Source organism: Psychromonas algarum (assembly GCF_004376845.1).
Taxonomy (GTDB): domain Bacteria; phylum Pseudomonadota; class Gammaproteobacteria; order Enterobacterales; family Psychromonadaceae; genus Psychromonas.
This window is the reverse complement of sequence record NZ_SNUW01000006.1, coordinates 115,343-173,013: the sequence shown is the minus strand read 5'-3', so window position 1 is coordinate 173,013 and position 57,671 is coordinate 115,343. Positions and strand designations below refer to the sequence as shown.

The following is a 57,671-nucleotide window of genomic DNA, read 5'->3' as shown; positions in this document are numbered from 1 at the left end:
TTGAAGTATCAATATTAACAGTTACTTTTGATGCTTCTATATCGTTTTTATCATAGCTAAATTCGCCATCAAATTTATTAAATCGACCTTGAATGAAACTGTAACCTAGATGACTAACTTTGAAGTTAACTGAAGCATGTGCTCCTCTAGTATCAATAGTATAATCTGCTGCATTTGCTGTCATTGGTATCATCATCGTAGCGCCAATGACTGATGCGATTAATATTTTTTTCATCTTACCTTCCTTGTTAAATTAATGTTATTTACGGTTTTTACTGTAATTTATCTATTTTTTAAATACAACTTAAAGCATTTTCTTAAGTGTATTATCTTTATTAATAAAGTGATGCTTTAATGCAGCTAATCCATGTAGGCTTGCTAAACCGATGAGTATATAAGCGGTGTATTCATGTACCAAACCTGCTATGTCTTCTTGGTTTTCGATAAATGATCCAAATCCAGGTACTTCAAACCAATTAAAAACTTCAATGCCACGGCCATCAGCTGTAGAGATTAAGTAACCAGATAAAAATAGTATAAAGAGTAGAAGGTAAATTAAGTGGTGTGCTGCGGCAGCTGCTTTTTTCTCGAAAGGACTGCCTTCAATCGCAGGAGAAGTTGTTATGGATTTCCATATTAAACGTCCGATGGTCAGTATTAAAAGACAAAGACCAGCAGATTTATGCCAATGCGGAACTGGTTTATACCATTCACTGTAATAGCTCAAATCGACCATCCAATAGCCGGCAGCAAATAATCCAATAACCATAATAGCCGAAAACCAATGCAGTAGTTTTGCTACTTTATTATATCCAGAAACTGTTTGTCTCATGCTTAAAGCCTTAATAAAAGTAATGATAATCAATTGTAATGAAGAGGTGGAATATCTTCAACTCTTTATGTTAATTAAATGTAATAAATATATTTGTGTTAAGGGAATATAATTTCTTCACCTGATGTTAGCCAAGTTGCATATTTTTGCATACAAGATTGGAATAATTTTCCATTAACTAAATCATTTAACCAGTCTCTGATTTTAGGATAAGGACTTTGTTCAAACCATTCTTTATCAACAGCTGCGAATTGACGAATAAAAGGAAAGATAGCCATATCTGCTAAAGTGGCGTGATCTGCAAAAAGATATTGTTGAACATGTAAGCGAGATTCTAATAATAATAAAAATTGATGGCTTTGTTCACGGTAATGTTGCTGAGTATATTCAGGAAAACGATCTGCATATTTATATTTATCTAACCAAGGTTTGAATTCATGATCATTAGTTTGTATTAAATGCAACATATCCTCTAATGATGGATTTAACCAATGCTGTGGATCTGATTTATTTAAAGCCCATAACATAATATCCAAACTCTCGTTTACAACATTAGTGTTATTGGTCTCATTTAAGGTTTCATCTAACTGTAATACAGGGATCGTTTTATTCGGTGAAATTGCCAGTAATTCAGCAGGTTTATGTTTTAATACAATTTCGCGTAAGCGTACTTGTTGCTTTGCAACTGCAATTGCTAATCGAGCTCTCATCGCATAAGGACAGCGTCGAAATGAATATAAAATAGGTAACATATATGATCCTTCATTAAGCTTTAAATTATTGTGACAAATTAAGCCCATAAGTGCATGTTAAATTAGTTTAAAAATTGGAATGAATGAAATTAATAGCAATTGCATGAAGTATGCGATCTAAATTTCACATAGAAAAAACAATTAAATTTGAGGCATAAATGGAGATAAATGTTTTTCTATTTACGAAATTTATAACAAAGAAGTGAGTTGTTTTAGCCAGCAAAATAGATCAGCTATTTACTGTGATTGGTATAATAGGGAATACAGACGCATAAAAACTGAGGTGGATTCAAAGAAAGTAAATAATTTCCGTGTGAGGTAATTGCTTACACCACACGAAATTTAAATAAAATTAATGGTTATGATGTTGGTGCTCTAATTGAGCCTGTTTTCTTTCTGTATTTGCTTGTTGGATTATTTGTTTAGCAGAACTTAAAAACAATGTTGCTAAGAAAGCCGCGACAATTAAATCTGGTAATGCGCTATCAGTGACCCAAACACCAGAAGCTGCAACTAACACGACTAAGTTACCAATAGCATCATTGCGACTGCATAACCAAACAGAGCGTATATTGGCATCACCATCCTTGTATTTTACTAATAGCAATACACTAATGACATTTGCGACAAAAGCTAATATTGCGATACTACCCATAATGCCTGCATCGGGTGTTTGTACAAACCAAAACTTGTATAACGTTGAAGAAAGTATCCAAGCTGCCATAAATAGTAAGCTTATTCCTTTTAATAAAGCGACTCGACTACGTAAAGAAAGTGCTTTGCCAATGGCCCATAAGCTGATGCCGTAAGTTAACGTATCACCTAAAAAGTCTAAGGCATCTGCTTGTAGTGCCTGTGAATTTGCTTTTACACCTGCAAACATTTCAACTAAAAACATAACTGCATTAATCGCGATAACGATCAGCAAAATACGCCTATACGCTGGACTAAGCCCCGTAAAGTCAGCTTTATTGTTACAACATCCAGCCATGAAATACTCCTTTTAACATGTTATTCTTTATAAACTTGTAATATAAAACCTCTAGTGACTAGAGCTTCAAGTTTTTTCTTTATATATATTATTAATAGGTAAATAATGATTTATTCAATTGGTCAGCTGAGTAAAGAAACGCAATGTAAAGTACCTACTATTCGTTATTACGAAGAGATTGGTTTGCTTGATAAAGCAAACCGCAGTGAAGGCAATCAACGCCAATATTCAAGTTTACAATGTCAACGATTGCATTTTATCCGTCATAGCAGGGCGTTAGGCTTTAGTCTTGATGAGATTAAACAACTGATTCATTTGCAGGATTGTAAATATGATGAACCACATCAAGCACATCATTGTGAGCCTAATGCGCTAAATCTCGCCCATCAAATTGCGCAAGAGCATTTAGTTGATGTAAGAAATAAAATTAAAGAATTAAAAAGTTTAGAAAAAACATTATTAAAAATGATCAACACATGTGATAACACTGATTCAACAGATTGTGAGATTTTAAAAAGCTTAAATACTATTAAAGCAGAATAGCATTAAGTGAAGTTGATAACAGGCATATTGAATTAAGCGTTTAAACTAGCAACTAAAATGGAAATAAAAATGGATAAGTCTCAACAAACTGAATTAGAAGCTGCAGCATTTCGCCGTTTATTAACACATTTAAATAGCCGCAAAGATGTGCAGAATATTGAATTGATGAATACCTCGGGCTTTTGTCGTAACTGTTTATCTAAATGGATGTTGGCGGAAGCTGAAATGCGAGATATTGAGATGAATTATGAGCAAGCTTGTGAATATATATATGGCATGCCATACAGTGAGTGGAAAGCAAATCACCAACTGCCGGCAACACCTGAACAGTTAGCAAAATTTGCAGCCTTACAAACTAAAAAGTCGTAATAATCAGCTTCTTTTACAAGGATTCTCGATCAATTAATAATTGCCACATTTTTTCATAATTCAACATATTAAGGTGCTTTTTAGTATGTTGATGTTTGAGCATGTCTTGTTCGTTATTATAAGGCCCTGATGCACATAACTGGCAATACTCTTTACCTTGATATAGTGCTTCATTTAATTGCTTACGTAATGAACAATGTTGATTGTCACTCCATACGTAGGTAATGCCTTTAGTGTCTTTGACGTGTTTATCTCTATCTACGTTACGTACTTTGTAACCTGGAAAAATGTTAATATCAAAATGATGCCAACCTAAGTAATCAATGTCAGTATTCATATTCAGCGCATTTTCAATATTCCATTCTTTATAGGGTTTAACATCTTTTGAAGTGATATAACAAAGCCGCGCTCCATTTGGATCTAAAAAATGGGCAAAAGAGTTAAGTAAAAAATGACGTAATAATTGACGGTTGAGTGTATTAATATGGACTTCTTTGCATTTCTCTTGGAATTCTTGATGTGATTTAAATGCAGGAATTAATGGGAATTGAAAAATAATTAGATCAAAACTGTGTTCATTTAATTTCCCCCATGACTTTGCTTCCATCACATCAAATTCACATAATACCTGGCAATTTTTTTGCAATAAGGTTTGATAATCATTATGAGCATATTTAGCTAATAAAACATCACGAGTATCCAATACTGTTGCAGTTAAACTAGCTGGTTGGTGGTGTGTCAACAATGAAGATGAAAAGGATAAGTCTCCATCACCAATGGTAAGTACTCGCCAACTATTATCAATGAACATTTTCTTTTTTCCTGTGTTAAAAATCGGGCGCAGTATAACAAATAGGAGCCTGAATGTTTGCGCTTTATTATGCTCATATTCATAGGTTTTATTGATTTTTTAATTTAAAAATTGTTTCTGAAAAGAGTAGTAAGCTAATAAGTGAAATTTATTTTAACAATATGAATGTTTAACCCGCTTCAACGGTTGAAATAGAAGCTTTACCTTGTAACCCCTCAAAAATATTAAATTACCCCCTGAAACATTAATCCTAGATTAGTTTTTAAAGATCTAATTGCTATTGATTTGAAGTCGTTATTTAGATTGTGATTGCTCTACAAAATAACGGTGAGCAACTTGAATTTACAATGAAATGAAGGTTGAATAACGGCTCATTTATCTATTTGAGTAATAACAATGCAACAACCTGAAAGTGAACAAGAAAAGTGGTTATCTGGTTTCATGAAAGAAACCTTTAACGAGCAAAAGAAAGCACGACGCTGGGGTATAATTTTTAAATTATTAACGTTTACTTATTTATTCATTACTTTATTTTTGATTATGAATAGCAAACTTTTTAATAAAAGTAGTGCTACAGATGAAACTCATACGGCAATGGTTTCGGTTAATGGTGTGATTGCAGCTGATAGTGATGCTAATGCAAATAGTATTGTCACTTCTTTAAGAGCGGCCTTTAAAAACGAACATTCAAAAGCCGTTATGTTGGTTATCAATAGCCCAGGTGGAAGCCCAGTACAATCGGGATATGTAAATGACGAAATAAAACGTTTACGCGGTATGTATCCAGATAAAAAGCTGTATGCCGTGATCGCAGAATTAGGGGCGTCAGGCGGATATTATATGGCTGTTGCAGCAGATGAAATTTATGCTGATAAGTCTAGTTTAGTGGGGTCCATTGGTGTAACGGCTTCAAGCTTTGGTTTTGTAGACTTAATGAAAAAAGTAGGAGTAGAGCGTCGTCATTATACATCGGGTGAGCATAAAGCATTTTTAGACCCATTCTCTCCAGCAAAAGCTGAAGAAGCTAAATTTTGGCAAAGTGTTTTAGATAGTACTCACCAACAATTTATTAAAGTTGTAGAGGAAGGGCGTGGAGAGCGTTTAGTGAAAGGGAACAAGGAACTTTATTCTGGGTTGATTTGGAACGGAGAGCAAGCTTTACAACTTGGTTTGATTGATGGTTTAGGGAGCCCAGGTTTTGTTGCAAGAGATATTATCAAAGCTCCAGAAATTGTTGATTATTCGATTAAAGCATCTCCTTTAGAAAGCTTTACCAAAAGCTTGGGGTTGTCAATTGGGCAAGGTGTAGTTAGTTTTTTAAATACTTCTAATGCTTCAATTCAATTGAGATAACATTAAAATAATTAAAAATTATAATATCAAACACACTAAATAAATGATCTACTTTTAGCGCGTGAAGTGTAGGTCATTTAAGTGTATCAATTAGTTTTTAAAGAGAGGCTATTTTTATTTTAACTCAACCGCTAGATCTTGCCTTGCTTTGATTATTTTATCCTCGCCTGAAATTTTATTTACTCTCTTCCGTTCTTTTTTAATATCAGAGGCTTTAGGTATCACGGATATGAGAAAAAAATTAGGATTATTTAGCATTTTTATTGTTTCTCCTGTAGTGGCAGAGGGAGTGACAAAGGAATACGGTATTGTTGGCTTAAGCACCACTTACGGACAAAGTGTTTATTCAACTGAAAGTTCAGCATCAATTGGCATTACACCGAATCTCTTTTATAACGGAGATCTCGGATTTATAGATGGTAGTTTGTTTAATTATAATGCTTTTCGTTATTTAGGGCTGTCCGCTAATTGGCGCTTCTCTGAAGTTAATGACAGTGTCAATGATATTGTAAATGGTATTGATAATAGAGATGGCAACCCTGAATTAGGTTTCACTATTGGTACTCCCGGAGCTCGTATAACTTATCTTCATGATGTAGCAAATGAACATAATGGTCAGGAAGTTCAAGTTCATCTTGGCCGAGTATTTGAAACGCCTCTTGATAAATTTTCTATCTCCCCTTATTTGGAAGTTTTGTGGCAAGATAAAAAACTATCCCAGCATTTATATGGTGTGAGTGCTGCTGAGTCTATTGCTTCGGGTTTACAGCGTTTTGATGCTGACGATACTTGGGTTTATAAAACGGGGTTAATTGGTTTATATGAAGTAATGGATAACTGGGTTGTCATTAGTAAAGTGAAACTAGAGCATCATGATAGTAATAGTGGGTTGTTGCAGCGAGATCTTGGTTGGTCGACTGAAATTGGTATTGTTTATCAATTTGCAGGTAATTAACCTTATTTCTATTCGCCAGACTTTAGGCTAATTAAAAAGATAAATATATTTGCTGAAGGTTGGAAAATGTACAAAATAAAAAAAGAATATTTAACGCTATTCTTTTTGATATTTACTGCACAGATCCCAAGCCTTCAGCGAGGAGATTAACGCTTTAGATTAATCTATTGCTTTTAACGTTGCTTTTAATAACGCCCAATATTTATCTACAGAAGCAATGTTTACTTTTTCATCTGGGCTATGTGGGAAATTAATAGTTGGTCCAAATGACACCATATCCCAATGCGGATAGTTATCACTGAATAAGCCACATTCAAGTCCGGCATGAATGACCATTGCTTTAGGTTTTTTTCCAAACAATGTTTGATATTGCGTTTCCATCGTTTTGTATATTGCTGAATTTTTATTCGGTGTCCAACCTGGGTAGTTTCCTTCTTTAGCAACGCGCCCATTAAATTGTTTAAAATGTTCTGCTATTTCTGTCGCGCACTGTTGTTTGTCTTCTTCTATTTGAGAGCGCACTAATACTTGAATGGCAAATTGGCCAACAGGTTCATTTTGTTGAGTAACAACACCTAAATTGCTTGATGTTTCAACTACATTAGGGAAGTTTTCATCCATAGCAAACACACCATTTACGCAACCTAACATTGCTTTTAATAGCCTTTCTTGACTGCTATGTGTTAATACCGAAGTAGGTAGTTCGCATGATTCAATGTTAATAGTAAAGTTATTTTCACTGTCTTTATATTTTACTCTCATGCTAATTTGTAATGTATTTATTACTGTCTCAATACTATTTTGAAACTGCTCATCACATACTATGATTGCTTTTGCTTCACGTGGAATGGCATTACGTAAACTACCACCTGTAAAGCTTGATATTAAAAAAGGGGCGCCATTTAAATTAGCTAATACATTGGCTAACTCTTTAATCGCATTAGCTCGCCCTAAGTTAATATCAACACCAGAATGTCCTCCTTTTAAGCCTGAAATAGAAATTTCATAGGCTTTATCGGCACTATCACATTCCATTTTTTCGTAAGGCAACAGAACGTTAACGTTAACGCCGCCAGCACAGCCTACATAAAGTTCACCTTCTTCTTCAGAGTCGGTATTAATTAATATTTTGCCTTGTAAAGCACCCGCTTCTAAGCCAAATGCACCGGTCATACCCGTTTCTTCATCAGTGGTGATAAGCACTTCAATAGGTCCGTGCTCAAGACTATCATCATCTAAAATAGCTAAACATGAAGCCATGCCAATACCGTTATCAGCACCTAACGTTGTATTGTCTGCTCGTAACCATTCGCCATCAATAATAGGTGTGATTGGATCAGTTAAAAAATCATGCTCTTTATCATTATTTTTTTGTGGGACCATATCAAGGTGACATTGGAGGATAACAGGTGTTCTTTGCTCAAAACCTACCGTCGCTGGTTTTTGTAGTATTAAATTGCCTATTTTGTCTTGTATACAGCTGATATTTTTTGAAGCAGCCCAATTCATGATCCAATCTGCTAATGCTTGTTCATGCTTTGAGGGATGAGGAATGGAGCATATTTTTTCGAAAAATGACCAAACGGGAGCGGCTTGATTTGATTGTAATTGTTGCATAAATAGACCTATATCTCTTAAAAGAGGCGTAACCTCTGTTTTATATGGTGTAAACCCTAAGCGTTTTACGCTATGATCTTATTGATTTAGATCAATTTTTAAATAGCGCACTAAGGAGAGCACTGTGTCAGAAGAAAATTTTAAAGACCCATTTAGCCTACGCCATTTTCTAGTTATATTGGTTGTATTTTTAATTCCGTTAACACCTGCAGTTTTAACTCTAATTAAGGTGCTATCTTAAAAATCAATTGGTTACTGCTTATTCTAATAATAAGCAGTCACTGCTATTAAGCTAGTAACGCTACTCTTTTTTCCTCTTTTTGTCATATGTTTTGAACGGTTTTAACACTAAATTAGACTAATTTTGATCTCAAACCTCTGTTCAGTTATCTAATACCTCTTTAGAAATACAAATAAATTATTAGATTAATGAATTATTTCCTTAAAAGTTAAAATTTGAATGGTTAATTAAAGAGAAAATCTATAAAATGCACGGAATTTGCCAAATTTTATTATTTTCTGGTGAAAAAATGCTCCTGCATGGCCTCACTCAGATTATAAAAAATATCATTTAATTGTTTTTCACGGAGGTTAACTTGAGTCATTCTGCAATACTAGTATTGGAAGATGGGACTGTATTTAAAGGCGTTTCAATCGGCGCCGATGGAAGTTCTGTTGGAGAAGTTGTATTTAATACGTCAATGACGGGTTACCAAGAGATACTGACTGATCCATCTTATGCACGCCAAATTGTAACACTCACTTATCCCCATATCGGTAATACAGGTACTAATGATGAAGATGAAGAATCGCCATCAATTCATGCTTGTGGTTTAGTTATTCGCGATTTACCTTTATTAGCAAGCAATTTCCGTAATCAAGCATCATTAAGCGATTACTTAAAAGCACGTAACGTAGTTGGTATCGCAGACATCGATACTCGTAAGTTAACACGTATTTTACGTGAAAAAGGTGCGCAAGCAGGCTGTATCATTGCTGGTGAAAATATTGATGAAGCTTCTGCATTAGCACAAGCTCAAGCATTCCCTGGTTTGAAAGGAATGGACTTAGCCAAAGAAGTGACTACGGCGGAATCATTCGAATGGTCTCAAGGTAGCTGGACATTAACCGGTGGTTTACCTGAGCCAAAAACAGATTGTAAATATCATGTTGTTGCTTATGACTACGGTGTTAAACGTAATATTTTACGTATGTTAGCTGACCGTGATTGTAAATTAACCGTTGTACCTGCACAAACGCCAGCGGCCGAAGTACTTGCAATGAATCCAGATGGTATTTTCTTATCAAATGGCCCTGGTGACCCAGAACCATGTACTTATGCAATCGAAGCAATTCAAGAGATCTTAAAAACAGATATTCCAGTATTTGGTATTTGTTTAGGACATCAATTACTTGCTTTAGCAAGTGGTGCAAAAACTGTGAAAATGAAGTTTGGACATCATGGTGCTAACCACCCAGTGAAAGACTTAGATCGTGACGTTGTTATGATCACCAGCCAGAACCATGGTTTTGCTGCTGACGAAAAAACATTACCGGCAAACTTACGTGCGACGCATGTGTCATTGTTTGATGGTTCACTACAAGGCATTCATCGTACTGATAAAGCTGCATTTAGTTTCCAAGGTCACCCAGAGGCTAGCCCGGGTCCACATGATGCAGCACCACTATTTGATCATTTTATTGAGTTGATTGAACAGTACAAAAACGCCTAGTTAATCGAATACATTGTTATTCGAAAACATTGAACAGATATAAAAAGGTAATTTCAGATGCCAAAACGTAATGACTTAAAAACTATCCTAATTATTGGTGCAGGTCCGATTGTTATCGGTCAAGCCTGTGAATTTGATTACTCAGGTGCGCAAGCTTGTAAAGCATTAAGAGAAGAAGGTTACCGTGTTGTATTAGTTAACTCTAACCCGGCTACTATTATGACGGATCCAGAAATGGCCGATGCAACTTACATCGAACCAATTCACTGGGAAGTAGTAGAAAAAATTATCGCAAAAGAACGTCCATGTGCAGTATTACCAACAATGGGCGGTCAAACAGCGCTTAACTGTGCATTAGAGCTTGAAGAAAAGGGCGTATTAGCAAAATACAATGTTGAAATGATTGGTGCGACAGCAGACGCAATTGATAAAGCTGAAGACCGTAGTCGTTTTGACACCGCCATGAAAAAAATTGGACTTGAGTGTCCACGTGCAGGTATCGCACATTCAATGGAAGAAGCTTACGGCGTATTAGACGAAGTGGGTTTCCCTTGTATTATTCGTCCGTCTTTTACCATGGGTGGAACGGGCGGTGGTATCGCGTACAACAAAGAAGAATTTGACGATATTTGTTCAAATGGTTTAGACCTATCTCCAACAAGCGAATTATTGATTGATGAATCATTAATCGGTTGGAAAGAGTATGAAATGGAAGTCGTTCGCGATAAAAATGATAACTGTATTATTGTTTGTGCGATTGAAAACTTCGACCCAATGGGTATTCATACGGGTGACTCTATTACTGTTGCACCAGCACAAACGCTAACAGATAAAGAATACCAATTAATGCGTAATGCTTCTCTAGCTGTACTACGTGAAATTGGTGTTGAAACAGGTGGTTCAAACGTTCAGTTTGGTATCAACCCTGCAGACGGTCGTATGGTTCTCATTGAAATGAACCCACGTGTATCACGTTCATCTGCATTAGCATCAAAAGCAACGGGTTTCCCGATTGCTAAAATCGCTGCAAAATTAGCGATTGGTTACACGCTTGATGAATTGCAAAATGATATTACTGGCGGTAAAACACCAGCATCATTTGAACCAACTATCGATTACGTTGTAACAAAAATTCCTCGTTTTAACTTCGAGAAGTTTGCTAATTCAAATAGCCGTTTAACAACACAAATGAAATCAGTTGGTGAAGTAATGGCAATCGGCCGTAACCAACAAGAATCATTACAAAAAGCACTTCGTGGTTTAGAAGTTGGCGCTGATGGTTTCAGTCCAATGGTTGACTTAAACGATGAAGGTGCCAAAGAAAAAGTATTATACGAATTACGTGAAGCAGGTGCAGAGCGTATTTGGTACATCGGTGATGCATTCCGTTTAGGTATGACAATGGAAGAAATTCATAACATCACGATGATCGATAACTGGTTCTTAGTACAAATCGAAGATTTGATACTTGAAGAGAAAAAACTAGCTGAAGGTGGTTTACGTGCATTAGATGAAGATGTACTTAAACGTCTTAAACGTAAAGGTTTTGCTGATAGTCGTATCGCATCTGTAGTTGGTATTACGGAAGCTGAAGTACGTAAATTACGTGAGAAATTTAACTTACATCCGGTTTACAAACGTGTTGATACTTGTGCTGCTGAATTCTCATCTGATACTGCTTACATGTACTCTACTTACGATGAAGAATGTGAAGCGAACCCTACTGATAATGACAAGATCATGATTATTGGTGGCGGTCCTAACCGTATCGGTCAAGGTATTGAATTTGATTACTGTTGTGTACATGCGGCGATGGCAATGCGTGCAGATGGTTTTGAGACAATTATGGTTAACTGTAATCCTGAAACTGTTTCTACAGATTATGATACATCAGACCGTTTATACTTCGAATCAATTACATTAGAAGATGTACTTGAAATCGTACGTGTTGAAAACCCTAAAGGTGTGATTGTGCAATATGGTGGTCAAACTCCACTGAAATTAGCTCGTGCACTTGAAGCGGCTGGCGTACCTATTATTGGTACTTCTCCAGAAGCGATTGACCGTGCAGAAGACCGTGAACGCTTCCAACAAGTAGTTGAGCGTTTAGGCCTTAAACAACCTGAAAATGACACAGTAACAACACTTGAGCAAGCAGTTGAATCAGCTACACGTATTGGTTACCCATTAGTTGTACGTCCTTCGTATGTATTAGGTGGTCGTGCGATGGAAATCGTATATGACGAAACCGACTTACGTCGTTACTTTAAAGAAGCTGTCAGTGTTTCTAACGAATCACCTGTTCTTCTTGACCGTTTCTTAGATGACGCGGTTGAAGTGGATATCGATGCTATCTGTGACGGTACCGATGTGGTTATCGGTGGCATTATGGAGCATATCGAGCAAGCGGGTGTTCACTCTGGTGACTCGGCATGTTCATTACCTGCTTATACATTAAGTACTGAAATTCAAGATGAAATGCGCGGTTACATCAAAGCATTAGCATTAGAGCTAGGTGTTGTTGGTTTAATGAATACACAACTTGCTGTTAAAGATAATGAAGTTTACATGATTGAAGTAAATCCTCGTGCTGCACGTACAGTACCGTTTGTATCTAAAGCAACAGGTGTTCCAATTGCTAAAATTGGTGCAAGTGTTATGGCGGGTAAAACACTTAAAGAATTAGGTGTGACAAAAGAAGTTATCCCACCATACTACTCTGTTAAAGAAGTGGTATTACCATTTAACAAATTCCCGGGTTCTGATCCAATCTTAGGTCCTGAAATGCGTTCAACTGGTGAAGTAATGGGAGCTGGTGTTACTTTTGCTGAAGCATATGCAAAAGCTGAGCTGGGTTCTACAAAAGAAGTAGCAAGTGTTGGTCGTGCACTTATTTCTGTGCGTAATAGTGATAAGAAACGTGTTGCTAAACTTGCACAACAGCTTCTTGATCTAGGTTTTGAACTAGATGCAACTCACGGTACCATGATTATTTTACAAGATGCAGGTATCACTGCTCGTCTTGTTAATAAAGTACAAGAGGGTCGTCCGCATATTCTTGACCGTATTAAAAATGATGAATACAAATACATTGTTAATACAACAGAAGGGCGAATTGCGATTGAAGATTCTCGTCAACTACGTCGTGCAGCATTACGTTATAAAGTAGACTATACAACTACGTTAAACGGAGCATTTGCGACTTGTCAGGCACATACTGCTGACCCGACTGCTGATGATGCGACAGTTAACTCTGTTCAAGAATTACATAAGCGCATTAATGGTTAACCTTTAACTATTAATTTGAAAATAAAAAACCACTTCAATTTGAAGTGGTTTTTTTAGCTACCTTTCCCGTGTGTATCAATGCATTTAGGCGGAATATTTCGAGGAATTTACATTGAGGTACAATCATACCAATCACAGTAAATAGCTGATCTATTTTACTGCTTAAAATAACTCATTTCTTTGTTATAAATTTCGTTAAGGCATCACATTTAAATTTAGCTTTTAAAATTCTAACCTGGCATTAAAAAGACCAGGGGCAAAAGCTACTAGCCTTAGATCAAACCTTTAACGTGCTTAAAAGTAGTAGAAATAATAGATATTTTTAGCCGGTTTAATTATTTATAAACAATTCATTTTTAAATAAATAAACAACTCTTTAGCTGTTTTAGCTGGTTTCTCTTGTTTCTTTTCTTTGTTTGCTTGACGAACTAATTGACGTAATTTTTGACGTTCTAGTTGTGGGTAAGTCTCTAACACATCATTAATTTTTGCATCACCCAATTCAATTAACTGGTCAGTTAATAATTCTAAATGTGCAATAGCATGCGTACGTTTACGATTATTATCATTTAAAATATCTAATTTAGCGGTAATTTTTTCCATGTCTTCAGTACGTAATACTTTACCTATGTATTGTAATTGTCTACGTAGTGCTTCATGTTTATTAGAAATTTTATGAGCAACTTTAATGCCTTCTAATAACGTATCACTTGCTGGGATTTGTGATAATTGCTTATGATTTAAGGCCACTAATTGGCGACCAATATCTTTTAAAGCTTCAGCTTCACGTTTAATTTGTGACTTACTGATCTCTTCTTCTTCAACGATCTCTTCAACTTTTTTATTCATAGCTTATGGTCTATCACGTTAGGGGTTAAATAATTATGCGCATCATACCATCATCACAAGATGCTTGTCTTAATCCATGTTATTATTTCATATCTTAAATTTAATTTTATATTGTGGTGATCAAACATGATTGAACAGAAACAGTTACTAGAAAATGCCGTTAATACGGCGCTAAATGTTGCTAATGATCTAGGTGTAAGTCAAGCCGAGATTGCATTAGGTAAAAGTGCTGGAATATCTGTTAATACTCGTTTAGGTGAAGTTGAAAATATCGAATTTAATCATGATGGTGCGATGGGAATTAGTGTGTATATTGATCATCGTAAAGGTAGCGCTTCTACTGCTGATTTAAGTGAAGAAGCTATTGCTGCTAGTGTAAAAGCTGCTGTTGATATCGCAAAATACACAAGTCAGGATCCTTATGCTGGATTATTAGATAAATCTTTTTTAGAGACAAACCCATTAGATCTAGATCTTTATCATGCAAGCGGTAAAAGTACCGATGAATTATTAGCGTTAGCAAAGCAATGTGAAGATATTGCCCTGAGCTTAGACCCTCGTGTTGTTAATTCTGATGGTGCGGGTGTAAATAGTCATACTAGTTTACAAGTTTACGGTAATAGTAATGGTTTTTTAGAAAGTTATGTGAGTAGTCGGCATAGTTTAAGTTGCGTTCTAATCGCCCAAGAAAATGGTGAAATGCAACGTGATTACAGTTATACCAGTGCACGTAACATGAATGATCTTTATTCTGCTAAGTGGGTTGCTGAAGAAGCTGTAAAACGCACTGTTGACCGTTTAGGGGCGTGTAAAATTAAAACTCAAGAGAGTCCTGTGCTTTTCTGTCCTGAAATGGCGAGTGGTTTATTTGGGCATTTAGTGAGTGCAATCAGTGGTGCGAGCTTATATAAAAAATCTTCTTTCTTATTAGATTCAATTGATACACAAGTATTCCCTGACTGGATGTCTATTTCTGAAGACCCACATATTGTAGGCGGTATTGCGAGTTCTCCTTTTGATAGTGAAGGTGGGCGTACCATTAAACGTAATATTATTGATAATGGATTTTTGAAAACTTACTTGCTAACAGGATATGCGGCTCGAAAAATGGGCTTGCAAAGTACTGGTCATGCGGGTGGTATTCATAATTGGTTTGTTAAAGATAGCAGTTTAGATCTAGCTGGCATGTTAAAAGAGTTGGGAACTGGCTTGTTTGTGACTGAATTAATGGGGCAAGGCGTGAATATGGTAACCGGTGATTATTCTCGTGGTGCCGCTGGTTTTTGGGTGGAAAATGGGGTGATCACTTATCCTGTACATGAAATTACAATTGCGGGTAATTTAAAAGAGATGTTCATGGATATTTGTGCCGTGGGCTCTGATATTGATCCAAGAAGTAGCTTAAAAACAGGTTCAATTTTAATTAAGAAAATGAAAATAGCGGGTGAATAACGTGTTATTTTTTAAATAATGAATGAGGTAATCTGCCTACTAGATTGCCTCATTTTTTATATTTACTGCGATTTATACTAATTCAGCAAGCATTTCATCACTGTACTCGACTAACACTTCACCCTTAGTAATTTTGCTAATGTAATCTGGATTTGCGATCAGTGGACGTCCAATTGCAATCAGATCAAATTTATCATTATTAATCGCTTCTTTAGCACTTTCAAAATGATAACTACCTACACCCACTAATGTTGCTTTATAAGCTGAGCGTAAATACTCAGAGGTTGTTTTACCTTGTAAAGAGTCAAAGCGCATACTGTCATCAAAAATACCTGCATGTAAATAAGCTAATTTTCTTGTTTCTAATTGAGGCAACAAATAATCAAATACTGCTTGGTCGCGATTATCTTCAGTCATATTAAAGTAAGCACCTGGTGATACTCGTAAAGCAGTACGATCAGCACCGATAGCTGCAATAATGGCATCCACGACTTCTAATGCAAAACGTGACATGTTTTCAGGTGTTTGACCATACTCATCTGCACGAACGTTAGCTGCATGATGTAAAAATTGATCAATTAAATAACCATTTGCACCATGTATTTCGACACCATCAAAACCTGCTTTAATTGCATTCTTAGCAGCAGTTGCATAATCTTCTACTAACTGTTTAATATCCTCTGTTGTTGCTGCTTTTGGCGTAATATAAGTTAGCTCGCGCATACGAGGTACTGAGCCTGCAACAGCAATTTCCGAGGGAGCAAAAACGTCACCGTCAAAAAAATGCGGGTGAGCTACACGACCTACATGCCAAAGTTGAGCAAATATTTTACCGCCATTTTTGTGTACTGCCTGTGTTACTTTTTTCCACCCTTCGATTTGTTGGTCAGTGAATAAACCTGGTGTATTTGGGTAACCTTGTGCATCAGGGCGAATGATCGTTGCTTCACTAATAATTAAGCCTGTGTCTGCACGGCGAGCATAATAATCAATCGTGGCCTGTGTTGGTACTAAGTTATCGTCTGCCATACAGCGTGTGAGTGGTGCCATTAATATGCGGTTGTTAAGTTCGATTGTATTGTTTAATTTAAATGGAGTAAGTAAATTAATAGACATTTTAAATCCTTTCGTTAGTAATACAATCGCAGTAAATACGCTCTATTTTATTGCTTAAAACCAACTCACTTATTGGTTATAAAGTTCGTTAATGGAATAGTCATTAACGCTTCAAATAAATTGTTTTTTGTGTATAAAATTTACTTCATATAGTTAATGCAATTGTTATAAATTAAGAGTGAAAAATTCAACTTAAGTCGTGATAACTAATAGATATGGCCTTTATGATTATATTCAAGGCATATTCTGAACGATTGTTCATTTTATTTAAAAAGGAAATCAGAAAAGCGTATTAATAAAGTTATTATTACGCTTTCTCAGATAAATAGGATGAGAAGGGGATTATGGTTGCTGATGAATAATATAAGCTTTGGGATAATCTTTTTGTATGGCTCTCAGTAATTTTTCAGTTTTTGCTTCACTTGTTAAAGGCCCTATACGTAAAAAATAAAGATTATTCTTTTTCTCAAAAAATGCAGGTGCTTTATGCTTTTGAGTTAATGTTTTTGACAATAGGGCAGCTTTATCTGCGCTTGATGTAACTAGGTATTGAATATGAAACACACCATTAATGCTTTCTGTTTGCTTTTTATCCAATAAAGATAAATGTTTTTCTTCAGGGAAGTGTAATAACTTAATCTCAACCTGTCCTGTACCTGCTTGTAATATATCTAGCTTTTTAGCTGCGGCGTATGACAGATCAATAATTCGACCTTCATGGAATGGTCCTCGATCATTCACTCGAACAATGATCTGTTTCTTATTCGCTAAATTTGTCACTTGTACATAACTTGGTAATGGTAAATTTTTATGCGCTGCACTCATGGCAAACATATTATAACGTTCACCATTTGAGGTTAAATGCCCATGGAATTTATTACCATACCATGATGCGCCACCACGTTCGGTTAGTTCTGTAATGTCTCTCCAAACTTTATAATCAATACCACGAACAGTGTAATCTCTATTACCGCCTCGAGATAAGGGCTCATAACGTGGGGTTACATTTTCAATATGTTCTAGGTTAGGTATTTCTGTTGGAGCATGATCATTACTGATTTGATAGCGTTCATTATTATGGCTACAAGCCGTTAATAAAAGACTAATAAAACAGGTTATAAGTAGTTTCTTCATTGAATTTACCGTTTTATATTAAAGCGTTTATGAGTGTGAATAGACATTAATATACCAAAACCTGCTAATAGGGTAACGATAGAGGTCCCACCAAAACTAACAATGGGTAAGGGCACTCCTACAACGGGTAATAATCCACTTACCATACCAATATTAACAAGCACATAAACAAAGAAAGTTAAGATTATGCTACCTGCAATTAATTTAGTAAAAGCATCCTGAGCTTGATTAGCAATCCACAGACCACGCCCAATAATTAAAATATAGATAGTTAATAATAATAAAACGCCTATAAAGCCAAATTCTTCTGAGTAAACTGAAAAGATAAAATCAGTGTGGCGCTCAGGTAAAAACTCTAATTGTGACTGCGTGCCGTGTAACCAACCCTTGCCCCAAAATCCACCAGAACCAATCGCTATTTTTGACTGGATGATATGGTAACCAGCCCCTAATGGGTCCGCTTCTGGGTTTAATAATGTAAGTACTCGCCCTCGTTGATAATCAAGCATTAAAAAGAACCATAGAATAGGCACAAAGGCTAAAATACTTGCTAAGGCGATACCAATATAAAGCCAAGATATACCCGATAAAAAAAGCACAAATAAGCCAGAAGAAGCTACAAGAATTGATGTTCCTAAATCGGGTTGTTTAGCAATTAATAAGGTAGGCACAATAACAATTAATAAAGCGATTACTGCTTGTTTAAAACGAGTTGGTAAGGTGTATTGACTAACATAATAGGCAACCATGAGCGGCATGATTAGTTTCATGATTTCAGAGGGTTGAAACTTAGTAAAGCCTAAATCTAACCAACGTTGTGCGCCTTTCCCTGTATGTCCTATAACTAATACTGCAATTAACAATAATACACAGGCTATAAAAATACCGGGGGCCCAACGTCGATACCATTCTGGTGGTATTTGAGCAATGACTAACATTACCGTTAAGGCAATCGCTAATCGAGTGACTTGACGATAGATCATTTCATATCCAGCAACAGAATATAAAACAGTTAAGCTAATGCTCATTAATGCAAATAAACCGAGTAATAAATAAGGGTCTATATGTAAACGATAGAAAATACTTTTTTGAGCTTGCGTACTCACCATAATTAAAATCCGTTACTGTGTTGGTGGTGGAATGTTTTTAAAATACTCATCAAATAGCGCTCGTGCTATCGGGGCTGCATTGGTACTGCCACCTCCGGCATTCTCTAAAACAACAGTTGCAACTATTTCTGGTGATTCAAATGGAGCAAAGGCAATAAACATTGCGTTATCTCGATGCCTTTCATTTATTTTTTCAGCATCGTATTCTTCATCTTCTTTCATGTTAATAACTTGAGCCGTTCCAGATTTACCTGCGACAGTATAAGTTGTATTTGCAAAGGCGCGATGAGCGGTGCCTGATCTTTTACTCGTTACACCACGCATTGCTTCTAAGGCAATATCCCAATAACGTTGATCGTGTAATTGAATCGGTTGAATAGATTCATGGACAGGAGAAAATTCTTCACCTGAAGATATAATGGACCCTAGAATATGAGGTTCAATATTTTCACCACGTCTTGCTAAAACTGCCGTTGCTTTAGTGAGTTGGATTGGAGTTACTGTCCAATAACCTTGGCCTATACCTACTGAAATGGTATCTCCATCATACCAAGGTTGCTTAAAACGATTACTTTTCCAATCTCTTGAAGGCATAATCGCTTTTGTTTCTTCTGCGAGATCTAAGCCACTATATTCCCCAAAGCCGAATAAACGCATAAAAGGTTCTATACGATCAATACCTAACTTATAAGCTGTATCGTAGAAAAAGGTATCACAACTTTGTTCAATGGCATGAAATACATCAACCATCCCATGTCCCCAACGTTTCCAATCTCGAAAGCGACGTTTACTATTTGGTACAATCCACCATCCTGGATCTTTAATTTTAGTTTCTTCTGTTATCACTTTTTCATTTAAAGCTAATAAGGCCATTTGTGGTTTTATTGTTGATGCAGGGGGATAACGCCCTTGTGTTGCTCGATTAATAAGGGGTCTATCTTTGGATTGTAGTAATTTGTTATATTGTGTTTGACTGATCCCTGTTACAAATAAATTAGGGTCGTAGCTTGGAGCTGAAACTAGACTCAGTATTGCGCCTGTTTTTGCTTCCATTAAAATAATACTGCCACGCATGTCACCTAACAACTCTTGTGCTTTTAACTGTAAGTTGATATCAATATTAAGTCTGATATCTTTTCCTGGTACAGGTGCCGTAAATTGTAATGTTCTAATCACTTTACCCCAACTATCTACCTCTACTTGGCGTTGACCGGGTTCACCGTGCAAGATATCTTCATAAAATTTTTCGATACCTAATTTACCAATATAATGTGTTCCTTGATAGCGTGCACGTTCACCACGTTGTTCTATTTTTTGTAAGTCTCGACTATTTATTTTTGCTATATAACCTAATACATGTGTAAAAGCAGTGCCATAAGGGTAATAGCGTTTAAGGCTAGCTTGAATGGAGAAGCCTTTAAATTTATGTTGGTTAACCGTGAAAAGTGCAACTTCTTCAGGAGTTAGTTGATCTCGAATAGTAATCGCTCTAAAAGATCTCGTGTAGCGAGTATTACTGTTAAATTTCTTTAGTTCATCTTCGGTTAAAGAGAGTAATTTAGTTAAACGTTTAATATCGTTATTTAAATCATTTGTTTTATTTTTAATGACTTGCAGACTATAAACAGGACGGTTTTCAGCAAGAATGACGCCATTTCTGTCATAGATCAAACCTCGGTTAGGAGGGACCGTTTGCACGCTGATTCGATTCGCATTGGAACGCGTTTGGTAGCTCTTAAAAGAGCTAATTTGTAGATAATATAAATTAGTAATCAAAATGCCAATGGCAATTAAGATCGCGACAAAAACGACAATGGTTCTGCGCATAAATAGTGAGGATTCTGCACTGTGATTACGTATGCTATTGCGTTTTCGTAACACCTTTACTCTCTATGATATGGATGGTTAATGGTTAATGTAAATGCGCGATATAAACTTTCTGCTACTAAGATCCTAACAAGAGGATGCGGTAATGTTAGTGCAGAAAGAGACCAACGCTGTTCTGATTTTTCTATACATTCAGGAGCCAAGCCCTCCGGCCCCCCAATTAATAAGCTAATGTTTCGCCCATCATGTTGCCACTTGGTCATTTCAGAGGCTAATTGTTCGGTTGTCCAAGATTTCCCCGTTACTTCTAACGTGACAATTTTGTTACCTTTTGGAATGGCTTCTAAGGTTAATTCACCTTCTTTTTTTAAAATGCGTTTAATATCTGCATTTTTGCCACGTTTACCTGCGTTGATTTCCAACAACTCAAGTTGCATCTCTTTTGGGAAACGCCGTGCATATTCCTGGTAACCTTTTTCAACCCAGTCGGGCATTTTTGTGCCTACTGCAATTAGCTGAATTTTCATTAAGCAGTTTCAGTCCATAATTTTTCTAACTGATAAAATTGACGAGTTTCATCTTGCATTACATGCACAACAACGTTACCCATATCAATTAATACCCATTCGCTGCCTTCAAGGCCTTCAACACCAAGTGGTACTTCACCTGCATTTTTTGCTGCTAGTGCAGTTTGTTCAGCGATTGAGCGAACGTGACGTTTTGAAGTACCAGTACAGATGATCAAAGTATCAGTTACATCTGAGATACCAGCTACATCAATAGTTACGATTTCTTTTGCTTTCATATCTTCAAGTTGATTGATGATAAATGCTTTTAATTGTTCGTCTTGCAAGGGGATTTCCTTCCGAGTTTATTAGTTAAATTGTTTTTAGCGGCGGAGTATATCACGCAACTTATTCATTGGTTGCCTTTTGAGATTAATTTCACTTTTTTATTAACTGATATAGCGCACAAATTAAACGTTTGCCAAATAAATGTGTGATGCAGATCTTAATTTAATATTAAGGATTGCTTGCAATAATGTGGTAGTTTATTAGACTGAGTGGATAAAAGTGGGGTAAAGTGTCATTTTGTGGATCTTTTTCTTCAAAAATGCATAATTAATTTATCAATTAATGGGATTAAATAATCATGTTACGTGGTGCAAATGCCATCAATCTTGACACTAAAGGGCGTATTGCGATCCCAACTCGGTATCGTGATTGGCTTTCTGATACCTGTCATGGTCAATTTGTATGCACTATTGATTTCCAAACTCAAAATTGTTTGTTGCTTTACCCATTGCACGAATGGCAATTAATAGAAAATAAATTACGTGGTCTATCGAGCACTAATCCACAAGAAAGACGTATACAACGATTAATCTTGGGCCATGCGACCGAGTGTGAGTTAGATAAAAATGGCCGCACATTAATTGCCCCTACGCTACGTCAACATGCAGGTTTAGATAAAAAAATAATGTTAGTTGGGCAATTAAATAAATTTGAAATTTGGGATGAGCAAGTATGGCATCAACAAGTTCAGCAAGATCTACAAAGTGACATGTCGTTAGGCATGGAATTAAGTGATTCTCTCAAGGAGTTCTCGTTCTAATGAGTGAGCATATAACCGTATTATTAAATGAAGCCGTTGATGGATTAGCGATTAAACCCGATGGTATATATGTAGATGGAACTTTTGGCCGTGGTGGTCACTCGCGTCATATTTTATCAAAACTAGGCCCTAAAGGTCGTTTAATTGCTATTGATCGCGATCCGCGTGCAATAGCAACTGCCGAAGCATTAAAACTAGAAGATAGCCGTTTTGAGATCGTTCATGGTCCTTTTTCTGGCTTAGCTGAATACGTTAAAGAATTAGGTTTAGCGGGAAAGATTGATGGGGTTCTTTTAGATCTAGGCGTTTCATCTCCTCAACTTGATGATGCTGAGCGTGGATTTAGTTTTATGCGCGATGGGCCATTGGATATGCGTATGGATCCAACAACGGGGATCAGTGCTGCTGATTGGTTAGCAAAAGCTGATGTTGATGATATTGGTTGGGCTTTAAAAACCTTTGGTGAAGAGAAATTTGCTTATCGTATTGCGAGAGCCATTGTTGCGGATAGAGATGAAACACCGTTTACACGTACTTTGCAACTTGCACAATTAATTGAACGTCTTTGTCCTAAACGTGAAAAGAAAAAGCATCCAGCAACGCGCAGTTTCCAAGGTATTCGTATTTATATCAATAGTGAATTAGAAGAGATCCATAAGGTATTAGACGGTGCGTTGGATATCTTAGCAATTGGTGGTCAGCTATCTGTGATCAGTTTCCATTCTCTTGAAGACCGCATCGTAAAACGCTTTATTCGTAAGCAAGAAAAAGGGCCTGAATATCCTGCTGGTTTGCCATTAACCGATGCACAAATGCAAGATGGGAAAAATTTAAAGTCAGTGGGTAAGGCAATTAAGCCAACTGCTGAAGAAGTTGATGCAAATCCACGTTCTCGTAGTTCAGTTTTACGTGTAGCAGTGAAATTAAGACAGCCAGAGGTGAAGTAATTGTCAGGGAATCGCGATAATTTATTACTACTAATATTAGCTGATTTACGTCATTACGTGGTCATTGTTATTTTAGGGATTTTAATATTAATCAGTGCGTTATATAACATTTATACCACACATGAAACACGTGAACTCGTTACTAAAAAAGAATATTTATCACAACAAAAAGACAACTTAATGATTGAATGGAGAAATTTGCTTATTGAAGAGCATACACTCGATGAACATAGTCGGATCCGCTCTGTTGCAATTCATAAGTTATCAATGGCACAACCAACAAAAAATAATAGTGTATTAGTGGAAATCCGATGAATAGAAGACGTACTCCATCAAAACCCAAGGTGATTTCGCAAACTAGAAAGAAAAAAGTTTACGATAATTATTCTTCTGGCCGATATATTTTTGTCGCAGTGGCAATGGGATTAATTGCTATTGTGTTAATTGCGCGTCTTGCATTTATTCAAGTGATTGAACCTGAATACTTATCTAATCAAGCTGATAAGCGTAGCTTACGAATTACCGAATCCATTGCACATCGAGGCAATATAGAAGATCGTAATGGTGAAGAATTAGCTGTAAGTGTACCAGCTTATGCTATATGGGTTGATCCGAAACAAGTTAAAAAACATTTTGCTTTTACCCGCCAAGAGTGGAAAGACAGCATTGTTGTTAATCCTAAAACGGGTGTAGAACGCTATACAAAAAAATATTTTTATGAATCTAAGAAATGGCCTGCGTTAGCGGAAGTACTGGATGTTAATATTGATAATATTGCAGCTATGATTCAAAAACCAAACTCTCGATTTGCTTATTTAAAACGTCAAGTTAACGATCCTATTGTTAAATACATCAAACAATTAAAATTACCAGGCATTGCTAGTCAATTAGAGTCTCATCGTTTTTATCCAACAGGTGAAATCAACGCTAATATTTTAGGGTTAACTGATTTAGATGCACAAGGTATTGAAGGAATTGAGAAAAGTTATAATAAGTTTCTTCAAGGGCAAAGTGGCGAAAGACGAGTACGTAAAGATCGTTTAGGTAATGTGATTGATAATATTGCCGTGGTCAAAGAAAAAAAATTAGCGGGTAATTTACAATTAACAATTGATCAACGTATTCAAGCTGTTGCGTATAGTGAATTAAAGCGCGCAGTTAAAATTAATAATGCATCATCGGGCTCTATTGTAGTAATTGATATTCACAATGGTGAAATTTATGCGATGGCTAACTACCCATCGTTTAACCCTAATGATCGCAATCAATATCAAGCTTATAAATTACGTAATCGTGCAATAACAGATACATTTGAACCTGGTTCAACAGTAAAACCTTTAGTGGTTGCAAGTGCGTTAATTAATCATAAAACAAACCCAGATGAGATTGTTGATACTAATCCAGGTTGGATGCATGTAGGTGGTCGTAGAGTACGTGATGGACACAATTATGGAAAAATCAGTCTCGCTAAAATACTTAAAAAATCGAGTAATGTCGGTGTAAGTAAATTAGCATTACGACTCAAACCTGATCAATTACAGCAAACCTTTGCTGACTTTGGTTTAGGTAACGATACCGGTATTGGGTTAATTGGTGAAAGTGCTGGGCGTTTACCTATTCGTCACCGTTGGTCTGATTTTGAATTAGCAACTATGTCATTTGGTTATGGCATTACAGCAACAACTTTACAGCTTGCAAAAGCGTATTCAATTTTAGGCAGTGGTGGAATGGAATATCCTATTTCTATTATTAAAAGTGCTACGCCTGCCGTTGGACGACAAGTGATTCCTAAACATATTGCATTAGAAGTTGTTGGCATGATGGAAGGTGTTACCGAAGTTGGTGGTACTGCACGTAAAGCCAAAGTTGATGGTTACCGAATTGCAGGTAAAACGGGGACATCTAGGAAAGCTGTTGCAGGTGGTTACGGTGATGATTATGTTGCTGTATTTGCAGGTATAGCACCAGCAACTCGTCCTCGTTTTGCTATTGCAGTTATGATCAATGAGCCTCAAGGTGATCGATATTATGCCGGTGATGTTGCGGCTCCTGTATTTGCAGCGGTTATGAAAAGCTCTTTATTACTATCACATGTATTACCGGACGATCGTGATCAAAGTTATACTTATTTGGAGGCTAAATAATGGCTAATAAGATTGTGCAGCAGGAAGAACAACACTGTACGGTTACTTGGTTATTATCACCTTGGTTTGATATTTCATTAACTCATCATATTGTTGGTATGAATTTAGATAGCCGTTATCTTAAAAAAGGTGAATTATTTGTTGCCTTGCAAGGTGCTGTTACTGATGGTCGAGCATTTATTAATACAGCAATTGATGCTGGCGCAAGTGCTGTATTATCTGAAACGATGGATAGCACATTAAACGGACATATCGATTTTCAATCAAATATACCTATTATTCATATCTTTGAATTAAATAAACTACTTAATGCGATTGCTATGCGCTTTTATTTTCCTGATGCTAATTTACATGGTGTAACAGCAGTAACAGGTACCAATGGCAAAACCACTATTGCAAGCTTATTGGCGAATAGTTATATGCTATTAGGGCTACAAAGTGCTCAAATGGGGACTATTGGCAATGGTTTGTATGGTCAATTAGAAGTAAGCTTAAATACGACATTAGATGCCATCTCCGTTTGCCATAAATTACAACAATACCAAGCTCAAGGTGCGCAGCATACTATCATGGAAGTGTCTTCTCATGGCCTGTTACAAGGGCGTGTTGCTGCAATTCCTTATACTACAGCCATTTTTACCAACCTAACTCGCGATCATCTAGATTATCATGGCACGATGGAAGCTTATGCTGCTGCTAAAAAAATGTTATTTGAAAATTTCCCATTGAAGCACCGTATTATTAATGCCGATGATTTAACGGGACAAAGTTGGTTAATAGAATACCAAGATGCCATCGCTTATGGTTTTCATGCTAGTGCTAATTTGCCATGTAAGTCTTATTTTAAAATAGAAAAAGTACAATATTTAGCCCAAGGGTTAGTTTTTGAATTTGAATCTAGTTGGGGCAAAGGAACAATACAAACCCCATTTTATGGTGATTTCAATGTAATGAATATTGCTGCTGTGAGTTGTGCTTTATTTGCTGATGGTTTTACTGTCGATAAAATTCAAGAGGTCCTCGCTAAACTTACTGTTGTACCAGGGAGAATGGAGCAATATTCTTTTAAAAAGCAGCAAGTAACATTCGTCGTTGATTATGCCCATACACCAGATGCCTTAGATAATGCACTAAAAGCCTTACAATGCCATAAACAACAAGGTCGTATTATTGCCGTTTTTGGTTGTGGTGGTGATCGTGATAAAGGTAAACGTCCTGAAATGGCTAAAATCGCAGAACAAGGAGCTGACTTAGTCGTTATTGTTGATGACAATCCTCGAAGTGAAAATGCTCAAGCCATCGTAGAGGATATTAAAGCAGGTCTTATATCCCCTGAAAATGCAATTGTTATTCACGACCGCAAGCAAGCAATTACACACTTATTAGCAGCATCACAAGCAAACGATATTATTTTACTTGCGGGTAAAGGGCATGAGGATTATCAAATCTTTGGTGATAAAAAAGTGCATTATAGTGATCGTGAATGCCTGAGTGAGTTATTAAGTTTAAATAATAATATGCAGGAACTATAAATATGATCAGCATTTCTATTGATGATATCTGTCAAGCAACTCAGGGTACTTTAAAAGAGAGTGCGCAATTAATAGAGTCAAATTCTTTAACGGTTAATAATGTCAGCACTGATACACGTACTATTAAGAAAAATGATCTATTTATTGCTTTAAAAGGTCCTTCATTTAATGCGCATGATCTATTAAATGTTGCTATTGAAAAAGGTGCCTCCGTATTACTTGTTGAACGTCACAATAAGGTTTGCCTTTCTGGTGCAGTGATTATTGAAGTAGAAGATACAAGAATTGCCTTAGGATTATTAGGTCGCTTCATTAAACAAAAGATTGCTAATTTAAAATGTGCGGCTATCACAGGTAGCAATGGCAAAACAACTTGTAAAGAGTTATTAAGTTCAATTTTAATCGCTCATTGTGGCGATGCTAATAAGGTTTTAGCGACTGCTGGAAACTTTAATAATGATATCGGTTTACCTTTAACATTACTTCGATTAGAAACTCAGCATGAGTTTGCTGTCGTAGAACTAGGCGCTAATCACATAGGTGAAATTGCTTATACATCTGGGTTAGCGCAGCCTGATGTTGCTTTAGTTAATAATATAATGCCAGCACATCTGGAAGGTTTTGGTTCTTTAGAAGGTGTTGCTAAAGCAAAAGCTGAAATATGGTCAAATTTAAATACTTCTGGTATTGCTGTTGTGAACTTAGATGCTAGTTTTGCTGAGGACTTTGTTAAACAATTACAAAATAAAAAACAATGTTTCTTAGGTTTTTCTAGTCAAGAAAACAAACAAAATTTTATTAATGCAGATGTATTTGCATCAAATATCCAATTTAATGAGTTAGGGAAAGCTAGTTTCACGCTTAATATTAAGCATGCAGATGTAGTTGAAAAAATAGATGTAACATTAAATCTACCTGGTCAACATAATGTGAGTAATGCTTTAGCTGCTAGCACAATGGCATTTGCGTTAGGCTGTTCGTTATTGGATATTCAACAAGGACTCAATACATTACAACAAGTTGCAGGACGTGTTAACAGTACTGAACTTTCTCTAAAACTGACCGTTATTGATGATACCTATAATGCTAATTCATCATCTGTTAAAGCTGCCATTGATCTATTAAGTCAATATAAGTGCAAACGTGTATTGATTTGTGGCGATATGGGGGAATTAGGCGAATATGCTGAAAACGAACATCAATCTGTAGGCGAATATGCTCATCAGCAACAGATTGATAAATTATTTACCGTTGGAAGTTTGAGTCAACTTGCTACAAGTGCGTATAATGCGGCTTCTCAAAGTGCAGGTGCAGAACATTTTTTAGATAAACAATTGCTTAAATTAGCAATGAGTAATTATTTTAAAAATGAACAAGTTAAAACAGTGGTACTTGTTAAAGGATCACGTAGTGCAAAAATGGAAGAGATCGTGACTTTCATTAAGGACAATTTTAGCGCGTGAGCCACTTTTCCAATCGTTGGTAAACAGCTTTATAAAATAGGATTTTAAGATGATAGTCTGGTTAGCAGATCTACTTTCAAGTCATTACACTTTCTTTAATGTACTTACATACCTATCCGTTAGGATGGTGTTAGCAACATTAACGGCGCTTGCGTTTTCTTTATGGTTTGGCCCTAAATTAATACGTTATTTACAAAGCCAACAGATTGGTCAAGTGGTACGTGACGATGGTCCAGAATCTCATTTTAGTAAAGCTGGTACGCCAACAATGGGCGGCGTACTAATTTTAGCGTCAATTGTGTTAAGTACTTTGTTGTGGGCAAGATTAGATAACTTGTATGTTTGGATTACATTATTCACAACCGTTGCTTTTGGTGGCATTGGTTTTGCTGATGATTACTTGAAAGTAGTCCGTAAAAATCCAGATGGTTTGGTTGCTCGTTGGAAATACTTATGGCAGTCAGTTGCGGCATTAGTAATTGCTGTTGTTTTATACCTAACTGCTATAGGAGATGCACAATTAACACTTGTGGTTCCTTTCTTTAAAGAATATATGCCATATTTGGGGGTTTTATTTATTCCTCTTGTTTATTTTACAATTGTGGGAAGTAGTAATGCGGTTAACTTAACTGACGGTTTAGATGGATTAGCCATTATGCCAACAGTAATGGTTGCCTCTGCTTTTGCATTAATCGCATATTTAACAAGCCATGTTAATTATTCTCATTATTTATTTATTCCTTATATTCCACAAGCTAGTGAGTTAGTCATTGTGTGTGGAACTATTGCTGGTGCTGGGTTAGGGTTTTTATGGTTTAACACTTATCCTGCACAAGTATTTATGGGCGATGTTGGTTCATTAGCATTAGGTGCCCTATTAGGTGTGATTGCAGTGCTGGTTCGTCAAGAATTTTTATTAGTTATTATGGGCGGTATTTTCGTTTTAGAAACTGTCTCGGTTATTTTACAAGTTGGCTCATATAAAATGCGGAAACAGCGTATTTTTAGAATGGCGCCAATTCATCATCATTATGAGAAAAAAGGCTGGCCTGAACCTCGTGTGATTGTTCGTTTTTGGATCATTACTATTGTTTTGGTATTGATTGGATTAGTTACTCTGAAGGTACGTTGATATGCACGAACAGCAAATTGCTATTATAGGACTAGGCACGACAGGATTGTCATGTGTCAATTTTTATCGTCATAAAGGAATTTGCGTTACTGTATTTGATACTCGAGCTGTCCCTCCTGGAGCAGATCAACTAGATGATTCAACGGAGCTTATCACAGGGCCATTATCAGCTGAATTATTATCACAATTTAAAACGTTAGTCGTTAGCCCTGGTATTGCTGTTGCGACACCAGCCATTGCCGCGGCAATTAACTCTGGTGTTGAGGTTATTGGGGATATCGAGCTATTTGCTCGAGAGTTGCAATTAGCTAAATACCAAAATGCAAAATTAGTCACCATCACTGGCTCCAACGGAAAAAGTACGGTAACGAGTTTACTTGGTGAGATGGCTCTTAACGCAAACGTTAATGTTGCTGTAGGCGGAAATATTGGTGTGCCTGCTTTAGATTTATTACAAGAAGGTACCACTCTTTATATATTAGAATTATCCAGCTTTCAATTAGAGACAACTGAATCGTTGAGTGCGACTATTTCAACAATTTTGAATGTGAGTGAAGATCATCTTGATCGTTACACAAGTTATCAAGCTTATACTGCAGCAAAACATAAAATTTATGAACAAAGTCAGTCGATTTTAATTAATCGAGATGATCCTTTAACCTTTAGTACAAAAAAACCTCAATTCAGTTTTGGTTTTGATGAGCAAGAATATGGCATTATCAAGCAATCTGCAGTGTTTTATTTAAGTTTTAATCAACAACCTCTATTAGCTTGTTCTGAACTAAAACTAAGTGGTAAGCATAATTGGATGAATGCTCTAGCTGCATTAGCACTGGGTCAACAAGTTGATTTGCCAATGCCAGCTATGCTGAACACATTGCGGTCTTATACTGGGCTGAAACACCGTTGTGAGTTTGTAAAAGAGGTGTCAGGTGTTCGTTGGATTAATGACTCTAAAGCAACCAATGTTGGTGCGACTGAAGCAGCATTGTTAGGTTTGTCAGATACGATCCAAGGTAAAGTACATGTGATATTGGGTGGTGATGGTAAAGGAGCTGATTTTTCTGAACTATCTTCTGTATTAGCTGAAATTAAAGGGGAGATTGTTTGTTTCGGACAAGATGGACATTTAATTGCTAAGTATCATCAAAACGCCATTTTAGTTGATAATTTAGAGCAAGCCGTTAAACATATAGCTAAGTATGGCGTTGAAGGAGATTTAGCTATTTTAACACCAGCATGTGCCAGTTTAGATATGTATAAAAACTTTATGGCTCGTGGCGATCATTTTGTTCAATTAGTTGATTCACTCACGGGAAATATCTAATAATGTGGCAAAAAATTTGCGCTAAACTATCTAGTGTATTAACACTGTTTAAAACTAATCCTAATAGGCCTATTCCTGCATATGATAGGTCCTTATTAGTACTGGTATTTACTTTGATGGGCATTGGTTTAATTATTGTTACCTCGTCTTCTATGCCTGAAGGGATTGCTTTATCGGCTGACCCATTCCGTTTTTTTAAACGACATTTTATCTACCTCATATTATGTTTATTTTTTATTGCTGTTGTTATATCCATTCCAATTGATCGTTGGCATAAATATACCCCTCATATTTTAGTGGCTTCAACAGGTGCACTTATATTGGTCTTGGTGGTTGGTACTGAAGTAAATGGTTCTTTACGTTGGTTACGCCTTGGTCCTCTTAATATTCAGCCTTCAGAGTTTGCAAAGCTTGCAGTTACTTTATTTCTTTCTAGTTATCTTATACGTCGTCAAAAAGAGGTTGTGGATACTATTAAAGGCTTTATGAAGCCCCTGTTTGTTTTGGCCATATTAGCTTTATTATTATTGTTACAACCGGATTTAGGGTCGACAGTTGTAATTGTTGTGATCATGATGGGGATGTTATTTATTGCTAATGCCCGAATGATCTCTTTTGTAGGAATTGCCGTTGCTTTATTGTCTGTCATTATATTATTAATTGTAACCTCTCCTTATCGTATGGCGCGTGTATTTGGTTTCTTAGACCCATGGGCAGACCCTTTTGGTCGAAGTTACCAATTAACTCAATCTTTAATGGCCTTCGGACGAGGTGGTTGGTTTGGTGAAGGTTTAGGTAATTCGGTTCAAAAATTAGAGTATTTACCAGAAGCTCATACTGATTTTATCATGGCAATCCTAGCCGAAGAATTAGGATTTATTGGTGTGAGTATAGTGATCATCTTAGAGTTTGTTTTAGTTTATAAAGCATTTTCTATTGGTAAAAAAGCACTTGATAAAAATGCATTTTTTGCAGGGTATGTGGCTATTGGTATCTCTATTTGGTTTGCTTTCCAAACTGCCGTTAATATTGGTGCTGCTTCTGGTATTGCCCCAACAAAAGGACTTACATTGCCATTAATTAGTTATGGCGGATCAAGTTTAATAACCATCGCTATTGCCGTTGGATTACTCTTACGTATTGATTTTGAAACTCGAATAAGCTCGTCACAAGCTCGAATTATTACACCACCTGGTAAAAAGAAAGCTGAAAATAAAAAAGTATCAGAAAAGAATGCTGAGGTGGTAGAAAATGAATAGTACTAAAAGCTTATTAGTGATGGCAGGTGGAACAGGAGGGCATGTCTTTCCTGGTTTGGCTGTTGCTAATAAATTAAAAAGTGAAGGTTGGAAGGTCAGTTGGTTAGGAACTGCTGCAAGAATGGAAGCTAAATTAGTACCTGAGCATGGTTTTGAAATTGATTTTATTGATGTAGCTGGCGTAAGAGGGAATGGTATTAAGCGTCTATTGGCGGCACCATTTCATATTATTAAGTCTATTTTTCAAGCTCGTAAAGTATTAAAGAAAAGAAAAGTTGATTTAGTTTTGGGAATGGGAGGATTTGCGAGTGGACCTGGCGGCATTGCTGCTTGGACTTTAGGTATTCCCGTTGTTTTACACGAGCAAAATGCAACGGCAGGGATGACCAATCGCCTACTATCTCATTTTTCTAAAAAGGTACTAATGGGTTTTACAGGTGCATTTTCTGATGAAAAGGCTATTTTGGTTGGTAATCCTATTAGGCAAGAGCTTTTGAATTTACCGAATAAAGTGTTTAGTCCAGCTGATTCTACCTTAAAAGTCTTAGTCATTGGCGGCAGTTTAGGCGCCAAAGTATTAAACGACATAGTACCACAAGCATTATTAGATTTTGATGCAACACAAATATCTGTATTACATCAAACAGGTAAAGGCAATTCTGAAGCTATTTTAACAACTTATCAGAAAACGAATATTGATTATCAAGTACAAGATTTTATCACTGATATGGCCCAAGCTTATACATGGGCGGATCTAATTATTTGTCGTGCAGGTGCCTTAACAGTGGCTGAAGTTTCAGCGGTAGGGCTTCCAGCCATCTTTGTTCCTTTGCCACATGCTGTTGATGATCACCAAACAAAAAATGCACAAAGCTTAGTTAATGCTAATGCAGCTATGTTGATAGCACAAAAAGAGTTAAATCATAAAAAATTAAGTGAATCTTTGCTGACATTAAGCCAAAATAGGCAATTGCTTATAAATATGAGCCAAAACTGTAAAAATGTAGCAATTAGAGATGCAACGGAGCAAGTCGCTGCTGTTTGTAATGCCTTAGTATAAATATATTGAAAGTGAAGTCCGATGATAAAAATTGAATTAGCAGAAATTCGTACCATGATCCCTGAAATGCGACGTGTAAAACAGATCCATTTTGTCGGTATAGGTGGTGCTGGAATGGGCGGCATTGCAGAAGTATTAGCTTATGAAGGTTACAAAATAACGGGTTCTGATATTGCTGAAAATACTGTTGTTAAGCGCTTACGTTCGTTAGGGGCTGAAATTTTTATTGGTCATGCACAAGAAAATATATACGGTGCGTCAGTGGTTGTTGTTTCAACCGCTATTAATTTAGAAAATCCTGAGCTATTAGCTGCACAACAAGCCCGTATTCCAGTTGTCCGTCGTGCTGAAATGTTAGCTGAATTAATGCGTTATAGACATGGTGTTGCTGTTGCAGGTACGCATGGAAAAACGACAACAACCAGTTTGATTGCAAGCATCTATCGCGAAGCTAATTTAGATCCAACATTCGTGATTGGTGGCTTATTAAATAGTGCTGGTACCAATGCAAAATTAGGTCAAAGCCGTTATTTAATTGCAGAAGCTGATGAAAGTGATGCTTCATTTTTACATTTACAACCAATGGTTTCAGTGGTGACAAATATTGAAGCTGACCATATGGATACTTATCAAGGTGACTTTGAGGTTTTAAAGGATACATTTGTGACCTTTATTCAAAATTTACCTTTTTATGGTACTGCTGTTGTTTGTTTAGATGATCAAGTTGTAGAAGAGTTGATCCCACGCTTTGCTCGTCAATGTGTCACTTATGGTTTTCATGAACAAGCTGATGTACGTATTTCTGAGTTTAAACAGACAGTAAATAGAAGTGAATTTATAGTACATCGAGCAAATCGTCCCGATTTAACCATTCGTCTAAATTTACCTGGTAAACATAACGCATTAAATTCAGCAGCGGCAATTGCTGTTGCAATGGAAGATGATATTCAAGATGATGCAATTTTATCTGCGTTAGAAAGCTTTGAAGGAATTGGAAGACGCTTTGAACAATATGGGGAGTTTGAAACTGGACGCGGTAAAGCAATGCTTGCAGATGACTACGGACATCATCCTACTGAAGTACAAGCGACTATTAACGCTGCACGCGAAGGTTGGCCAGAAAAACGATTAGTTATGGCTTATCAACCACATCGTTATTCACGTACACGTGATCTTTACGAAGATTTTGCTCATGTACTGTCACAGGTTGATCAATTATTATTATTAGACGTGTATGCTGCAGGCGAAGCTCCAATTGCAGGTGCTGATAGTCGTTCATTATGTCGAACTATCCGCCAACAAAGTGGCAAAGAGCCAATTTTCGTACCTTCTCCTGAAGCGTTACCTGGTGTTTTAGCAAATATTATTGAAGATGGTGATCTTGTACTAACACAAGGGGCTGGAAATATTGGCGCCGTTGTTAAAACGTTAGCTGAGTTAAAATTAGATATACAAAAAATGAAACAAGTGAGTGCTAGCTAATGAAGAACGATTTTGGGAAAGTGGCTGTTTTATTTGGTGGTAACAGTGCTGAACGTGAAGTTTCGTTAAACTCCGGCAATGCAGTTTTAAATGCATTAATACGTGGAGGGGTTGATGCTCATGGCATCGACCCTAAATTCAATGATATATCTCAAATAAAAGCACAAGGGTTTGAGCGTGCATTTATTGTTCTACATGGACGAGGTGGGGAAGATGGCGTTATTCAAGGTTTTCTTAGCGCTTTAAATATTCCTTTTACAGGAAGTGATGTATCAAGCTCTGCTATTGGAATGGATAAAGCAAAAACCAAACAAATTTGGCAATGTTACGGATTACCTACTGCTAACTATCAAATTATTGTCAAAGAAAACTTTGAGTCAGCATCTGCTGCCGATATACTAGAGCAATTATCGGGTGCGGTAATGGTTAAACCGATACACGAAGGTTCGAGTATCGGTATGGCAAAGGCTGAAAACCCAGAACAACTAATTGCTGCATTAGAAGAGGCTTTCAAGTTTGATGATAAAGTCTTATTAGAATCGTGGATAACCGGTGATGAATTCACTGTTTCCATGCTTAATGGTAAAGCGTTACCCGCAGTTAGTATGAAAACAACTAATCAATTTTATGATTATCAAGCAAAATATCAATCAACAGAAACACAATATTTATGTCCATGTGGATTATCTGATGAAGAGTTAACTGAACTTAATTTGTTAGCTGAAGAAGCATTCAAAACTATAGGTTGTAGTGGTTGGGGACGAGTTGATTTTATGCGAGATAGTGATAAAAATTGGTATTTATTGGAAGTGAATACGGTACCGGGAATGACTGAAACAAGTTTAGTACCCAAAGCAGCAAAAGAAGCAGGTATAAGTTTTGATCAGCTTGTTTTAGACATTTTAAAGCAAACTTTATAACTTATGTGGCAAAAATTAAAACAAGTAAAAATAAGCAAATGGATTAGTTTCTTTATTTTTTTGCTTTTGATTTTTTCCTTACAAGATGCTTTTTTTAAATTAAAATTTTGGTTAACGGATCAGCAATCTTCTCCTTTAACATCACTTGTGTTAACGGGTGATAGGGAACACATAACTTATGATGTTGTAAGAGATGTATTAATTAAACAAGAAGATAAACTTAACTTTTTTACATTAGAAATTTCTGATATACAAAAACAATTAGAAGCAATGCCTTGGGTGTACTCTGTTTCTATTCGTAAGCATTGGCCTGATACGATTAAAATTCATATTGTTGAGCAAACTATTGTGGCCTCTTGGAATCAAAAAACATTATTAAATCGTTTTGGTGAGATAATAAATGTAATACCGAGTACCGATGATGAATATATTGCGTTGTCTGGGGAAAATGAGCATTCAGAGCAGGTATTGAATACTTACATGCAATTAAAGCAGTTAATTGAACCAAGCCATTATCGTATTGCAGCATTAAGTAGTGATAAGCGTAATTCAACAGCATTAGTTTTAAAAAATGGTATTACTTTAAAGTTAGGAAAAGAACAAAAACTAGAACGTATTCAGTTGTTTTTAAAAGCGTTTCCTCGAATTACAAAAAACTATGATATTAATAATATCGAGTATGTTGATCTACGTTATGACACTGGGTTAGCTGTTGGATGGAAAGATATAAAAAAAAATAAAAAATAGTGCTCATCTATCCGAGCTTGTGCCTGATAAAGCATCTTGAGGTAATATGGGTGTGGAGTTAATTCTGCTCTCCTTAATAGAGAATATGGTGATAAAAGAATGGAAAATAATTACACAGTTGGTGTAGACATTGGTAGCCATAAAGTGGTTGTCTTAATCGGTGAATTATTAGCGAACGATGCAATTAATATAGTCGGTGTAGGTACTGCTCCTTCAAAAGGAGTTGATAAAGGCTCCGTTACTAATTTAGATTTAGTAGTTGAATCGATTACAAGTGCATTAAAAATAGCTGAAGAGATGGCAGATTGTCGTGTTTCATCTATTAATTTATCTATTTCTGGTGCTCATATTGAATCAATCAATGAAGCTGGTACATGGGCGATTGAAGAAAATGAAGTTACTGCCTATGATGTAGAGAGCGTTATTCATAATGCACGTTCAATCAAAATTCGTGATGAGCAACGTTTATTGCATGTGATACCACAAGAATATGCTCTCGATTCACAAAGTCGCATTAATAATCCGATTGGTTTATCTGGGGTTAAATTAAAAGCTAATGTGCATTTGATCACTTGTCATAATGATTTAGTTAAAAATTTAGAAAAAGCAGTTGAACGTTGTGGACTTATAATTGACCAACTTATCTTCTCTGGTGTTGCATCGAGCTCTGCTATTTTAAGTGAAGATGAAAAAGAGTTGGGTGTGTGTATGATCGATATGGGTAGCGGTACAATGGACTTGTCCATCTATATTGCCGGATCGTTACAACATAGTATGGTTTTAGATTATGCTGGTAACTCTGTTACTAATGATATTGCGATTGCCTTCAGCGCGCCGCCAGCTTCTGCTGAAAAAGTAAAAGTAAACTATGGTTGTTTAGATCGTTCATTAGTAAAAGATGATGAAATTATTGAGTTACCAAGTGTAGGTGGACGTGCCGCACGTAGTTTGCAGCGTTCTATTTTAGTTGATGTTATCGAACCTCGCTATAGTGAGCTATTAACGTTAGTTAAAAAAGAAATTTATAAGATCAACGATAAGTTCGCTCGTGAAGGTTTAAAGCAACAATTAGCCGCTGGTGTAGTTATAACGGGCGGTGCTGCACAAATTGAAGGATTGGTTGAGGTTGCTGAAGAAGTTTTTGGTAATATCCAAGTTAGAATAGGTAAACCACAACATATTCAAGGATTATCTAATGATGTAGATTCTCCTGCTTATTCAACGGCTGTTGGTTTATTACGTTATAAAAATGGTGATTTTATAGGGGAAGAGGAAGCTGAACCTGAAAATCGCTTTACAAGTTTATTCGGTAAAGTAAAAAACTGGATAAAAAAAGAATATTAGTTATCAAGTTTCATGGATTGGGTGGTAACAAACGATGTCACAAGAAGTTAATAGAGTGGAAGAGAGTCAAATGTTTGAAATAATCGATGATGAAGAGCATTCAGCACAGGCCATAATTAAAGTTATTGGTATTGGTGGCGGTGGCGGTAACGCAATCAACTATATGATTGAAAAAGGTCTTACTGGCGCAGAATTTATTGCGATGAATACCGATGCTCAGGCATTACGTTCATCAAAAGCAGACATTCGTCTGCAATTAGGTACTAACATCACTAATGGTTTAGGTGCTGGAGCAAATCCGGAGATTGGTTATAAATCTGCATTAGAAGATAAAGAGCGTATTCGTGAGATTGTTGCTGGTGCCGATGTAGTCTTTATAGCTGCAGGTATGGGTGGTGGTACTGGTACTGGTGCTTGCCCTGTGGTTGCTGAAATTGCCAAAGAAGAAGGCGCACTAACTATTGGTGTAGTTTCAAAACCTTCTTTGTTTGAAGGCCGCAAGCGTATGAATTACGCAACTCAAGGGATTGCACGTTTATCTGAAAATATTGATTCTTTATTGATCATTCCAAATGATAAGCTACAAAAATCATTGCCTCGTGGGATTTCATTCTTAGATGCATTAAGTGCAGCTAATGGCGTACTTTACGATGCTGTTTCAGGTTTCTCTTCAATCATTAATAATGAAGAAAGTACAATTAATATCGATTTCGCAGATGTTCGTACAGTTATGACTGAAGCTGGTACAACGGCTGTAATGGGAATCGGTGTTTCTTCTGGTGAAAACAGAGCTGAAGAAGCTGTTGAAGAGGCTATTTCGTGTCCACTATTAGAAGATGTCGATTTATCTGACGCGCGTGGTGTATTAGTACACATTGTTGCTGGTATTGACTTTAGCTGGGATGAATACCACATCGTTGGTGATGCACTAAAACAATTTGCTTCAGAAGATTCGCAAAATATCATCGGTGTTACGGTTGATCCTGAGCTTGATAGTGGTGAATTACACGTTACTGTTATCGTGACAGGGATTGGTGAGCGTAAATCAGATTTAAGTGTTGTGAAAAGTCCAATACTGGATGCTAAGAAAACATCAACAGAAAATGCAGAGAAAAAAGTGGAAACACACACTGTCTCAAATGAAGGTGAAGAAGCGACAGAAAAAGATGTTTCTGAAGTAGAAACTGAGCTAGAGCCTGAAGTTGTAGAGCCTATTGCTGAAGTAAAAGATAAAACAGGCACAGAAAGTTATTTAGATATTCCTGCTTTCTTAAGACGTCAAGCTGATAACTAATTTGCTTAGCAGTACTTAAGGTAAGTGCGAATATAAAATGTTTGTGATAAAAGTCACAAACTGCTATAATATGTCGCAGAGAATATCGTAGTGGAGGTCGTAAGATGATTAAACAGAGAACGTTAAAGAAAAGTGTAAAATCAACTGGTATTGGTTTGCACTCAGGGAATAAAGTAACTATAGAGTTTCACCCTGCACCTGCAAACACAGGTATTGTTTATCGTCGTATTGATCTAGACCCTGTAGTGAGCTTTAAAGCTCATGCACAAGCCGTACAAGAAACTTTATTATGTACTTGTTTAGTTAATGAACAAGGCGAAAAAATTTCTACTGTTGAGCATTTATCTGCAGCATTGGCTGGTTTAGGTATTGATAACATCATTATTGACGTTGATGCACCTGAGATTCCTATTATGGATGGTAGTGCAAGTCCTTTTATCTTTTTACTGCAGTCTGCTGGTATTGAAGAATTAAATTCGGCTAAAAAGTTTATTCGAATTAAGAAAACAGTACGTGTTGAAGATGAAAAAGAAGGTAAGTGGGCTGAATTACATCCTTCAGATAAAGGTTTCAGTTTAGATTTCGAAATTGATTTTGATCATCCTGTTTTTGAAGGTCAAAACCAACACGTCGAAATGCAATTTTCTGGTGATTTATTTGTTAAAGAGATAAGTCGTGCACGTACTTTTGGATTCATGAAAAGTGTTGAATACCTTCAGTCTAACAATTTAGCATTAGGTGCAAGTTTGGATAATGCTATTGGTTTAGATGAGTTCAGAGTATTAAATCCTGAAGGCCTACGCTATGAAGATGAGTTTGTAAAACATAAAGTATTAGATGCAATTGGTGATTTATACTTATCTGGATATACTATTTTAGGTCATTTAAAAGCTTATAAAACAGGACATGCTTTAAATAATAAACTGTTATGTGCTTTATTAGCAGATCAAGAAGCATTTGAAATGGTTACATTTGAAGAACCTGTAAGTGAATCTCCAGTACAATATATAGAGCCTGTATTTGTTTCTGCTTAATGTTATAAATTAGCTGCTTTAGTTGTTAAATTTAAAAGCCATTCTATGTAAATAGAGTGGCTTTTTTGTTTCGCTATTAATAAAAATAAATTACTCCTTTTTATTAGTAGAGAACTTTGCAAGTGATTGTAGCGCTTTCTTTAATTTGGGATCGGCATTTTCCGCTAAAGCCAAAAAAGAGTCCGCAATGTCCTTACTCATTTTTTGTGCTCGTTTTGGGATAGGTTTATTTTTTTTTAATACAGATGGACTAACTTTAGCAAGTTCTGGGTTCACTTTTATTTTAATACTGATTAATGATGAGTGGTGTTGTCGCAACTCACTTAAAATATCGCTACGTATAAATTGTAATCGTTGGAGCCAAATAGAAGTAGGACTTTCTATAATCAAGCTCCCATTTTCAATATTTCCTATACGACAACCACTGATTTGGTGTTGTTTCAAAAACCTTTGTAGTATTATGTCCAATTTGCTTATCAATGATGTGCTTTGTTGGTAATTATTTTTTTTTAATAATGATGCAATGGATTTAGGTTGTTTTTTATGTGTTGTCATAACAGCCATTAATAGTGAATTAGGTTTATGAGTATAACGGTTATTTATAATAGGAAGGAATCTAAACATAGCTTTTCTATTAGCAGATCGACATTTATTTTTATTTGTGTGTTTACTATTGCAGTTTTAATGACAAGTGCCTGGCTATTGCAATCTCATTACCACCAACAACTGACTCAGCATAAAATTGAGTCAGTTAATGAAAGAAATCTACTAAAACAGCAATATTTACAGTCTATCCAATCTCAGACAAATCAAGAATTACAAGCCTTGGCAGCTAAAATCGGGCAATTACAGGCAGAAAGTAACCGTTTGAATAGTTTAGGTGAACGCGTTATTGAAAAATCCAACTTACCTAAAGAAGAGTTTGATCTTGAACAGGATATTCCTTTAGGGAGTGTTTATTATCCATCACTATTGAAGAAACCTGAGTTACCGTTATTGAAAAAAAATGTAGCACAGCTCTCATATCAATTTAAAAATAGTCAAAATCAATTACAACAGCTTGAATTCGCATTAAACAATCACCATCTCATTGATGAGCTATTTATTTCAGGGCGTCCTATTTCAGGAAAAGGTTCTTGGATATCTTCCCCGTTTGGTACTAGAGCGGACCCTTTTACAGGACGTTTACGTCGCCACCGAGGTGTTGATATTGCAGGTTATACAGGAATGCCTATCGTAGCTACGGCTGCAGGTGTTGTAACAGCCGCTGAAAAACATAGTGGTTATGGTTTAATGGTTGAAATTAATCATGGTAATGGATTTGTCACGCGTTATGCTCACGCAGAGGCATTAATTGTTTCTGTAGGAGCTGTTGTTGAAAAAGGACAGCAGATTGCTGTTATGGGGAGTACAGGACGTTCTACTGGGCCACATGTGCATTATGAAGTTATAAAAGATGGCCGACAGATTGATCCAAATTATTATATACATAGATTACCAAGCTAGAGCCGATAGTTATTTTTTAGGAAGCTTATTAAGTTTAAAGAGCAGATATAGACTCAAATTATTTTAGACATAGATTGCCAAGCTAAATTACAACTTTTTTATTCAATTTTTTACAATGAGAAAAGCAAAATGATCACATCGCTAATAACAAAAATAATAGGCAGTCGCAACGACCGTTACCTTAAGAACTTACGTAAAGTTGTTAATGAAATTAATAAATTAGAGCCTGAGATAAAAGCTCTTTCAGAAGAAGAACTTAAGGCTAAAACAGCTTATTTTAAAGAGCGTTTAGCAAATGGCGAAACAATTGATGACATTCTGGTTGAAGCTTTTGCAGTTGTACGCAGTGCATCTGAGCGCGTTTTTGGTATGCGTCATTTTGATGTTCAGCTGATTGGTGGCATGGTTTTAAATGAAAATAAAATTGCAGAAATGCGTACTGGTGAAGGTAAAACATTAACAGCAACATTACCAGCTTACCTTAATGCCCTAACGGGGAAAGGGGTACATGTTATTACGGTTAATGATTACCTTGCTCGTCGTGATGCAGAGTGGAATGCACAGTTATTTGAGTACTTAGGGCTAACGGTTGGCATTAACTTATCCGGTATGAGTGGTGAAGAAAAACGTGCGGCTTATGCTGCGGATATTACATACGGCACAAATAATGAATTTGGCTTTGATTATCTTCGTGACAACATGGCTTTTGAAGCATCACAACGCGTAATGCGTGGTTTAAACTTTGCAATTGTCGATGAAGTAGACTCAATCTTAATTGATGAGGCTAGAACACCATTGATCATCTCTGGCCCTACGGATGGTGATGCAACACTTTATACTAAATTGAATAGTATTATCCCATTGCTTACAAAACAGGATAAAGAAGATACTGAAGAGTACATTGGAGATGGTGATTTCACTGTTGATGAAAAAAGTAAACAGGTGTTATTAACTGAACGTGGACAAGAAAAAGTTGAGCGCATATTACAAGAGCGTGGTCTATTAGATGAGAATCAATCATTATATTCAGCTTCAAGCATTAGTTTATTACATCATGTTAATGCAGCGCTGCGTGCTCACACCTTATTTGAAAAAGATATTGAATATATTGTTTCTGAGCAAGGTGAGGTTATCATCGTTGATGAACATACTGGTCGTACTATGCCTGGCCGCCGTTGGTCAGAAGGACTACATCAAGCTGTAGAAGCAAAAGAAGGTGTTCAAATTCAAAATGAAAACCAAACGCTTGCTTCAATTACATTCCAGAATTATTTCCGTATATATGAAAAATTAGGCGGTATGACTGGTACTGCGGACACCGAAGCATTTGAATTTCAATCTATTTATGGTTTAGAAACCATTGTTATTCCAACTAATCGCCCAATGGTGCGCAAAGATGGTGGTGATTTAGTTTATTTAACAAGTCTTGAAAAATACCAAGCGATCATTAGTGATATTAAAACGCGCTTAGAGCGTCGTCAGCCAGTATTGGTTGGTACAGTATCTATCGAAAACTCTGAGTTATTATCTAATTTAATGACTGAAGCGAATATTAAACATAGTGTCTTGAATGCTAAGTTCCATGAAAAAGAAGCTGATATCATCGCTCAAGCTGGTGCATTAGGTTCGGTTACGATTGCAACTAACATGGCTGGTCGTGGTACTGATATTGTGTTAGGGGGGAATTTACAAAATCGTTTAGAGAAACTAGGTGAATTGACTGAAGAACAAATTCAAGCCGAAACCGCAGCTTGGAAAGAAGATCAGGCGGCAGTATTAGCAGCCGGTGGTTTGTATATCATTGGTACTGAGCGTCATGAATCACGTCGTGTTGATAATCAATTACGTGGTCGTGCCGGTCGTCAAGGTGATGCCGGTGAAAGTCGCTTCTACTTATCAATGGAAGATTCATTGATGCGTATTTTTGCATCTGAAAAAGTATCTAATATGATGAAAAAATTAGGTATGGAAGACGGTGAAGCAATTGAACATCCATGGGTTACGCGTGCTATTGAGAATGCTCAACGCAAAGTGGAAGGCCGTAACTTTGATATGCGTAAATCACTATTAGACTTTGATGATGTTGCAAATGATCAACGTAAAGTTGTTTATCAACAACGTAATGGTGTGATGGATAGTGAAGAGATAACTGAAAACATTGAACAAATCTGGGGTGATGTATTTAATTCTTGTATTGATGAATATGTTCCACAGCAGTCACTAACAGAGCAATGGGATTTGGAAGGCCTTGAAAAACGATTAAAACAAGATTTCCTTATCGAATTACCAGTACAGCAATGGTTAGTTGATGATGCAAATCTACAAGAAGAAACTATTCGTGAAAACATTGTTGGGCATGCAAAAGCTGTTTATCAAGAGAAAAAAGAGCAAGTAGGCCAGTCTATTATTGCCGGATTCGAAAAATCAGTTATGTTACAAACCATTGATACATTATGGAAAGAACATCTATCGGCAATGGATCATTTACGTCAAGGGATTCATTTACGTGGTTATGCTCAAAAAGATCCAAAACAAGAATATAAACGTGAATCATATGGTTTGTTTATTGAAATGTTAGAAAACTTAAAATCTGATGTTGTTGGTATTTTGTCTAAAGTACAAATTCAGAGTCGTGAAGAAGCACAAGCGATTGAAGAAAAACGTCGAGAAAATGATGCAAAAGCTAATTTACAATTTCAACATGCACAAGTAGAAGGAGAGGCAGATTCTGCTCATCAATCTGAAGAATCTTCTGATACCTTTGTTCGCCAAGAAAAGAAGGTAGGACGTAACGAAGCTTGCCCATGTGGTTCAGGTAAAAAGTTCAAGCAATGTCATGGTAAACTAGGTTAATAAAAATTAATGACCAAGTTAAAGGTGGTACTTCTTTGAAGGCCACCTTTTTTATTACCTAAATATTTATTAAGAGGACGCAACATGCAGCAACAAACTATTAGTATTGCTATTGTAAGAAATCATCATGAGCAGTTCCTGATTAGTCGTCGACAAGCAGGCCAGCATTTAGCGGGTAAATGGGAGTTTCCTGGAGGAAAGGTAGAAAACGGAGAAACAACTGAGAATGCAATGATTCGAGAGTTAAAAGAAGAAGTCGGCCTTACTGCTATTGACTATCAGTTATTCGATGCATTAGATTTTCAATATGACGAGCTACATCTAAGTTTACATTTCTACCTTGTTACAACTTTTGCATATGATGCCGTTGCACAGGAAGGGCAGGTAATTAAATGGGTTAGTGGCGCAGAGTTAACTGAATATGACTTTCCTAAGGCTAATATGAGCGTTATTCGACGATTACTTTGATTTTTCCTAAGGTGTATTAATAGATAACACGTACGCGCATATAAGAAGCAAACCGAGGAATATTGTTACGTGTTTTTCCTGTAAAACGATAGGTAATAACACTGCCAATAGCAGGTGGTGATTTTCGTTCTTGATCACTAAATCCAGATCCTATTTTAAATCTTATTCCTTCTTTAGTTTCAACTAGAATAGCGCCTAATAAACCTTGATATTTACCTTTACCGGGTATATGAGCAATGATAATTGCTTCCGCATCTTCAAATTTTTTCAATTTCATTAAATCGCGGTTACGTTTTGTTTGATATAAAGCGCCTTGGTGATGCAACATCAAACCTTCTCCACCATCCATTACTGTTTGATTTAATAATATTTGTAAGGTTTGGTTATCCTTTATTTTTTGCTGTTTTATTATCTGTAAATAAGGGGAGTTTGCTTGCTCAACCAAGTGTTGCATTCTTGTAATACGTCGCGAGAAAGGTTCTTTATTATTAGGTAAATCAAAAATCATATATGTGACTTGCTGCCATTGTTCATTATGATTATTTTGAGTGCGTACAATTCCTGATACTTTTTCAAACTCTTGTCTTGCTATCCATAATTCACCATCTAAAGGTTCTTTGGGAAATGAGCGAGTAAACCAAGCTGGCGCAGTAAAAATATTTCCTTGTCTAGATATTAATTTATGACCATCCCAATATGCTCTTACTCCGTCTAATTTTTCACTAACATAATATTGTTCAATATTAATTTCATCTCGAAATTGAGTTGCCAATTGAATAGGAGGGGATTGGGCATAGCTTGGAGAGTGAATAAATAATGCAGAAATAATAAATCCAATAGAGAATAATTTTTGCTGTAATAAAAACATAAATTCCACCTATATCTTATTAAATTAATCTTTTAATAAGTGTAGATGGAATTATGAGAGTAGATTATTTATTAATACTTTTCTTATTCAGATATAAAGCGCATAGATAAATCAACAGCGTGTACGTGCTTGGTTAATGCTCCTACTGAAATATAATCAACGCCAGTTTCTGCGTAACTTAAAATAGTATTGCTATCGACATTACCTGATACTTCTAAATCAGCTCGTTGTGCATTACTCTGGTTAATAGCAACTGCTTCTTGCATCATAGGAATGGTGAAATTATCTAGCATTACACGCTGAGCCCCTGCATTAAGTGCTTGTTTAAGCTCATCGATACTTTCGACTTCAACTTCCACCCAACGTTCTGGGTGATGTTGATTAGCCGTTTTGATTGCTTCACTGATCCCACCACAAGCCATAATATGATTCTCTTTAATTAAATAGGCGTCATATAATCCAATACGGTGATTAAATCCGCCACCACATTTGACTGCATATTTTGATGCATTACGTAAGCCTGGTAAGGTTTTTCGGGTATCTAATAACTTACATTTTGTGGTTGCGATTAAATCCGAGTAATACTTTGTTGTAGTAGCAATCCCAGAAAGCGTTTGAATGAAATTTAATGCACTACGTTCACCTGTTAATAACGTTCTTGCTGGACCTTCAAGTGTAAAAAGAGGGCTGTTGGCACTAACAAAGACACCATCATCAACATGCCATGTAATTGTGACATTATCACCTAATTGACGAAAGACTTCTTGAGCCCATGCTTTACCACAGAAAACAGCATCATCACGTGTTATGACAGTTGCTTTAGAAAGCTTATCCGCTGGGATTAAATTAGCAGTAATATCACCATCACTGGCTGATAATCCATTTAAATCTTCGTGTAAAGCCAACGTAACACTTTGTGCAATTTCTTGTTCAACCATGGTAAATTCCCAGACAGCAATAAAAAATGAAATATTACCTTAATGGCCTTTGAATACCAATGATCTATCGTCTTAACTCCTATAAAATAACCGCTAAGTAATAATTTAAAATAAAGAGAAGTTGAAATGCGTTTAATCATAGGCTTAACAGGTGGTATTGGGAGCGGTAAATCAACGGTTGCAAATGAATTTAAAGAATTAGGAATTGACGTTGTTGATGCAGACAAAGTTGCGCGCCAAGTTGTTGAACCTGGCCAACCGGCTTTAGCTGAAATTGAACTATATTTTGGTAAAGATGTCATAGACCAAGAAGATGCTTTAGATAGAGCAAAACTTCGTGATATTATTTTCAAATGCGAAGCAAAAAAACAATGGTTAAATGCTTTATTGCATCCTCTTATTCGCGACACTATGCTCGCTCAATTGAATGCCGCTAAAAGTGAATATGCCATATTAGAAGCACCGCTTTTATTTGAAAATAATTTAACGAAATATACAAAATATAATTTGCTAGTTGATGTCAATGAGCAGGTGCAAATAGAACGAGCTATCTTGCGAGATGGTAATACAAAAGCACAAATCCAAGCAATTATGAAAGCTCAATTGACACGAGAACAACGCTTAGAAAAGGCTGATTATATTATTGATAATAATAGTGAAGACCTTAATACTTTAAAACACAACATCAAAATATTACATACACAATTTTTAACCTTGTTATGATCGTACTTATTAGGTTTTATAATGTTGTGTTTCACATTTTTGATGTACTCTTAATCTTTAACAAAAAATAGATAACCTTATGATCACTTTTGAATATCCACTCACTGAAAAAAGCCGTAGTTATTTACGTTTCGAATCACTTTTTTTACAAATTAATCAAAGCATATTATTCAATAATGAAAGTGATACTGTTAGTTATTTTAAAGCATTATTTGAATTAATTGAGCTAAGCGACCGCAGTGATATTCGTTTAGATTTAATTAAAGATTTACGAAAATTGTCTGAACAAATGCAATCATGGTTATCTTATGAACAGGCTGATAAAAAAGCTGTTGAAGAAATTATCTCAGAGATAAGTGAGCTAATGAGTGCACTGTTAGTGATGTCAAAACAGCTTAAATTTTTTAAAGATAGTCGTTTTCTGACCTCATTAAAACAACGCTTTTTTATTCCTGGTGGCAGCTGCAGCTTTGATTTGCCACAATTTCATTTCTGGCAATCCCAAGATATTACTGTGCGCCAAGAAGATGCTAAACAATGGTTTGAACACTTTAAAATATTAGAACGCGCATTGACTCTATTTCTAAAAATAAAACGCCATCAGGGTGTTAAATCTGAGCAACAAGCTAAAAATGGTTTTTTCCAGAGTGAAGTTGAACAGGCTTTATTTATTATTGTTAATGTTGATCCCGCTTTAAAAATTTATCCTATGATATCCGGTCATAAGCAACGATATTCAATTCGTTTTATGAATATAAATGCTGAAAATAGTCATGCAGATTGTACTTATTTCGAGCAAGTACTTTGTTAAAGGTACAATATTAAAGTTAATTATTAAATAGTTATGAGCAAGGAAAATTAATGAAGGTGAATTGTCCAACTTGTCAAAAACAGGTTGTTTGGGATAAGCAAAGTTTATATCGTCCATTTTGCTGTAAACGCTGCCAGCTGATTGATTTAGGTGAATGGGCTGATGAAGAAAAGCGTATTAAAGGTGAATCAGTTAGCCCTGAAAATTTACCTCAGAACAAAACAATTTATTTTGAAGAAGATTAAATATAAGGAAATACAATGACATTAAGTGATTTTTTAAACAAATTAAAAAACCAACCAAAAAAAATTGAATTTAATGAATCAATGGCCGTGATTGAAGAAAATTACCATTTCACTGAAACTGCATTCTCTAATGGCAAACAACATAACGCAGCAGGAGAAAACTCTGGTTCATGTAAATTATTTTCTTTTGCTAAATTAAATAAATTAACGGAAGAACAAACATTAGCTTGTTTTGGGACTTACTATCGTGATGATGTTTTAGCCTTTCCAGAAGCAAGCGATCATCAAAATATTCGACAATTTATGATTAATGGCTGGTCAGGTGTTCATTTTGATAATGTTGCGTTAGTTTGTAAGTAGAGCTTTATTGGCACTTTATTAGAAAGGGGCTATTGCCCCTTTTTGATGTATGAGATCATGAAATAAGTTAACCGCCAGCTAATTTGACTTGATAGCCTTGTTTTTCTAAGACAGATTTAATGATTTCGCGCTTATCTGTTTGAATTTCAATAACAAAGTCTTTTACTGTTCCACCGCAGCCAGTCCGTTTTTTTATCTCTTTGGCTAATAATTTAATTGCCTTTTCATCTAGCTGTAATCCTTTAATTAAAGTGACACCTTTTCCTTTCCGACCTTTTGTTTCTCGATGTAAACGAATAATGCCATCACTTTCAGGTGCAACTTGCAGTGGTTTAGTTTTTGCAACTTTTCCGCCGTCTGTAGAGTAGACTAAATTTAATTCACCAAAATCCATTATGATTCCTATCTGTTAATACTTTTGCATATGATACTTGAAGTTACTAAAAATACTAAATGAATAGCGTTAAAGCTAAATAATGATAATCATTATAAATTGATCTAAAACAATACTCATGTTTATACCTAATTAATACAGGTAAACTTTATTGTAAATGATAATGGTTTGTATTAACTTAGGCGGTAAATGTAGGCATTGCATATTAATAATGCCGTTTGAGTCAGACTAAGGGTTATCAATGTTATTGTCAGAATTAAAAGTAGGGCAAATTGCAAATATCGTGAATATCAATGCAATTGAACCTATCATGCGCAAAAAATTACTTAATTTAGGGTTCTTGCCAAAAGCAGAAATTCAATTATTACGCGTAGCTCCATTAGGAGATCCGATTGCTATTCGTTGTGCAAATAGTTCTATCGCTTTACGTAAAAGTATTGCAAAAAAAATAGTAGTGGAAGGATAAGATGACTTTAAACATTGCAACAATTGGCAACCCCAATTCAGGTAAAACAACGTTATTTAATGCACTTACTGGTAGCCATCAACGTGTTGGTAACTGGAGTGGTGTAACTGTAGAGAAAAAAACAGGGCAATTTACATTAGACAACGATAAACCTGTAAAAGTGATTGATTTACCTGGTATCTATAACCTTGATTATGACCACTTAGGCTCATCATTAGATGAGCGAGTTGCTTTTGAATATATTATGCAAAGCAACCCAGATATTGTGATGAACATAATTGATGCAAGTTGTTTAGAAAGAAGCTTGTATTTAACGTTACAACTTTTAGAGCTAGGCTTGCCTGTATTAGTTGTGCTTAATAAAATGGATCTCGCTGATAAACAGAACCTTGTTATAAATGAAAAATTATTAAGTCAGCAATTAGGCTGTCCGGTTATTTCTTTATCAGCGCATGATCAAAAAGCTGTAAAACAATTAACGCGTGCTTTATCTACACAAAATTTAGATGAGTTATCTCAAGATTTCTCGCTTGATTATGGGACAAAACTACAACCGGTTATTAATCAAGTTACTGAACTTGTCTCAGTCGACTCTACTTTAAATAAGACGGCTTTAGCCATTAAATGTATTGAGAATGATCATACCTTAATACAGCAGTGTTCAGAGAAAGATCAAGTTAAAATATCGCAACTACGCAATACATTAAGTATTGATATTGATTTACAGGTAGCCGATGTTCGTTACACCTTTATTTACGGATTAACTCAAAATGCAGTTCGTACCAAAGGGCGTTTGAGTAAAACATTAACAGAAAAAATTGATGCAATTACTTTAAATCGTTATACCGGTATTCCTGTCTTTTTATTAGTGATGTATTTAATGTTTATGTTTGCTATTAACATTGGTAGCGCTTTTATCGATTTCTTTGATATTGCATCGGGTGCTATTTTTGTTGATGAAGCGGCTCATTGGTTAGGTGTCATCAATACTCCTGATTGGATAATCAACGTACTTGCTTACGGAGCCGGAAATGGTATTCAAACAGTAATGACCTTTATTCCTGTTATTGCTTGTTTGTATTTATTTTTAGCGATGCTTGAAAGTTCTGGTTACTTAGCAAGAGCTGCATTCGTTATTGACCGTGCAATGCAATATATCGGATTACCAGGGAAATCCTTTGTTCCTATGATCGTTGGTTTTGGCTGTACTGTACCCGCGGTGATGGCAGCTAGAACCTTGGAAAAAGAGCGTGAACGTTTATTAACAGTGGTTATGTCTCCTTTTATGTCTTGTGGAGCTCGACTACCTGTTTATGCTTTATTTGCTAGTGCGTTCTTTCCTGAGCATGGACAAAATATTGTTTTTTTACTTTATTTAATTGGTATTTTAGTAGCAGTACTAACAGGTTTTGTACTAAGCCGTACAATTCTACCGGGCAAAAGTGAAAGCATGTTTTTAGAAATTCCGGATTATGAACTGCCAACGATTAAAAACACATTAATCAAAACATGGCAAAAGTTAAAAGGTTTTGTATTTGGCGCAGGTCAAACCATTGTCTTAGTTGTAACGATTTTAAATGTTGTTAATTCAGTAGGTGTTGATGGAACATTTGGCCATCAAGATAGTGATAGCTCTCTATTAAGTAGAGGTGCTCAAATTGTCACGCCGGTATTATCTCCATTAGGGATAACTAATGACAATTGGCCTGCAACAGTGGGTATTGTCACTGGTATATTCGCAAAAGAAGCGGTTGTTGGTACATTAAATAATCTTTACTCTGGTTTAGAAAGTGATGATGAAGCAGAACTCACATTATTAGATAAATTGAATGCTGCCGTTGCAACTATCCCAGAAAACTTAATGGGAATTGATGTAACAGATCCATTAGGAATTAATGTTGGGGATGTAGCTGATTTAGAGGCCTCTGCTGAAGAACAAGGGGTTGATTTAACAATTTATAGCAATATCAAAAAATCATTTGTGAGCCAAGAAGCCGCTTTTGCTTATCTTTTGTTTATTCTTTTATATGCACCATGTGCAGCGGCTATGGGGGCAATTGTAAGAGAAGTTGGAACTAACTGGGCTCGTTTTATTGCCATTTGGTCAACGGCAATTGCTTATATCGTCTCGGTTGCTTATTACCAAATTGCTACTTTTTCTCAGCATCCAATGTCTAGCTTGGCATATTTATTAGTTTCGCTGCTTATTATTTTAACCGTGCTTTATAAGTTAAAACGTAAAGGTAACATATTGGCAGATATATCGATTTCTGAAGCGAAGTTAGTATAGGGAGGAGTGATGATATTAAAACGTTTATCGACTTATATTGAAACACATCAACGTGTTGAAGAAAGCATATTATTAAAAACCTTTAGGCTACAAAAGAGTGGATTGGCTCCTATGGTGGAAATACTTATTCGCTCTGGGCATGTACAAAAAACAGTTAACGGACGTGGTGAACGATTAGCGCCGCAAGTTTTTTATAGCTGGCAGAAAACACAAGTGATACCAATGACAACGGTGATTTAAGCCTTAAAGCAATATAAATATTATTTATATTAAGTACTAATTAACCTTAAACAACAAATACCTGAAGCAATAATTTGCTCAGGTATTTTTTTAGTTAAAATTTGTGACTAGCATCGGTTATTCAAAATATGTACAATCCACCTCCGAATTTATAGCAGAATCAGTCTAGTTGAGGCATCCCATGAGTCAGAAAAAAGTAAACCTGTTAGATTTAAACCGTCAAGGTTTACGTGATTTTTTCACTGAAATGAATGAAAAACCATTCCGTACTGAGCAGGTGATGAAATGGATTTATCATTTTGGTTGTGATGATTTTGATCAAATGACTAACATCAATAAAGCGTTACGTGAAAAACTGAAAGAGCGTGCAGTGATCATTGCACCTGAAGTTAAAGTGGAACAACGTAGTGATGATGGCACCATAAAATGGGCGATGACAGTAGGCGATCAAGAAATTGAAACCGTATATATTCCAGAAAAAGACCGAGCAACATTATGTGTTTCTTCGCAAGTAGGCTGTGCATTAGCATGTGATTTTTGCTCAACAGCTCAGCAGGGATTTAATCGTAATCTAACGGTGTCAGAAATCATTGGTCAAGTATGGCGTGCAGCTAAAATTATTGGCGTAATGGGAGAAAGCGGTACTCGACCTATTACTAATGTTGTGATGATGGGAATGGGCGAACCTTTATTGAATTTAAATAATGTTATTCCAGCGATGGAATTGATGTTGGATGATTTAGGTTATGCATTATCAAAGCGTCGAGTAACCTTATCAACATCAGGTGTTGTACCTGCATTAGATATTTTAGGTGACCGTATTGATGTGGCATTAGCGATTTCATTACATGCTTCGAATGATGAGTTACGTTCAAAAATGATGCCCATTAATGATAAATATAATATTGCTGATTTCTTAGCTGGTGTGAAACGTTATATTAGTAAATCAAATGCAAATCGCGGCAAAGTTACCATCGAATATTTATTACTCGATCATGTCAATGACTCAACAGATCAAGCTCATGAGTTAGCACACCTTTTAAAAGATACACCATGTAAAATCAACTTGATCCCATTTAATCCTTTCCCAGGAAATGATTATACAAAACCAAGTAATAGCCGTGTCGATCGCTTTAACAAAGTATTAATGGAATATGGTTATACTGTGATTGTACGTAAAACTCGTGGTGATGATATTGATGCCGCTTGTGGTCAGTTAGTAGGGGATGTTATTGACCGTACTAAACGTACGATGAATAAACGTAAACATGGCGAAAATATCAGCATTCAACAGAGCTAACACAATAAAATATTAAAACTGTTCTTAAACAAGATGATCGAAGTTCAAGAACAGTTAAAAAAAACATGCATCGAGCATAAAGTTACTTCACAATAGGCGTGCCTGAAAGGAACTTCCTACAGTGCTTTTTGTCCATTGAGGAATTTATGCGTTTTATCTTTATTGTTTTATTATCTTTATTTTTTATTTCAGCATGTGTTTCAAGTGAAACAAGCCAAACCACGACTAATAATCCAAGCAGTGAAAAAATGGCATTCGACCCAAAAGCTGCTGCCAACACCCGTATTCAATTAGCTTTGTTATATTTAGAACAAAGACAAATGCAACAGGCTAAAGAAAACTTAGATAAAGCCCTAGAGTATCAACCTAAAAGCGCTAAAGTATATCGAATATTTGCTTACTATTACCAAAAAGTAAATGAAGATGAAAAGGCCGATGAGTTTTATAAAAAAGCAATTTCACTCAATCGTAAGAGTGGTGATACATATCATAATTATGGTACGTTTTTATGTGCAAAAGGCGATTATAAAGAAGCTGAAGAAGCTTTCTTGAGTGCTGTTGCATTACCTAATTATACGCGTGTTGCTAGTACTTATGAAAATGCAGCAGTATGTGCAGAAGAAGCTAAAAGTAATAAAAAAGCGATTTATTACTACCAATATGCACTTTCACATAGTCCAAACAGTAATTATTTGAATTTAGATTTGGCAAGGTTGAATATAGATGAAAAAAATTATGATGCAGCAAAATTAAATTTATTTTCATTTCAAAGAGCTTCCCCGCAAACAGCAGAAAGTTTATGGCAGTGGGTACGTTTGAGTTATGCTACAGGAAAGAAAGCGAGCTTAAACAAATACAGTAAACAGCTTTTGGGTGAATTTCCTGAATCAGAACAAGCTTTAAATTATTTAAATAATGAACATTATGAGTGATCAAATTAAAGATAAAAATGAACAGCAAATTCCTCTTGAACAAGCGCTAAAAGATGGTCGTTTAGCCGCTCAATTATCTGTTGAAGATATTGCATTAAGATTGAATTTGAAAAAAACAGTGATTCGAGATATCGAAGATAGCTTAGATACAGTGATAGCTGAGGCTGCTTATCCAAAAGTTTATTTACGTGGTTATTTAGTTAATTATAGTAAAGAGATTGGATTAGATGACCTTGAATCATTCCCTCAATATCAGCAATTATTGGGGCCAGAAAAGTCAGCTACAGGATTAAAAAATCCTCATATAATGACCTATGATGAAAAATCATATAATAAGTCGCTTATTATTCTTTTGTTGTTATTTGTCGCTATGGTTGTTGGTGTGACTGTATTTTGGAAAACATCTCCAGACAGTACTAAAGCAAGTGCTGGGTCTGCATCTAAAACCGATAATGTAGAGATGCGCTTGCCTGAAACAGCAAGTCAGGATGTTGAAACTTCGACATTAGATATTCAGCAACAAGCACAACCAGGCGTACAAATTGAAAAAAATAATGCGTTATCTAGTGCACAAACAACACAACAAAATGTTGATAATAACGGTCTAGAAGCGCTTTCTAGCACTTCTGAACAATCGGTTGAAATAACAGATAGTCCTGAAAAGACTGTTCTTACAGAACAAACATTAACGTTAAAATTCAAAGATGAGTGTTGGACTGAAATTTTTGATGCAACAGGAAAGCGTCTTGCGTTTGGGTTATACACAAAAGGTGAACAGTTAAAACTTGCAGGAACTCCACCATTTAACTTAAAATTAGGCAATCCAATTGCAGCTGATGTTTTTTATCAAGATAAATTGTATAAAAAATCATTCAGAGCAGGTCGAACTGCTAATTTTAAACTGCCAGAATAATTTAATATTAAAAGTGATTTGGCAATTTAATAGTCAAATCATTTTTAACTTTTAAGAGTAACTAATAATGAGTCATACCTCTTCGATTATACGCCGCGTATCTAAACAGATAATGGTGGGAAATGTTCCTGTTGGTGGAGGTGCACCAATCACGGTTCAGTCAATGACAAATACACTAACTACTGATGTTGCAGCAACCGTTGCACAAATCAAACGTTTAGAAGCGGTTGGTGCAGATATGGTGCGTGTTTCAGTGCCCACAATGAATGCTGCTGAAGCTTTTCGAGAAATAAAAAAACAATGTAACATACCCTTAATTGCCGATATTCATTTTGATTATCGCATTGCATTAAAAGTGGCGGAATATGGGGTAGATTGTTTACGTATCAATCCTGGTAATATTGGTAATGAGCAACGTATTCGTAGTGTTGTTGATTGTGCTCGTGATAACAATATCCCTATTCGAATTGGTGTGAATGGTGGTTCTTTAGAGACTGATATTCAGGAAAAATATGGAGAGCCAACCGCACAAGCGTTAGTTGATTCTGCCTTACGTCATGTGGATATTCTAGATCGTTTAAACTTTGATCAATTTAAAGTTAGTGTTAAAGCGTCTGATGCATTATTAGCAGTAGAATCATATCAACTACTTGCACAACAAATTGTGCAACCTTTACACCTAGGGATCACCGAAGCAGGTGGTTTACGTAGTGGCAGTGTTAAATCTGCCGTTGGTTTAGGCATGTTATTATCACAAGGTATTGGTGATACTTTACGTGTTTCATTAGCCGCAGACCCGGTTGAAGAGATAAAAGTGGGTTTCGATATTTTGAAATCATTGCGTATTCGTAGCCGAGGTATTAATTTTATTGCTTGCCCAACTTGTTCTCGTCAAGAATTTGATGTCATCGCGACAGTAAACGCATTAGAAGAACGATTAGAAGATGTGGTGATGCCGATGGATGTTTCTATTATTGGCTGTGTTGTAAATGGACCAGGTGAAGCATTGATTTCAGATATTGGTATTACAGGCGGTAAAAATAAAAGTGGTTTTTATGAAGATGGCACACGTCAGCGTGAACGTTTTGATAACAACAATGTTATTGATCAATTAGAAGCAAAAATACGCGCACGTATTAGCCGAAGTGATCAAAGCCAAATTATTATTAAAAGCTAAATAATTGAAAGTTGCTTATTTAGTGAACAAGAAATCATTTGTCGTTTTTGTAAAAGTCTTACTCTTTGTAGCAAAATAAATAAAAAGCCTAAATGTTTCTAATATTTGAGCTTTTTATTTGTGTTAAAGGCTGCAAAGCAGATCCGCATTGTTCCATCTGTCAGTAAACTTCCTTATAATAAGCGTCAATTTTATTAAAATACATTAAGTATGTATTTTATCCATCGACAGAATTCGGAAATCATTGTGGCAAAGAAGATACAAGCTATTCGTGGTATGAACGATACCCTTCCTGAACAAACTCCTGTTTGGCAAAAATTAGAGTCATTAATTAGACAAACCGTTAGTAGTTATGGTTATTCTGAAATTCGTATGCCAATTGTTGAAAGTACTCATCTTTTCAAACGTTCAATTGGCGAAGTGACTGATATCGTTGAAAAAGAGATGTACACCTTTGAAGATCGTAATGGTGATAGTTTAACCTTACGTCCTGAAGGTACTGCTTCTTGTGTGCGCGCAGGTAATGAACATGGTTTGTTATATAACCAAGAACGCAGAATGTGGTATATCGGTCCTATGTTTCGTCATGAACGCCCACAAAAAGGCCGTTACCGCCAATTCCACCAAGTAGGGATTGAAACTTTTGGTATTGCTAGTGCTGATATTGATGCAGAAGTCATTTTGTTATCTGCTCGTTTGTGGAAAGCGTTAGGCATTGAAGAGCATGTGGAGCTGCAGTTAAATTCATTAGGTAGTAATGAAGAACGTAATGCATATAAAGCTAAATTAGTTGAATTTTTACAACAACATGAAGACAAACTAGATGAAGATAGTAAACGTCGCATGTTAACTAATCCTTTACGTGTTTTAGATAGTAAAAATGAAGCTGTTCAAGCTATTTTAGTTGATGCGCCGAAACTATCTGATTATTTTGGTGACGAAACTGCTGAGCATTTTGCAAAGGTACAAGCGTATTTAGATGCTGCTGGTATTAAATACGTCATTAATGAAAAAATTGTACGTGGATTAGATTATTACAATCGCACCGTATTTGAGTGGGTAACATCAAGTCTGGGGGCTCAAGGTACTATTTGTGCTGGTGGTCGTTATGATGGTTTAGTTGAACAACTAGGCGGTAAAGCAACACCTGCAGTAGG

55 protein-coding genes (2 of these 55 running past the window's edge) are annotated in these 57,671 nt (G+C 36.0%); 38 read left to right on the top strand and 17 right to left on the bottom strand.

The window, feature by feature from the left end:
* The 4 genes from E2R68_RS07210 to E2R68_RS07195 form a co-directional block, all read right to left on the bottom strand.
* Window positions 1-235 carry the start of a YceI family protein gene (locus E2R68_RS07210; protein WP_134276880.1) on the bottom strand. Its footprint begins 335 nt before the window's first position, so 235 of the gene's 570 nt are visible here — the first part of the coding sequence; it begins with the start codon at window positions 233-235; its stop codon lies off the left edge, out of view.
* A gap of 69 nt (window positions 236-304) precedes the next feature.
* Window positions 305-832: a cytochrome b gene (locus E2R68_RS07205; RefSeq protein ID WP_134276878.1), complete on the bottom strand. Its 528-nt coding sequence runs from the start codon at window positions 830-832 to the stop codon at window positions 305-307.
* A 98-nt stretch (window positions 833-930) separates the two neighbouring features.
* On the bottom strand, window positions 931-1,584 hold the full coding sequence (locus E2R68_RS07200) for a glutathione S-transferase (RefSeq protein ID WP_134276876.1): 654 nt from the start codon (window positions 1,582-1,584) through the stop codon (window positions 931-933).
* A 352-nt stretch (window positions 1,585-1,936) separates the two neighbouring features.
* Complete coding sequence (locus E2R68_RS07195; protein WP_134276874.1) at window positions 1,937-2,575, bottom strand: cation efflux transmembrane domain-containing protein; 639 nt, start codon at window positions 2,573-2,575, stop codon at window positions 1,937-1,939.
* Between the two features lie 105 nt (window positions 2,576-2,680).
* Here E2R68_RS07195 and E2R68_RS07190 point away from each other — a divergent pair, with 105 nt between their 5' ends.
* Window positions 2,681-3,118, top strand: coding sequence for a MerR family transcriptional regulator (locus E2R68_RS07190; RefSeq protein WP_208380154.1), 438 nt, complete (start codon window positions 2,681-2,683; stop codon window positions 3,116-3,118).
* A gap of 69 nt (window positions 3,119-3,187) precedes the next feature.
* Window positions 3,188-3,487 carry a DUF1244 domain-containing protein gene (locus E2R68_RS07185; protein WP_134276873.1) on the top strand — a complete coding sequence of 100 codons (300 nt, stop codon included), beginning with the start codon at window positions 3,188-3,190 and terminating at the stop codon, window positions 3,485-3,487.
* 13 nt (window positions 3,488-3,500) lie between these two features.
* Here the strand turns inward: E2R68_RS07185 and E2R68_RS07180 are convergent, their stop codons facing one another.
* Window positions 3,501-4,298 carry a class I SAM-dependent methyltransferase gene (locus tag E2R68_RS07180; protein WP_134276871.1) on the bottom strand — a complete coding sequence of 266 codons (798 nt, stop codon included), beginning with the start codon at window positions 4,296-4,298 and terminating at the stop codon, window positions 3,501-3,503.
* A 396-nt stretch (window positions 4,299-4,694) separates the two neighbouring features.
* Between E2R68_RS07180 and E2R68_RS07175 the strand changes: the two genes are divergently transcribed.
* Together E2R68_RS07175 and E2R68_RS07170 are read left to right on the top strand one after the other, a co-directional pair.
* Window positions 4,695-5,651, top strand: coding sequence for a S49 family peptidase (locus E2R68_RS07175; RefSeq protein ID WP_134276869.1), 957 nt, complete (start codon window positions 4,695-4,697; stop codon window positions 5,649-5,651).
* Between the two features lie 229 nt (window positions 5,652-5,880).
* Window positions 5,881-6,606 (top strand): MipA/OmpV family protein, encoded by a 726-nt coding sequence (locus E2R68_RS07170; protein WP_134276868.1) that lies wholly within the window; start codon window positions 5,881-5,883, stop codon window positions 6,604-6,606.
* A gap of 159 nt (window positions 6,607-6,765) precedes the next feature.
* Here the strand turns inward: E2R68_RS07170 and E2R68_RS07165 are convergent, their stop codons facing one another.
* Complete coding sequence (locus E2R68_RS07165; RefSeq protein WP_134276866.1) at window positions 6,766-8,223, bottom strand: aminoacyl-histidine dipeptidase; 1,458 nt, start codon at window positions 8,221-8,223, stop codon at window positions 6,766-6,768.
* A gap of 596 nt (window positions 8,224-8,819) precedes the next feature.
* Between E2R68_RS07165 and carA the strand changes: the two genes are divergently transcribed.
* Together carA and carB are read left to right on the top strand one after the other, a co-directional pair.
* Window positions 8,820-9,956 (top strand): glutamine-hydrolyzing carbamoyl-phosphate synthase small subunit, encoded by a 1,137-nt coding sequence (carA, locus tag E2R68_RS07160; RefSeq protein ID WP_134276864.1) that lies wholly within the window; start codon window positions 8,820-8,822, stop codon window positions 9,954-9,956.
* Window positions 9,957-10,013: 57 nt separating this feature from the next.
* On the top strand, window positions 10,014-13,244 hold the full coding sequence (gene carB, locus E2R68_RS07155) for a carbamoyl-phosphate synthase large subunit (RefSeq protein WP_134276862.1): 3,231 nt from the start codon (window positions 10,014-10,016) through the stop codon (window positions 13,242-13,244).
* Between the two features lie 339 nt (window positions 13,245-13,583).
* Here the strand turns inward: carB and yjgA are convergent, their stop codons facing one another.
* Complete coding sequence (yjgA, locus tag E2R68_RS07150; protein ID WP_134276860.1) at window positions 13,584-14,093, bottom strand: ribosome biogenesis factor YjgA; 510 nt, start codon at window positions 14,091-14,093, stop codon at window positions 13,584-13,586.
* 126 nt (window positions 14,094-14,219) lie between these two features.
* On the opposite strand from yjgA, the gene pmbA reads away from it, so the two are divergent.
* Window positions 14,220-15,545, top strand: a complete 1,326-nt coding sequence (gene pmbA, locus E2R68_RS07145; RefSeq protein WP_134276858.1) for a metalloprotease PmbA — start codon at window positions 14,220-14,222, stop codon at window positions 15,543-15,545.
* A 72-nt stretch (window positions 15,546-15,617) separates the two neighbouring features.
* Here pmbA and E2R68_RS07140 read toward each other — a convergent pair whose 3' ends face one another.
* The 6 genes from E2R68_RS07140 to rsfS form a co-directional block, all read right to left on the bottom strand.
* The gene (locus E2R68_RS07140; protein WP_134276856.1) at window positions 15,618-16,661 is read right to left on the bottom strand and encodes an alkene reductase; all 1,044 of its coding nucleotides are present in this window, start codon (window positions 16,659-16,661) and stop codon (window positions 15,618-15,620) included.
* A gap of 342 nt (window positions 16,662-17,003) precedes the next feature.
* The gene (locus tag E2R68_RS07135) at window positions 17,004-17,795 is read right to left on the bottom strand and encodes a septal ring lytic transglycosylase RlpA family protein (protein WP_134276854.1); all 792 of its coding nucleotides are present in this window, start codon (window positions 17,793-17,795) and stop codon (window positions 17,004-17,006) included.
* A 5-nt stretch (window positions 17,796-17,800) separates the two neighbouring features.
* Window positions 17,801-18,904 (bottom strand): rod shape-determining protein RodA, encoded by a 1,104-nt coding sequence (gene rodA, locus E2R68_RS07130; RefSeq protein ID WP_134276852.1) that lies wholly within the window; start codon window positions 18,902-18,904, stop codon window positions 17,801-17,803.
* 12 nt (window positions 18,905-18,916) lie between these two features.
* On the bottom strand, window positions 18,917-20,785 hold the full coding sequence (mrdA, locus tag E2R68_RS07125) for a penicillin-binding protein 2 (RefSeq protein ID WP_134276850.1): 1,869 nt from the start codon (window positions 20,783-20,785) through the stop codon (window positions 18,917-18,919).
* Between the two features lie 2 nt (window positions 20,786-20,787).
* Window positions 20,788-21,258: a 23S rRNA (pseudouridine(1915)-N(3))-methyltransferase RlmH gene (gene rlmH / locus E2R68_RS07120; protein ID WP_134276848.1), complete on the bottom strand. Its 471-nt coding sequence runs from the start codon at window positions 21,256-21,258 to the stop codon at window positions 20,788-20,790.
* Window positions 21,258-21,584, bottom strand: a complete 327-nt coding sequence (gene rsfS / locus E2R68_RS07115; protein ID WP_134276846.1) for a ribosome silencing factor — start codon at window positions 21,582-21,584, stop codon at window positions 21,258-21,260. Before rsfS ends, rlmH begins: the two co-directional genes overlap by 1 nt.
* A 299-nt stretch (window positions 21,585-21,883) precedes the next feature.
* Between rsfS and mraZ the strand changes: the two genes are divergently transcribed.
* The 16 genes from mraZ to lpxC all read left to right on the top strand — a co-directional run bounded on the left by mraZ (window position 21,884) and on the right by lpxC (window position 40,030).
* The gene (gene mraZ / locus E2R68_RS07110) at window positions 21,884-22,345 is read left to right on the top strand and encodes a division/cell wall cluster transcriptional repressor MraZ (protein ID WP_134276845.1); all 462 of its coding nucleotides are present in this window, start codon (window positions 21,884-21,886) and stop codon (window positions 22,343-22,345) included.
* Entirely contained in the window at window positions 22,345-23,292 is a 948-nt protein-coding gene (gene rsmH / locus E2R68_RS07105) for a 16S rRNA (cytosine(1402)-N(4))-methyltransferase RsmH (protein ID WP_134276843.1), read from the top strand. Before mraZ ends, rsmH begins: the two co-directional genes overlap by 1 nt.
* On the top strand, window positions 23,293-23,607 hold the full coding sequence (gene ftsL / locus E2R68_RS07100) for a cell division protein FtsL (RefSeq protein WP_134276841.1): 315 nt from the start codon (window positions 23,293-23,295) through the stop codon (window positions 23,605-23,607).
* On the top strand, window positions 23,604-25,436 hold the full coding sequence (locus E2R68_RS07095; protein ID WP_134276839.1) for a peptidoglycan D,D-transpeptidase FtsI family protein: 1,833 nt from the start codon (window positions 23,604-23,606) through the stop codon (window positions 25,434-25,436). Before ftsL ends, E2R68_RS07095 begins: the two co-directional genes overlap by 4 nt.
* The gene (gene murE / locus E2R68_RS07090; protein ID WP_134276837.1) at window positions 25,436-26,968 is read left to right on the top strand and encodes a UDP-N-acetylmuramoyl-L-alanyl-D-glutamate--2,6-diaminopimelate ligase; all 1,533 of its coding nucleotides are present in this window, start codon (window positions 25,436-25,438) and stop codon (window positions 26,966-26,968) included. Before E2R68_RS07095 ends, murE begins: the two co-directional genes overlap by 1 nt.
* A gap of 2 nt (window positions 26,969-26,970) precedes the next feature.
* On the top strand, window positions 26,971-28,431 hold the full coding sequence (locus E2R68_RS07085; protein ID WP_134276835.1) for a UDP-N-acetylmuramoyl-tripeptide--D-alanyl-D-alanine ligase: 1,461 nt from the start codon (window positions 26,971-26,973) through the stop codon (window positions 28,429-28,431).
* A gap of 49 nt (window positions 28,432-28,480) precedes the next feature.
* A complete protein-coding gene (gene mraY / locus E2R68_RS07080) occupies window positions 28,481-29,563 on the top strand; it encodes a phospho-N-acetylmuramoyl-pentapeptide-transferase (protein WP_134276833.1) in 1,083 nt (360 codons plus the stop codon).
* Window position 29,564: 1 nt separating this feature from the next.
* Window positions 29,565-30,890, top strand: a complete 1,326-nt coding sequence (gene murD, locus E2R68_RS07075; RefSeq protein WP_134276831.1) for a UDP-N-acetylmuramoyl-L-alanine--D-glutamate ligase — start codon at window positions 29,565-29,567, stop codon at window positions 30,888-30,890.
* Between the two features lie 2 nt (window positions 30,891-30,892).
* Entirely contained in the window at window positions 30,893-32,149 is a 1,257-nt protein-coding gene (ftsW, locus tag E2R68_RS07070; protein ID WP_134276829.1) for a putative lipid II flippase FtsW, read from the top strand.
* Window positions 32,142-33,209, top strand: coding sequence for an undecaprenyldiphospho-muramoylpentapeptide beta-N-acetylglucosaminyltransferase (gene murG, locus E2R68_RS07065; protein WP_134276827.1), 1,068 nt, complete (start codon window positions 32,142-32,144; stop codon window positions 33,207-33,209). The genes ftsW and murG overlap by 8 nt, the downstream gene beginning before the upstream one ends.
* Window positions 33,210-33,230: 21 nt before the next feature.
* Window positions 33,231-34,691: a UDP-N-acetylmuramate--L-alanine ligase gene (gene murC, locus E2R68_RS07060; RefSeq protein WP_134276825.1), complete on the top strand. Its 1,461-nt coding sequence runs from the start codon at window positions 33,231-33,233 to the stop codon at window positions 34,689-34,691.
* Window positions 34,691-35,611, top strand: coding sequence for a D-alanine--D-alanine ligase (locus tag E2R68_RS07055; protein WP_134276823.1), 921 nt, complete (start codon window positions 34,691-34,693; stop codon window positions 35,609-35,611). Before murC ends, E2R68_RS07055 begins: the two co-directional genes overlap by 1 nt.
* Window positions 35,612-35,614: 3 nt before the next feature.
* Window positions 35,615-36,358 (top strand): cell division protein FtsQ/DivIB, encoded by a 744-nt coding sequence (locus E2R68_RS07050; RefSeq protein ID WP_134276821.1) that lies wholly within the window; start codon window positions 35,615-35,617, stop codon window positions 36,356-36,358.
* Window positions 36,359-36,457: 99 nt separating this feature from the next.
* Window positions 36,458-37,702 carry a cell division protein FtsA gene (gene ftsA, locus E2R68_RS07045; RefSeq protein WP_134276819.1) on the top strand — a complete coding sequence of 415 codons (1,245 nt, stop codon included), beginning with the start codon at window positions 36,458-36,460 and terminating at the stop codon, window positions 37,700-37,702.
* A 70-nt stretch (window positions 37,703-37,772) separates the two neighbouring features.
* On the top strand, window positions 37,773-38,996 hold the full coding sequence (gene ftsZ, locus E2R68_RS07040; RefSeq protein WP_166738827.1) for a cell division protein FtsZ: 1,224 nt from the start codon (window positions 37,773-37,775) through the stop codon (window positions 38,994-38,996).
* 104 nt (window positions 38,997-39,100) lie between these two features.
* Window positions 39,101-40,030 carry a UDP-3-O-acyl-N-acetylglucosamine deacetylase gene (lpxC, locus tag E2R68_RS07035; RefSeq protein ID WP_134276815.1) on the top strand — a complete coding sequence of 310 codons (930 nt, stop codon included), beginning with the start codon at window positions 39,101-39,103 and terminating at the stop codon, window positions 40,028-40,030.
* A gap of 90 nt (window positions 40,031-40,120) precedes the next feature.
* On the opposite strand, the gene E2R68_RS07030 is transcribed toward lpxC, so the two are convergent.
* The gene (locus tag E2R68_RS07030; RefSeq protein ID WP_134276813.1) at window positions 40,121-40,585 is read right to left on the bottom strand and encodes a DUF721 domain-containing protein; all 465 of its coding nucleotides are present in this window, start codon (window positions 40,583-40,585) and stop codon (window positions 40,121-40,123) included.
* A gap of 129 nt (window positions 40,586-40,714) precedes the next feature.
* On the opposite strand from E2R68_RS07030, the gene E2R68_RS07025 reads away from it, so the two are divergent.
* From E2R68_RS07025 to mutT, 3 genes are all read left to right on the top strand, one after another.
* The gene (locus E2R68_RS07025) at window positions 40,715-41,536 is read left to right on the top strand and encodes a M23 family metallopeptidase (RefSeq protein ID WP_243834625.1); all 822 of its coding nucleotides are present in this window, start codon (window positions 40,715-40,717) and stop codon (window positions 41,534-41,536) included.
* A gap of 129 nt (window positions 41,537-41,665) precedes the next feature.
* The gene (secA, locus tag E2R68_RS07020) at window positions 41,666-44,389 is read left to right on the top strand and encodes a preprotein translocase subunit SecA (RefSeq protein WP_134276809.1); all 2,724 of its coding nucleotides are present in this window, start codon (window positions 41,666-41,668) and stop codon (window positions 44,387-44,389) included.
* Between the two features lie 84 nt (window positions 44,390-44,473).
* Entirely contained in the window at window positions 44,474-44,857 is a 384-nt protein-coding gene (gene mutT / locus E2R68_RS07015; protein WP_134276807.1) for an 8-oxo-dGTP diphosphatase MutT, read from the top strand.
* 16 nt (window positions 44,858-44,873) lie between these two features.
* Here mutT and E2R68_RS07010 read toward each other — a convergent pair whose 3' ends face one another.
* Window positions 44,874-45,725, bottom strand: a complete 852-nt coding sequence (locus E2R68_RS07010; RefSeq protein WP_134276806.1) for a DNA ligase — start codon at window positions 45,723-45,725, stop codon at window positions 44,874-44,876.
* A gap of 83 nt (window positions 45,726-45,808) precedes the next feature.
* The gene (gene nadC, locus E2R68_RS07005) at window positions 45,809-46,663 is read right to left on the bottom strand and encodes a carboxylating nicotinate-nucleotide diphosphorylase (RefSeq protein ID WP_134276805.1); all 855 of its coding nucleotides are present in this window, start codon (window positions 46,661-46,663) and stop codon (window positions 45,809-45,811) included.
* 126 nt (window positions 46,664-46,789) lie between these two features.
* Between nadC and coaE the strand changes: the two genes are divergently transcribed.
* The 4 genes from coaE to E2R68_RS06985 all read left to right on the top strand — a co-directional run bounded on the left by coaE (window position 46,790) and on the right by E2R68_RS06985 (window position 48,802).
* Window positions 46,790-47,386, top strand: a complete 597-nt coding sequence (coaE, locus tag E2R68_RS07000; RefSeq protein ID WP_134276803.1) for a dephospho-CoA kinase — start codon at window positions 46,790-46,792, stop codon at window positions 47,384-47,386.
* A 79-nt stretch (window positions 47,387-47,465) separates the two neighbouring features.
* Entirely contained in the window at window positions 47,466-48,197 is a 732-nt protein-coding gene (gene zapD, locus E2R68_RS06995) for a cell division protein ZapD (RefSeq protein ID WP_134276801.1), read from the top strand.
* Between the two features lie 50 nt (window positions 48,198-48,247).
* Window positions 48,248-48,442 (top strand): DNA gyrase inhibitor YacG, encoded by a 195-nt coding sequence (gene yacG / locus E2R68_RS06990; protein WP_028869794.1) that lies wholly within the window; start codon window positions 48,248-48,250, stop codon window positions 48,440-48,442.
* 15 nt (window positions 48,443-48,457) lie between these two features.
* Complete coding sequence (locus tag E2R68_RS06985; protein ID WP_134276800.1) at window positions 48,458-48,802, top strand: HopJ type III effector protein; 345 nt, start codon at window positions 48,458-48,460, stop codon at window positions 48,800-48,802.
* Window positions 48,803-48,869: 67 nt separating this feature from the next.
* Here the strand turns inward: E2R68_RS06985 and yciH are convergent, their stop codons facing one another.
* Window positions 48,870-49,196, bottom strand: a complete 327-nt coding sequence (gene yciH / locus E2R68_RS06980) for a stress response translation initiation inhibitor YciH (protein WP_134276799.1) — start codon at window positions 49,194-49,196, stop codon at window positions 48,870-48,872.
* A 241-nt stretch (window positions 49,197-49,437) separates the two neighbouring features.
* Here yciH and E2R68_RS06975 point away from each other — a divergent pair, with 241 nt between their 5' ends.
* The 8 genes from E2R68_RS06975 to hisS all read left to right on the top strand — a co-directional run.
* Window positions 49,438-49,662, top strand: coding sequence for a FeoA family protein (locus E2R68_RS06975; RefSeq protein ID WP_134276798.1), 225 nt, complete (start codon window positions 49,438-49,440; stop codon window positions 49,660-49,662).
* A 1-nt stretch (window position 49,663) separates the two neighbouring features.
* Window positions 49,664-51,952, top strand: coding sequence for a Fe(2+) transporter permease subunit FeoB (gene feoB, locus E2R68_RS06970; protein ID WP_134276796.1), 2,289 nt, complete (start codon window positions 49,664-49,666; stop codon window positions 51,950-51,952).
* Window positions 51,953-51,961: 9 nt separating this feature from the next.
* On the top strand, window positions 51,962-52,192 hold the full coding sequence (locus tag E2R68_RS06965) for a FeoC-like transcriptional regulator (RefSeq protein ID WP_134276794.1): 231 nt from the start codon (window positions 51,962-51,964) through the stop codon (window positions 52,190-52,192).
* A gap of 181 nt (window positions 52,193-52,373) precedes the next feature.
* Window positions 52,374-53,492 (top strand): dual-specificity RNA methyltransferase RlmN, encoded by a 1,119-nt coding sequence (gene rlmN, locus E2R68_RS06960; RefSeq protein WP_134276792.1) that lies wholly within the window; start codon window positions 52,374-52,376, stop codon window positions 53,490-53,492.
* A gap of 146 nt (window positions 53,493-53,638) precedes the next feature.
* Window positions 53,639-54,424: a type IV pilus biogenesis/stability protein PilW gene (pilW, locus tag E2R68_RS06955; RefSeq protein ID WP_134276790.1), complete on the top strand. Its 786-nt coding sequence runs from the start codon at window positions 53,639-53,641 to the stop codon at window positions 54,422-54,424.
* Window positions 54,417-55,337: a RodZ domain-containing protein gene (locus E2R68_RS06950; protein ID WP_166738826.1), complete on the top strand. Its 921-nt coding sequence runs from the start codon at window positions 54,417-54,419 to the stop codon at window positions 55,335-55,337. Before pilW ends, E2R68_RS06950 begins: the two co-directional genes overlap by 8 nt.
* Window positions 55,338-55,404: 67 nt before the next feature.
* Window positions 55,405-56,514 carry a flavodoxin-dependent (E)-4-hydroxy-3-methylbut-2-enyl-diphosphate synthase gene (ispG, locus tag E2R68_RS06945; protein ID WP_134276786.1) on the top strand — a complete coding sequence of 370 codons (1,110 nt, stop codon included), beginning with the start codon at window positions 55,405-55,407 and terminating at the stop codon, window positions 56,512-56,514.
* A 246-nt stretch (window positions 56,515-56,760) separates the two neighbouring features.
* On the top strand, window positions 56,761-57,671 hold the 5' portion of the coding sequence (gene hisS, locus E2R68_RS06940) for a histidine--tRNA ligase (RefSeq protein ID WP_134276784.1). The gene runs 367 nt beyond the window's last position; 911 of the gene's 1,278 nt are visible here — the first part of the coding sequence; its start codon is at window positions 56,761-56,763; its stop codon lies beyond the right edge, outside the window.

Coding starts and splice junctions, on each gene's coding strand:
- E2R68_RS07205 (WP_134276878.1), bottom strand. CDS start 832: ATGAGACAAACAGTTTCTGGATATAATAAAGTAGCAAAACTACTGCAT.
- E2R68_RS07200 (WP_134276876.1), bottom strand. CDS start 1,584: ATGTTACCTATTTTATATTCATTTCGACGCTGTCCTTATGCGATGAGA.
- E2R68_RS07195 (WP_134276874.1), bottom strand. CDS start 2,575: ATGGCTGGATGTTGTAACAATAAAGCTGACTTTACGGGGCTTAGTCCA.
- E2R68_RS07190 (WP_208380154.1), top strand. CDS start 2,681: ATGATTTATTCAATTGGTCAGCTGAGTAAAGAAACGCAATGTAAAGTA.
- E2R68_RS07185 (WP_134276873.1), top strand. CDS start 3,188: ATGGATAAGTCTCAACAAACTGAATTAGAAGCTGCAGCATTTCGCCGT.
- E2R68_RS07180 (WP_134276871.1), bottom strand. CDS start 4,298: ATGTTCATTGATAATAGTTGGCGAGTACTTACCATTGGTGATGGAGAC.
- E2R68_RS07175 (WP_134276869.1), top strand. CDS start 4,695: ATGCAACAACCTGAAAGTGAACAAGAAAAGTGGTTATCTGGTTTCATG.
- E2R68_RS07170 (WP_134276868.1), top strand. CDS start 5,881: ATGAGAAAAAAATTAGGATTATTTAGCATTTTTATTGTTTCTCCTGTA.
- E2R68_RS07165 (WP_134276866.1), bottom strand. CDS start 8,223: ATGCAACAATTACAATCAAATCAAGCCGCTCCCGTTTGGTCATTTTTC.
- carB (WP_134276862.1), top strand. CDS start 10,014: ATGCCAAAACGTAATGACTTAAAAACTATCCTAATTATTGGTGCAGGT.
- yjgA (WP_134276860.1), bottom strand. CDS start 14,093: ATGAATAAAAAAGTTGAAGAGATCGTTGAAGAAGAAGAGATCAGTAAG.
- pmbA (WP_134276858.1), top strand. CDS start 14,220: ATGATTGAACAGAAACAGTTACTAGAAAATGCCGTTAATACGGCGCTA.
- E2R68_RS07140 (WP_134276856.1), bottom strand. CDS start 16,661: ATGTCTATTAATTTACTTACTCCATTTAAATTAAACAATACAATCGAA.
- E2R68_RS07135 (WP_134276854.1), bottom strand. CDS start 17,795: ATGAAGAAACTACTTATAACCTGTTTTATTAGTCTTTTATTAACGGCT.
- rodA (WP_134276852.1), bottom strand. CDS start 18,904: ATGGTGAGTACGCAAGCTCAAAAAAGTATTTTCTATCGTTTACATATA.
- rlmH (WP_134276848.1), bottom strand. CDS start 21,258: ATGAAAATTCAGCTAATTGCAGTAGGCACAAAAATGCCCGACTGGGTT.
- mraZ (WP_134276845.1), top strand. CDS start 21,884: ATGTTACGTGGTGCAAATGCCATCAATCTTGACACTAAAGGGCGTATT.
- rsmH (WP_134276843.1), top strand. CDS start 22,345: ATGAGTGAGCATATAACCGTATTATTAAATGAAGCCGTTGATGGATTA.
- E2R68_RS07095 (WP_134276839.1), top strand. CDS start 23,604: ATGAATAGAAGACGTACTCCATCAAAACCCAAGGTGATTTCGCAAACT.
- murE (WP_134276837.1), top strand. CDS start 25,436: ATGGCTAATAAGATTGTGCAGCAGGAAGAACAACACTGTACGGTTACT.
- E2R68_RS07085 (WP_134276835.1), top strand. CDS start 26,971: ATGATCAGCATTTCTATTGATGATATCTGTCAAGCAACTCAGGGTACT.
- mraY (WP_134276833.1), top strand. CDS start 28,481: ATGATAGTCTGGTTAGCAGATCTACTTTCAAGTCATTACACTTTCTTT.
- murD (WP_134276831.1), top strand. CDS start 29,565: ATGCACGAACAGCAAATTGCTATTATAGGACTAGGCACGACAGGATTG.
- ftsW (WP_134276829.1), top strand. CDS start 30,893: ATGTGGCAAAAAATTTGCGCTAAACTATCTAGTGTATTAACACTGTTT.
- murG (WP_134276827.1), top strand. CDS start 32,142: ATGAATAGTACTAAAAGCTTATTAGTGATGGCAGGTGGAACAGGAGGG.
- murC (WP_134276825.1), top strand. CDS start 33,231: ATGATAAAAATTGAATTAGCAGAAATTCGTACCATGATCCCTGAAATG.
- E2R68_RS07055 (WP_134276823.1), top strand. CDS start 34,691: ATGAAGAACGATTTTGGGAAAGTGGCTGTTTTATTTGGTGGTAACAGT.
- E2R68_RS07050 (WP_134276821.1), top strand. CDS start 35,615: ATGTGGCAAAAATTAAAACAAGTAAAAATAAGCAAATGGATTAGTTTC.
- ftsA (WP_134276819.1), top strand. CDS start 36,458: ATGGAAAATAATTACACAGTTGGTGTAGACATTGGTAGCCATAAAGTG.
- ftsZ (WP_166738827.1), top strand. CDS start 37,773: ATGTTTGAAATAATCGATGATGAAGAGCATTCAGCACAGGCCATAATT.
- lpxC (WP_134276815.1), top strand. CDS start 39,101: ATGATTAAACAGAGAACGTTAAAGAAAAGTGTAAAATCAACTGGTATT.
- E2R68_RS07030 (WP_134276813.1), bottom strand. CDS start 40,585: ATGACAACACATAAAAAACAACCTAAATCCATTGCATCATTATTAAAA.
- E2R68_RS07025 (WP_243834625.1), top strand. CDS start 40,715: ATGACAAGTGCCTGGCTATTGCAATCTCATTACCACCAACAACTGACT.
- secA (WP_134276809.1), top strand. CDS start 41,666: ATGATCACATCGCTAATAACAAAAATAATAGGCAGTCGCAACGACCGT.
- mutT (WP_134276807.1), top strand. CDS start 44,474: ATGCAGCAACAAACTATTAGTATTGCTATTGTAAGAAATCATCATGAG.
- E2R68_RS07010 (WP_134276806.1), bottom strand. CDS start 45,725: ATGTTTTTATTACAGCAAAAATTATTCTCTATTGGATTTATTATTTCT.
- nadC (WP_134276805.1), bottom strand. CDS start 46,663: ATGGTTGAACAAGAAATTGCACAAAGTGTTACGTTGGCTTTACACGAA.
- coaE (WP_134276803.1), top strand. CDS start 46,790: ATGCGTTTAATCATAGGCTTAACAGGTGGTATTGGGAGCGGTAAATCA.
- zapD (WP_134276801.1), top strand. CDS start 47,466: ATGATCACTTTTGAATATCCACTCACTGAAAAAAGCCGTAGTTATTTA.
- yacG (WP_028869794.1), top strand. CDS start 48,248: ATGAAGGTGAATTGTCCAACTTGTCAAAAACAGGTTGTTTGGGATAAG.
- E2R68_RS06985 (WP_134276800.1), top strand. CDS start 48,458: ATGACATTAAGTGATTTTTTAAACAAATTAAAAAACCAACCAAAAAAA.
- yciH (WP_134276799.1), bottom strand. CDS start 49,196: ATGGATTTTGGTGAATTAAATTTAGTCTACTCTACAGACGGCGGAAAA.
- E2R68_RS06975 (WP_134276798.1), top strand. CDS start 49,438: ATGTTATTGTCAGAATTAAAAGTAGGGCAAATTGCAAATATCGTGAAT.
- feoB (WP_134276796.1), top strand. CDS start 49,664: ATGACTTTAAACATTGCAACAATTGGCAACCCCAATTCAGGTAAAACA.
- E2R68_RS06965 (WP_134276794.1), top strand. CDS start 51,962: ATGATATTAAAACGTTTATCGACTTATATTGAAACACATCAACGTGTT.
- rlmN (WP_134276792.1), top strand. CDS start 52,374: ATGAGTCAGAAAAAAGTAAACCTGTTAGATTTAAACCGTCAAGGTTTA.
- pilW (WP_134276790.1), top strand. CDS start 53,639: ATGCGTTTTATCTTTATTGTTTTATTATCTTTATTTTTTATTTCAGCA.
- E2R68_RS06950 (WP_166738826.1), top strand. CDS start 54,417: ATGAGTGATCAAATTAAAGATAAAAATGAACAGCAAATTCCTCTTGAA.
- ispG (WP_134276786.1), top strand. CDS start 55,405: ATGAGTCATACCTCTTCGATTATACGCCGCGTATCTAAACAGATAATG.